Source organism: Breoghania corrubedonensis (genome assembly GCF_003053845.1).
Taxonomy (GTDB): domain Bacteria; phylum Pseudomonadota; class Alphaproteobacteria; order Rhizobiales; family Stappiaceae; genus Breoghania; species Breoghania corrubedonensis.
This window is the reverse complement of sequence record NZ_QAYG01000007.1, coordinates 1-57671: the sequence shown is the minus strand read 5'-3', so window position 1 is coordinate 57671 and position 57671 is coordinate 1. Positions and strand designations below refer to the sequence as shown.

Here is a 57671-nt window from a genome sequence, read left to right as displayed (position 1 = left end):
CGACCGTACCGTAGGTCTCCATGTCGGAGCCGGTGAAGCGGTGGCAGAGGTTGAGCCCGCCCTCGTGATCGACCGCCAGAAGCCCAAGCCCCGCCCCGCAGGGCAGCGCCTTGGAACGCCCTTCGTAGAGATCGCTCATCAGCTGGTGCATGTTGGAAAAGCCGAGGTTGCGGCCCTGGAGCGCCTCGTCGCGGTAGTGCCGGCCGAGCCGCTTCATCTCGTCGAAGACGGTGACGAGTTCGTCGCCCGTCAGGTTGAACGGCGTCACCGGGCCGGACGTGACCGGCGAGAAGCCGACCTCGTGAAAGCCGATGCCGTTCTTCAGGTGGTCCCAGATCTCGGTGACGGCGGTGACGCCACGGGTGAGCGTCACCCGCCCGCCGACGGGGCGCGATGTATAGCGTTCCAGCAGCATGCGGGACTTGGCCGCCACCACGTCATAGGTGCCCTTGCCGCCGACCGTCTTGCGGTTTCGGTCATGCAGCGCCTTGGGCCCGTCCATGGAGATGGTGAGGCCGAAGCGGTGGGCGTTGAGCCAGTCGACGATCTCCTCGGTGAGCAACGTCGCGTTGGTCGTCAGCGTGAAATCGACCCGTTTGCCGAGCTCCCCGAAGCGCCGCTCCGCAAACTCGACCACCTCGCGGATAAGCGCGAGATTGGAAAGCGGCTCGCCGCCGAAGAACACCACGTTGTAGCTGTCGCGGTCCGGGCTTTCCTTGAGCAGCATCTCGATGGAGGCTTTCGCCGTCTCGAATGCCATCCGCCGGCCCTTCGAGGGCGTATCGAGATCCTCCTTGTAGCAATAGGTGCAGGAGAGATTGCAGCCGGTGTTGACGTTGAGCACCACGGTGGTGAGCGGGAAGTTCTCGATATGGATCGGCGGTCGTTCGGCCTTCGCCGGTCCTCCGTCGGTGACAATATCGAGATCGAGAAGCGCACGGATGCGCTCCGTCAGGATTTGAGGATCGACGCGCCCCTCGAACCGGTCGCGCACGTCCTGTTCGCTCACCAGCCCCCGGTCGGCGAAGAGATCGAGCACGTCATGATCAAGCCGGTCGATCTCGAAGAGCGAGGTGGTGGGCACGTGGAACAGCAGGCTGCGCCCGTCGACCGCCACGCGATGCGCGTTCTGCGGCTGGTAGTGGAGATATCCCATGGCTCGCTCCCTCAGTGGATCGGCGGATCGTTCCAGCGCTGGACGGTGACGATGAGCTGTCCTTCGCCGGACACCTCGCCGCTCGTCGCCAGCACCTTCAGATTGCCCGCGTTGTTGGTGGAGAAGGGACGCTCCGGATTGGGACCGGCGACCGACGGCGTGAAGATGCCGAGATCGGCATTCATGGCGCCGGCGTATTTCACGTCCTCAAGCTTCTCGGCCTCCTCGTTGAAGGGTTCGACCGACCACGTCGCCGGCACCGCGCCAATGCGCACGTCGTCGTCGGTGCCCGCCTTGCCGTCCGGTCCTTTCCAGAAGCCGATGGCCGCAAACCGCGCCTTGACGGCGGGCGCCGATCCGCCACCCCCGCCGACGCGGGAGACGGCAAAGGCAGGCTCCACCTTCAGGCTGTCGATATGGCTGTAGACGGCGAGTGCGCCTTGGAGCGCGGCTTCGCCTGCGGCCACGCTCACCGCGCCATCCGCATCGTCGGCCGGCGCCACATCGAGCGCCACGCCGTAATCGTTGGCCGTGCCGCCCGACGCCTCCAGCGCGCCGGAAAGCGTTGCGCTCTCAAGCCCCGCCCCGACGATCTGGACGCGCGCCTTCGATCCCGCAGGCAATGTGGAGGGAACCGTGCCGGCGATCAGCGCGCCGCCGCCCGCCTTCACCGCCTTGAACGTGCCGCCGAGGCTGTCCTCGTCATGCAGGAACTGCCGGCCGGAAAGCGCCGAGCCATCCTCGGAGATCGCCAGCACCTGACGATAGACCGTATCGCCGATGGTGAGGTTCGCCCGCCATTCGTAGCCCGTGTAGACGTTGAGCTTGCCGGAGATTGGCAGCGCCTCGCCATCGGCCGTCTTCAGCGTTCCGGAGACCGCGTAGGGCTGCGCGGAACCGGAAACCTCCAGCTTGCCATAGGCCTCGCCCTTTTCCGGCAGGCGCGTGGTGAAGACCCAGCCGCCCGTGGCCTCGGGCTTTGCCGCATGCTTCCAGGCGTCCCAGGCATCCGTCTTGAAGGGATACTTTTCCGCCAGCAGCGGCACGACCTCTTCGCGCGCGATTTTCAGCCAGTCGCGGTCGCGCGCCAGCGCCTGGTATTCCAACGTCGGCCATTGCCCGACATGGAAATCGATATGGAGGTTCCATTCCTCCCTGGTGCGCCGTTGCAGGCCGATGCGGGCGGCGGAATGACACCGCGCGCACATCTCGGCAAGCGGCGCCTCGACCTGTTCCACCACCGCCGGCTCGCGCTCCAGAATGTAGCGGAAGTCGTCGGCTTCGGAAGGGGCGAGGCCTTGCGTATCGGCGAGGTAATGCACCAGCGTCGCCTGCGTGGCGGGATCGATGACCATGCCGTGGAAGAGGCGCATGCGCACGATGGTCATCAGCCAGCCTTCCGGCGTCTTGCGCTGGCCGTTGATGCGGGAAAGCGCGCCGGAGGCATCCGCCGCATGGCAGGCACCGCAGGTATCGGCGAGAAGGGTTGCGGGATCGGGAGCATCCGCCTGAGCCAGGGCGGCGCCCGGCGTCATCAGCATCAACCCCACGGCACCGGCCGGCAGGCCGGCTCGAAGTCGTTTCATCATGCGGTTTCCCTCGTGGTGGTGCTTCTTGTGCTTGTGGTTATCTCGTTGGACGCGGGGCTGAGCCCCCGGCTTTCCAGCCAGCCGATGGCCGGATGCGGCGCGCGCGCGGCCTCGGGGCGAAGGGTCACGCCCTCCCCCGCGCTGCCGGCACGCACCAGATCGCCGACCGCGATGCCGGCGATGAAGGCGACACCATCGGGATCCATCGGCGTCACCAGCACCTCGCGCTCGCACAGCCGGCCGGCTTCAACAACGACGCGGCGCTCCAACCGCGAGGCCGCAACCGGTGGATGGGACGGCGCGGCATCCGGCCAGCCGACGCGTGCGGCCCAGTAGGGGTGGACGGCAAGGTCCCGTTCGAGACGATAGAAATCGCGCCCGACACGCGCCTGCCGCCAGAAGGTGCCGACCACGCGATCCTCGAAGAAACGCCGGACGAGCCCGCTTTCGTCCTGCCTGTCGTCAAGCAACTGCGCCACAATCGGCAGCGCGGAAAGTGCGGAGGAAAGCGCCCAGAACTGACCGTGGCCGGACAGCGGATCGATTGCGACGGCGGCATCGCCGATCGGGATGACCGGCGGCGTCAGGCTGCCCGCGGACAGGACGAGCCCGCAGTTTCGCGCCCGCAGCGGCCCGTCGATGACGCAGCCTTCGTATTGGCCGGCTTCGCATCGGCCTTCGAACTGTTCCTGAGAAAGAAAGCGCCGGAAACGCGCCGCAAGACCGGCCTGCCCGGCGCCGCGGAGATCCCCCGCATCAATGGAAATCTGGACCCAGCGGCCAAGACGGGGATGCGTGACGTCCCAAACCCACCCCTGCGGCGTTGCCTCCACATGAGCGGCCGCCTCGTCGGAACCGGCCGCGTCGCCCGGCGCGCTCGCGGCGCGGCCGCCGGTCACGAAGCCGGCGATGGAAAGGGTCTGCGGTCCCATCAGCCGCCGCCCGGCGCGGGCCTGCCGGCCACGCGCATCGATCATCAGCCGGGCGTGAAGCGTTATGCCGCCGGCAAGCGATAGGCGCACGCCTTCGCGCCGCGCAAGGACCGATGCGCCCGCCAGCCGGTCGCGATGGAAGACAGCTCCGGCCGCAACCGCTTCATGCCGCAGCAGGGCGTCGAACAGATGCCGGTCAACGAGCCTTTCGCGATTGGCGCTTTGGGCAAGACCAGCCCAGCGCACAGAGCGCCGTACGGGGTCCGTCGCCGCCTCCAGCGCCCGAGCGAGCCCCTTGGCGGCGAGCAGATGCGCCACGCGATCGCCAAGCCCCTCCAGCCGGGTCTGCGCCCGGTGCTCCGGCTGCCCGGCTGCGATATCCGTGCTCTGCGGATCGATCAGCGCCACGCCAACACCGGCGCGCGCAAGATGCCAGGCCGCGAACGCGCCGGCGGGGCCTCCACCGACGACGGCCACCTCGTGGAAAGTCGTCAAAGCCTGTTCCCTCCTCCGATCCCGCCCGTGTTTTCACGGTTTCGGGCCGGAGTTCTTTCTCCGACTGCCATCTAAGGGCAGATGCGTAGGCGGCTTCTCGACATTTTCGGCCAATTTGACGCAGGGACAAAAACGCGCGGACAGAGATTGCACGTTGCGGCAAGTTTTGCTTTGCTTCGTTTTTCACCATGCCACTTCCCGCAGCAGAGGCGGGAACAGCCCGACGGGAAAACGCCATGCCGACGAGAGCGATGATCGTCTCCGGCGCGTTGAGCGGATTGCAGAGCCTTCTGGGCGAACGCGGCCTGGAACCGATCGACTTCGGCCGCAGCAGCGGTGTGCCGGCTTCCGCGTGGCAGGACCGGCAGACGGAAATCCCGCTCTCCTCCTTCGTCGCGATCTATGAAGAGGGCGCGGCGGTTCTGGCCCAGCCGGGTCTTGGCTGGCAATCGGCGCGGCATTTCGATCTCGCCGACCTCGGCGACCTCGGCGAGGCGCTCGTCAGCGCGCCGACCGTGGGCGCGGCGCTGAGGACCTTTGTGCGCTTCATCCGCTTCGTGCAGTCGGAAACCGACATGCAGCTGGAGATCGATGACGGCGTGGCGACGCTCAGTTACCGCATTCTCGATCCCGACATCTGGCCGCGCCGGCAGGATGCGGAATTCACGCTCTCGGTGCTGGCCGAACTGATCCGCCGCGGCGCAGGCCCCGACTGGGTTCCCGATATCGTCTGCTTCGAACACACGACCGCCCGCGCGCTGACGGCGTGGGGCGAAGCGACGGGCTGCCTGTGTGTGTTCGAACGCGAAACCAACGCGATGAGCTTCCCCGAAAGCGTGCTGAACGCCCCGATGACACGCGACGACGGCGACCTTCACCGGCGCAGCCTCGAGTTTCTGACGCAACGCCTCGGCGACACCACGCGCACCACCCCGCTCACCGAGCGCACCCGCATGGCGATCTATGCGGGGCTTGGCGCGGGCAAGGCGGATCAGGAGACGGTCTCGCGCGGGCTCGGCCTTTCGAGGCGCAGCCTCCACCGGCATCTCACCGAGGAAGGCACGCGCTTTTCCGCCCTTCTTGAAGAATGCCGCTTCCGCGTCGCGCGCCAGGCGCTGGCCCGCTCCTCACACACGCTGGCAGAGATCGCCTTCGAACTCGGCTATTCCGACCAGACCGCCTTCGAGCGCGCCTTCAAACGCCGCACAGGGCTGACGCCTAACCGCTACCGGCGGCTTTTCACCACCCGATATGAGGGTTGAAACTATATTTCACAGCGCGCGACGATATTTTTTTGCTTATTTTCGTCGTGAGGAGGAAAAGCGTCCGGCGATTTTTGCCCAGCGCCACCCCGCCAAGGCCGCGGATGAATACTTATATTACAATCGTATCAACTTGTGGATATAATATATAAACTATTAGTAGGCAATTTTTTCCCGGCAATAGGCAGATTATTCCTAACTATTATTCAAATAAATCAACTCTGTACGGTTTTTTTACAGCCTGATTTCTATTCTCCATCCGTTCCAGAGGAGAACCCCCGATGAAATGTTCGGTGGGGACTGCGGCGGGCGGGGAGAACCTGAATATGGCCTTCGCGACGGCAACTTCTGAGCTGGCCAAATGTACGGCCATGGAGATGAACAAGCCGGTCGCCCGGGATCGGGCGAAGAAAACGGAACGCGACATGCAGGCAGCAAGCGACGATGAGCTGCTGCACCTTATCGGATCTGGGGACGAGGCGGCCTTCCGGCTGCTCGTGGAGCGTCATGTCGACCGGGGCTATGCGGTCGCCGTGCGAATCTTGCGCTCGCCCGCCGATGCGGAAGACGTGGTTCAGGACGCGTTTCTTCAGGTATGGACGCGCCGTGGCGAATGGCAACCGGGAAAGGCGAAGTTCTCCACCTGGCTCTACCGTGTCGTCACCAACCGTTGCATCGACATGCTGCGCAAGCCGAAGGTCGAAGCCATGGACGTGTTGCCGGAGGTGGCCGACGAGCATTACGACCAGATGCAGAGCCTGCTGCGCGACGAGGCCAGCGCAGAGCTCGCCGTCGCCATGGAGCGCCTTCCCGAGCCTCAACGCGTCGCGCTGGTCCTCTCTTACACCGAGGCCTTGAGCAACGCCGAAATCGCCGAAGTCATGGAGACGACAGTCTTCGCGGTCGAGTCATTGCTCAAGCGCGGACGGCAGAAACTCAAACATATCCTGCGCAACAGCGGCAGAGATGTGCTGACGACGTTTACTAAAGATTAACTACAAGTTTACGTTTTGATAACCATAAAAATCAGATCCGAGAAGAAGAAATCGCCTGATTTCGGATAGCGCCACCGTTGGAGAGACATGCGCGCAGGAAAGCGCGTCAGTGTCGCGCCTGGCAGCGGGCGCTGATCTTGAAGAAGTCAGGAGACTACCATGCCCGTCATTTCGACGAATACCGCCGCAAACACCGCAGTCCGTTACCTCAACATCAACTCCACGGATCAGTCGGAATCGCTGGCCAAGCTCGCATCCGGTTCGCGCATCACCAAGGCCTCCGACGACGCCGCCGGCCTAGCGATCGCCACAAAGATCTCCTCCGACGTGTCGTCCCTCGAGCAGGCCTCCACCAACGCCTCGCACGGCATTTCGATCCTGCAGACCGCCGATGGCGGCGCCGCCAACATCTCCGACATCCTGGAGCGTATGAAGACGCTGGCCTCGCAGTCGGCGTCCGGCACGGTGACGGACACCGAGCGGACCTACATCGAGGCTGAATTTTCCCAGCTCGTGGACGAAATCGACGGCATCGCGACATCGACCCGCTATAACGGTCAGAGCCTGCTCGATGGCACGTCCGACTTCGCCGACGACACCACGACCACGGCGGCGACCGTAACCTCGTCGCTCTCCGGTGCGACCACCGCGTCCAGCTCCCTGACCTCGTCCTCGACGATCGCCGCCACGGCCGGCGACACGCTGAGCTTCGACGTCAACGGCACATCCGTCTCCCTCACGGCGGCGGGTACGACCATCACGGCGGATGACATCGTCGATGCGATCAATGCCCAGAGCGAAACCACCGGCGTGACGGCGAGCGTCGACGCCAGCGGCATGACGCTGACGTCGGCCGACGGTTCCGACATCACGATCGACAATGTCACCGGCACCGGTACCACCTTGAGCTCGGCCGACCTTACGACACTCGGCCTGACCGATACCGACAGCGACGGCACCGAGACCTACTCCGCTGCCGACGTGCTGACCGTCTCCGACGGCGAGGAAGTCACTTTCGACGTCAACGGCACCACCGTGACGCTCTCCAACGATACCAGTGAGGACGTCGGCTACACGGCCGCCGAGCTCGTCAGCTCGATCAATGCGGCGCTGGTCGAGGACGGCAACTATGATGTTGAGGCGAGCCTCGATGCCGACACCGGCGCGCTGACCTTCACCAGCCGCACGAGCGGAGAGAAGGCGACGGTCGCCGTCGACAACCTCACCGGCAGCCTTGACGGAACGACCGACTTCGCGCTGTCCGATCTGGGCCTGACCACCGCCACCGCTTCGGCCACTGGCACGTCGACGGACGCCGATACGACCGGGTCCCAGATCATCGTCGGTTCGGACGCCTCGGACTCGATTACCCTGACCATCAAGTCGCTGACGTCGACCGATCTCGGCATCGCCGATCTCAACGTCTCCACCCAGGCCGGCGCCGAGGAGGCTCTCTCGGTCCTCGACACAGCGATCGACACGGTCTCCAACGCCCGCGCCGAGATGGGCGCCACCATGTCCCGCTTCGAATTCCGCTCCTCCCAGATCGACACTTCGATCGAAAATCTGGAGGCTGCGGAATCCGCCATCAGCGATGTCGATATCGCCTCCGAGCAGGCGTCTCTGTCGGCTTCATCCGTGAAGGTGCAGGCTGCGGTCGCTGCCGCTGCCCAGGCCAACCAGATGCCGCAGAACCTGCTGTCGCTTCTGCAGTAAGCAGAAGAGGCCGGGTCTTCCAAGGGGCCCGACAGCCCCGAAACCGTCGCAACCCTGGAAGACCCGGTCATTCGAGACGACGTCCCGACCGTAATGCCGGCCAAGGCATCACGGTCGGGCATGCAACCCGCGAGAGCCCGGCATGAGCGACGTATCCAGCACAACCGCCGCAGCGGCATCATCGACATCGGCCACAAGCTATACCTACTCATCGAACGCCGCCGACATCGACTGGGATGCCTTGATCGAGGTCGCGGTCGCCGCGAAAACCGCTCCAGCCGACGCGATCGACGTCAAGATCACCGAAAATGAAACGAAGATCGCCGCCTACGAGGAAATGCAGGACCTCCTGCAGGGCATCAACGACGCGGCAACCGCCTTGCGCGGATCCACCGGTTCGACCCTGGATGACGACGACGTCTTCGCCGATCGGGAAGCCTATCTGACATCCGTCGGCGACGTGGACGCTGAATCCGCCGTCGTGGTGACCGTCGACGATGACACCGATATCGGCACCTACGACCTCCAGATCCTGCAGCTTGCCACGGTGGAGAAGCTGTCGAGTGCGGAATACGAATCGAACTCCGAGGAACTCGGCCTTGCGGGCAGCCTGACGATCGCGCTGGAAGATGGCGAGGCGGTTGAATTCGACATTACCGAGGACATGAGCCTCGCCGAGATCGCCTCCACGATCAACGGACAGTCCGACACGACCGGCGTCCAGGCCACCGTGCTCAAGGTCTCCGACGACAGCTATCAGCTCATCCTGTCAGGCACCGAGACCGGTCAGGAAATCGTGATGAGCGCCGGCGACGGCACCGATATCGCCCAGGCGCTCGGCATCACCGACGAGAATGGCGACTTCGCCAACGAGATCCAGGCCGCCCAGGACGCCATCATCACCCTGGACGGCATCACGATCACGCGCTCGAGCAACACGATCGATGACGTGCTCGACGGCGTGACCTTCAATCTCTACCAGGAGACCGGCGAGGACGCCTCGATTTCGGTGGAGGTTTCCTCCGATGTGACCGCCATCAAGGAAGCGATCATCGCACTGGTGGACGCCTACAACGCTTACCGCGAGTGGGCCATCACACAGCAGGAAGTGAGCACTTCCGGCACTGCCTCCGACGAGGCCACGCTGTTTGCCGACAGCACGCTGCGCTCCACCAATTCCTCCATCTCCGATGATCTGTCGACGATGATCGACAGCGACTCGATGGCGCTGCTGGGGCTTTCCTACGACGAGAACAACTATCTCGAATACGACGAGTCGACGCTCAACGCCGCGCTCCTCGACGATCTGGACACGGTCGAGTCCCTGCTCACCTTCAAGATGGACAGCTCATCCAACGACATAATGCTGTTGCGCCGCAACACCTCCATGCCCTCGGAGCTCTCGCTCGACATCACTGTCGACGAGGATGGCACCCTCACCGGCGTGTCCGTTGACGGCGACACATCGCTGTTCACCGTCGATGGCAGCCGCATCATCGGGGCGGAAGGCAGCGAATATGAGGGTATCACGCTGGTCTTTACCGGCGACGAATCGCAGACCGTCGACCTCACCTTCTCCTCGGGCATCGCCGAGCAGCTGTTCGTCACCACCGACGATGTCGCCGACGAGGATGACAGCATCCTCACCGACATGATCGAGAGCCTGAACGATACCAACGAGGATCTGGAGGAGAAGGCCGACGATATCCGCGATCGCGCGGACACCTATGAAGACATGCTGACCGATCGCTACGCCGCCTATCAGGCGGCGATCGAGGAGGCCGAATCCTCCCTCGACTACATCGAAGCCATTCTTAATCTCGGGAACGATTGACCATGAGCGTGATGATGAACCAGGCCATTTCGGCCTACCGCAAGGCGACGACGACCGTGCCACCCGTGAAGGCTGTGGTGCTCCTCTACGATGAAGCGATCAATGCCGCGCAACGGGCGGCGGAAGCGACGGACGAAAAACTCTATGACGAGGCCCAGACGCAGATGCTGAGGGCGGTGACCATCCTGCGCGGGCTGCGCCAGGCGCTCGACATGGACGCGGGCGGTAGCGTCGCCAAGCAACTCATGGGTGTCTACTCCAGCGTAATCCTGGCGTTGACCCAGACTGCCGGCAAGCCGGACGCCGTCGAGCGTTATCACCGGCTGGCGGAGGGGCTGACCGAACTGCGCGACGCCTGGGCGACGATGACGACCCTTCCCGCGCGCGGGATGCCAGCGGAAGCGGCGGAATAACGGGACCGGGACCGGGTCTGCCCATTCCCCTCCGCATCGCTCGATCGGGACCGTTCCGCTCATCATCGCCTCGCGACGATCGTTGTGGCCGGGGGACAGTATTGCCCCGACATGGACTCACTTTCGCCCGAGATGTACGTTCTGTATCCAACTGATACTGCTGCGTCGTCTCGTCGGGCGGCACGGGAGCAAGGGAAGCCATGAAACTCGAAGAATTCGAAGATCGGCTCGATCAGTTCGGTCCTGAAATCGGGGCATGGCCGCAGGATGCGGCCGGTGCAGCTGAGACCCTGCTGGCCGAAAGCGCCGACGCGCGCCAGCTTCTGGACGAGGCCAGAGGGCTCGACCGCCTCTTCGCCGCCACCCCCGCGATCAAGGCGCCGGCGGGCCTCGCCGACCGTATCGTCACGCGCGCCATGAGCGAAACGAGCACGCCATCGGGTACCGAACCCGCCCTTGTTTCCGCCAGTGGCGGTTCCGCCGCGCGCCTTTCCCCCGAAATGGGCGCGCGCGCAGCCCGGATCGCCGCCATGGCGCGTCCGGTTCCAGCAACGGCCATTCCGCCCCGACAATCCGCGCAAGCAGCGACGAGATGGTATCGCGAGCTGGCTCTGCTCGTTTTCGGTTCGGGCAATCTGGCGAGACCGGCACTGGCGCTCGCCATATGTTTTGCAGCCGGCCTTGGCGCCGGATACATCTTCAATCCGCAAAGTACTGATTCGTCATCCTACAACGTGATGGCATCGCTTTTTACCTATCTCGACCGCACCTGAACCGAGGCGGACCCATTTCATGACAAGCCGGCGCGTCGCCGTTCTGCTCGCGAATCTGCTTTTCGTTTCCGTTGCAGCAAATCTGTTTCTCGCCGGATGGATCTCCAGCCAGAGCTTTTATCGTCCGCCCCCTCCTTCGGGGCCGTTGGCCGGCATTGACCGCCTGATGAAGGAGCGGCTTTCCAAGGACGGCTACGAACGCATTCACGCCTTGATCGAGCAGGTGCGGCCGCATTTCCATGAGATGGAGAGCGGCACCCGCATTACCCGCGAAAAGATGATCGAGGCCCTGGAGGCGCCGCAATTCGACAAGCCGGCCTTCGACGAAGCTCTTGCCGAGATCATGCGCACGCGCAACGAATTCGACTCGTGGACCATTCACAACGCCTCCGAAGCGCTCCAGTTGCTTGGTCGTGATGACCGTCGTGCCGTCGGACGCATCATCGAGCGCGGCCCGCTTGGGCCTCCAGGACCACCACCGCCGCCCCGGTGAAAATCGGTCACACTTTTTTCCTAGGTAAAAACGTCCTATCGGCAATATTTTCCTTGTAATTTCTTTAAATTACTTCGCCTGATCTCCGCTTGTCGCCCGTTTCTTATGAAGAACGAGCGGCCCGATCCTCAATATAGAATGATCGACCGCTCGCCAGTTCGTCACAGCGAATATCGGCGGTGCGGAGATGACCATATCCACGGTCAATAGCTACAGTGCGACGACCACAACAACGACATCCTCATCGAGCTCTTCATCACTTGGCCTGACAAGTGAAGATTTCCTCGAGCTGATGCTGGAACAGCTTCAGAGCCAGAACCCGCTCGATCCGACCGATACCGATACGTACCTCGATCGGATGGTCTCCTATGCGAGCTACGACACCCAGAACTCGATCAGCGAACAACTGGGCACGCTCGTCGATTCCGTCGACAGCATGATCTCCGGATCCGGGCTCGGCTATCTCGGCACCACCGTCGAGGCCTACGGCAACACGACCTCGTTGCAGGACGGCTCCGCGACCTGGGGCTACTCGCTGGAGTCGGATGCCGAGAGCACGACGATCACGATCACCGATTCCGACGGCAACACCGTATGGACCGGTGACGGCGAGACCGACAGCGGCTCCCACACCTTCACCTGGGACGGCACGACCACCGACGGCACCCAACTCGCCGACGGCGGCTCCTACACGATTTCCGTCAACGCGACCGACGCGGACGGCGATGCGATCGACGGCACCACCACGGTGACCGGCCTCGTCACAGGCATCGATTCCTCCTCCGGCGAGACGGTTCTCCAGATCGGTGGCGCGGAAATCCAGGTCGACAACATTCTCAGTATCCAGTCCTAAGGAGCACGCCGTGAGTATTGCAGGTGCACTGAATTCGGCCGTCTCTTCGCTCTACGCCCAGAGCCAGGCGCTTTCCAACATCGCCGATAACCTCTCCAATTCCGGAACCACCGCCTACAAGGCCAACTCGACCTCGTTCGAAAGCCTGGTGGCGAGTTCCGGGTCGAGCAGCTCGGGCGGCGTGACCAGTTCCACCCGTTCAAACAACTCCGCGCAGGGACTTCTCACCGCCACCTCGTCGGAAACCGATCTCGCCATCGATGGCGAGGGCTATTTCGTTGTATCCACAACCACGGATGGTACCGGCTCCTCCTACTACACCCGCAACGGCGAGTTCGAGATCGACAACGAAGGTTACCTCGTCAACGGCGACTATTATCTGATGGGTTGGGAGACCGACGAAGACGGCAACATCATGGGCGGAACCAGCGAAAGCTCGCTGGTCGCGATCGACACCGACGCCTACCAGAGTTCCGTCGGCGCCACGACCGAGATCGACATGCAGGCGAACCTGCCCGCGGATGCGGCGGTGGGCGACACGTTCTCGACCACCGTCGAGGTCTACGATTCTCTGGGTACCAGCTCCACGATGGAAGTGACCTGGGAGAAGACGGACGAGAATACCTGGGAGATGTCGTTCTCCGACCCCACGGTTTCCTCCACCGGCGTCGATGGCGGCGATACGTCGACAACGGCGATCGAACTCACCTTCAACGAAGACGGTTCGCTCGCCTCCACCAATCCCGACCCGGCCACGATCTCCATTTCCGACTGGTCGACAGGCGCGGCCGACAGCACGATCACGCTGAACCTCGGCACCGTCGGCAAGTCGGACGGCCTCACCCAGCTTTCCTCCGACTCCAGCGAACCGAGCATCACGATCGATTCAATCAGCCAGGACGGTCTCGCCTATGGCTCGCTGTCGGGCGTGGAGATTACCGACGATGGCTCCGTCGTCGCCAGCTACACCAACGGCGAGAGCCGCACGATTTACAAGATCCCGGTGGCCACTTTCGGCAACGAGAACGGTCTGCAGGAGATGAGCGGCGGCGTTTACGCCAGCACGAACACCTCGGGCACCAGCATCATCCAGGAGGCGGGCTCCGGCAGCGCCGGGTCCATCAATGGCGGTTATCTGGAATCGAGCACCACCGATACCAGTGAGGAATTCAGCCGCATGCTGTCGGCACAGCAGGCCTATTCGGCCTCCTCGCAAATACTGTCGACCGCCTCAGACATGTTCGACACGTTGATGAGTGCGGTGCGCTGATCATGCCTCCCCGCGATCCCTTGCTTGAGGCCCTTCGTCAGCGGATGACGGAACTAAACGCCATCCGCCGCATCGACGGTCCGGCACGAAACCGGCTTGCCCTGCTGGTCCTCCGCCAGTCGCTCGCAGAGCTCCGCCCGGCGCTCGTCGCCCGTCAGGAGGCGGTCGGCGAGGATCTCAAACGTCTTCACGCCGCAACGGCCGCCACCGGGTCCTATGCCCGCGCTCTGGCCATGACGACCAATCCCCCGCGCTGAAGGAGGCGGTGATGACAGCTTTCAGGCCTCAGGCCTCGTCCGACACGACCATTTCGCCCCAGGACGCAGCGCCGTCCCAGGTCGACGTGGATACGGCGATCAGGGACATGATCTCGCTCGCTGATGCGCTGCTGACACTGATGGATCAGGAAAACCGCCACCTGGCCGAAGGCATGCCCGTTCCACTTGGCGAGATCGTCGAGCGCAAGCACGCGCTCGCCGACGAGTTTCGCGCGCTCTTCAGCGATGTCAGGCTGCAACAGGCGATGGTTTCCACGGCCACGCCGGAACTCGCCTCAGCGTTGCTCGAACGCGGCCGCGACCTGAACGCCGCGCTCAACGAGAACGGCACCCGCCTGCAAAAGGCGATTGCTGCGAGCCGCCACCGGGTGGAAACCATCATGCGCGCGATCCGGCAGGAGACCACACGTCCCTCGGCCTATGGCGGCAACGGACGCTACGAACAGCGCTCCTACGCAGCCCGGCCCGTTTCGCTACGCCCGGGCGTCGAGGCCTGAGACGCTCCCCACGAGCCTGAGGAGAGACAATCATGTCTCTGAACGTCGCAAGCAGCATCGCCACCGGTTCGCTTTCCGCCACCCAGTCGCAACTGGCCGTGACCGCGGCCAACATCGCCAATGCGGACACCGACGGCTATACGCGCAAGGAAGCGACGGTCTCTTCCACCACCACGTCCGGGGTGGGCACCGGCGTCGAAGTCTCCGGACTGACGTCGAAGGTATCGCAGCTTCTCATTTCCGATCTGGCGGACGCCACGTCCGTTGCAGCCTCCGCGACCGCAACAGCCGATTATCTCGACCAGCTCCAGACGGCGATGGGGTCCACCTCCAACAGCGATGAATCCGGCACATCGCTGGCGAACCAGATCGCCACACTGGAAACGGCCCTCTCGGATCTGGTCAACACCCCGGAAAGCACCACGCTCGCCGCGACTGCGGTCACCGAGCTCGACGAACTGGCATCGCAGCTGCGCAGCACCTCAGCCAGCGTACAGGACCTGCGCGAGGATGCGGACAGCGCGATCGAAGATTCCGTGGCGACGGCCAACGACGCTATCACCACGATCTCCGACCTGAACGACCAGATCCTCACAGCCTCAGCGCGCGGGGAGTCCACCGCCGATCTCGAGGATCAGCGCAACCAGGCCCTTGTGACACTTTCCGAACAGCTCGGCGTCACCAGCTTCATCTCCGACAACGGCACGATGAAGGTCTACACCACATCCGGGCAGGTTCTGGTCGGCAACTCCACCCACTATCTGGATTTCGACAGCTCCAATATTGTCACCTCGGACCGGACCTATGACGGCACATCTTCCGGCCTTTCCGGTGTCACGGTCGATGGCGCCGACATCACCGGGGACATCAACAGCGGCACGATCGGCGCGCTTCTGACATTGCGCGACGAGACCCTGCCGGCCGTCCAGGACACGCTCGATGAACTGGCAAGCGGCCTGATCGATGAACTCAATACGGTGAGCCCCGGCTTGCTGAGCGGCAGCGACGCCTCCGACATCGCGGTCAGCGACAGCATACTCGCCACGCCGACGGCCATTCTGGGGACGAGCGGTCAGGCTTCAACCGCGCAGGCGCTGCTCGGAGCCGTTCAGGGAGACACGGACTTTGCCGCCGCCGGCAGCTTCGGCGACACGTCCACGACATTCGCCGACTATGCCAGCGACATCCTGACCGACGTGGTCTCCAAGGCGACCAGCGCGACCTCGAAACTCGATACGGCGACCACGGCGCTTGAAACCGTATCGGACAGCATCTCCTCCCTTTACGGCGTCAATATCGACGAGGAGACGGCGCGAATGTCGGAGCTGGAGACGCTCTATTCCGCGTCCGCGCAGCTGCTCAGCACCGTTCAGGACATGTTCGAGTCGCTGCTTGCCGCCGTTGCATAAGGAGGCCGAAAAATGGCCATGCGTGTCGCCACATTCGCCTTGTCGAGCACCCTCCTGAACTATGCCCTGACGACACAGGCGAAGCTTGCGGAGAAGCAGACCCAGGAAGCCTCCGGCCTCATTTCCTCCGATTATGGCGGGCTTGGTTCGGACGCGGGAAAACTGGTTGATCTGGAGGTCTCAAAAGCGCGCGCCGAATCCTATTCCTCGGCCGCCGAACAGGCGACGAACCGCGTCGAGGTGATGTACTCCGCCACCGGCAGCATCGTCGATGCGCTGACACAGGCGCGCACCGAAATCTCCGCGGCGTCGGTCGACACGTCGGATATCGACACGCTGCAGGACCTTGCGTCGAGTATGCTGGAGGAAGTGGAATCCCTCCTCAACACGCAATACGAAGGGCGCTATCTCTTTGCCGGGGGCAACACCCAGGAGACCCCGGTCGATCTGGACAGCTACACCGGCGGAACGGATCTCGATACCGCCGATACCAGCTACTACACCGGCGACGACACGATCATCTCGGTGCAGGTCGGATCGGAACGCACGGTCTCCTACGGCGTCACGGCCGACAACGATGCCTTCGAAAAGACCATCCGCGCACTCTCCTACATCGCCAATGCGGACTCGCTGAACAGTGACGATCTGGAAGCGATTTCCGACATGCTGGTGGATGCTCAGGACGCCGTGATCGCCATCCAGAGCGGCCTCAGCCTTTCCGCTGCCTCGCTGGAAAACGCGCAGAGCGAGCAGGACGATCTCGTCGCGCTCACCGAAAGCTCGGTCGAGGATATCCGCTCAGCCGACCTCGCCACCGTCGCAGTGGAGGTCGCGCAATACGAAACCCAGCTGGAGGCGAGTTACGCCGCCGTTGGCAAACTCACCAGCCTCAGTCTGCTGGACTATCTGTAATGGCCTGAAACGGACGACCCCGCATTCAGGGGGCCGCCCTTGCCGGGGCCCCCTGCAACACTCCAAATCGGCAAGCCGCGTCGTTCAGATGGCAGCGGCACGGCTCATCTCGATGTAGATCTCGCGCAGACGCGCCGCGACCGGCCCCGGCTTGCCGTCCCCAACAGGCTCTCCGTCGATCGCGATGACCGGCGTGACGAAGCCCGTCGCAGACGTCGAGAACGCTTCCCTGGCGGCCTTCGCCTCCGCCACCGTGAAGGCGCGTTCCTCTACCGTGACGCCGATTTCGGCGGCGCATTTCAGCACCGCGGTGCGCGTGATCCCCGCCAGGATGTCGTTGGAGATATCGCGCGTCACGATCGTCCCGTCGGTGGTGACGATGTAGGCGTTGTTGGAGGAGCCCTCGGTCACGTAGCCGTCACGCACCATCCAGGCATCATCCGCACCCTTGGCCTTCGCCTCGTTCTTGACGATCGAAGCCCACAGGAGCTGCACCGTCTTGATGTCGCATCGCCGCCAGCGAAGATCGTCGGTCGTGATGACCTTCTGCCCGCGCTTGACGAGCGCACTCTCGATGATCTGCTTTTCCTGCGTGAACAAGACAACCGTCGGCGGAACGTCGGGGCCGGGGAAGGCAAAATCGCGGTCTTCCGCGCCACGCGAGATCTGCAGGTAGACCAGGCCCTCGCTCAGTGCATTGCGGCTGACCAGCTCACGGTGGATCGCGAGAAGATCGGCATCCTTCATCGGCATCGCCATGCCGAGCGCATCAAGCGAGCGATGAAGTCGCGTCATGTGCCCGGAGAAATCGATGAGCTTTCCATCGAGAACCGACGTCACTTCATAGATGGCGTCGGCGAACAGAAACCCGCGGTCGAAAACCGAAACCGTTGCCTCTTCTTCCGGCAGGAAATTGCCATTCACATAGACAGTACGCATTCAAGACCTCAGAATTCCGCGGGAGACGCAGCGCAATGCGCCGGCGGGGCGAAGGGATGGACGCTCGGCCGTCATCCCTTCCGCCCTGGGGCGTCTTTCAGACCGGCGACATCGTCCAACCGGCAAACCCCGCTCCCGAACCAGTTGATTGAGCATATTCCTTTCGATCAGATCGTTTCAATCGGATCGGAACATGTCGTCACAGTGCATCCAGCGCATCGGCCAGCTTTTCCGCGCCGTGGCGGAACGGATCGATGGTGGCAAGCCCGAGCCGGTCCTCGGTTTCCTTGCAAAGCGCCAGGGCCTCCTCGTCGGACAGCGCGGACGTGTTGAGCGAGACACCGACGACCTGACAGACCGGATTGACGACCCGGGCGAGCCGCAGCGCGACGTCGCGCACATCTTCCAGGCTCGGCAACGTATAGTCCGGCAGGCCGCGCATGTGCGGGCGGTTCGGCTCGTGACACAGGATCAGCGCATCAGGTTGACCGCCGTGGACGAGCGCCATCGTCACGCCCGAATAGGAGGCGTGGAACAGGCTGCCCTGCCCTTCGATGATATCCCAGTGATCGGCTTCGTTATCGGGCGTCAGATATTCAATCGCGCCGGCCATGAAATCGGCCACCACCGCATCGAGCGGCACACCGTCGCCGGTGATCAGGATGCCGGTCTGGCCGGTCGCGCGGAAGGTTGCCTTGCGCCCGCGCGCAAGCATCGCCTTTTCCACGCAAAGCCCGGTGTACATCTTGCCGACCGAGCAATCCGTCCCCACCGCGAGCACGCGTTTGCCCGTCCGCTTCTTGCCGTTGGCGATCGGATAACGCACGGACGGCACGCGCACGTCATGTAACGTGCGGCCGGTGGCCTTGGCCTTTTCCGCGAGATCCGCCTCGTCACGCAGCAGATTGTGCAATCCGGAGGCAATGTCGAGGCCGGCATCGAGCGCTTCCAGCAGCACGGATTTCCACATCGGCGAGATCACGCCGCCTCGGTTCGCGACGCCGATCACGAGCGTCTTCACCCCGGCCTCGACCGCCTGCGCGATCGTCATGTCCGGCAGGCGGAGATCTGCCTTGCAGCCTTCAAGGCGCAACTGACCGCGCGCATTTTCGGGGCGCCAGTCCTTGATGCCCTGGGCGACCTTGGCAGCGAGAGAATCGGGCGCATCGCCCAGGAACAGCAGATAGGGAGTTTCGATCATGAAGCGAGCGCTCTGTTGGATGTTACCGGATGAGGCACCGGCATGCAGGAATTGCGCCTTGTCGTGCGGAGCCGGGGGCCGGCTGTGCGACAATGGCCATGACGCGACAATGCCCAAGCCGCGCGAGGCCGGCAAGATGGCTTTCGTGAAATTCGGTACGGCAGCCACCGCCAGACCGCGCCGGCCAGGGCGACCGGGTGCGCTCGCTATTGCAGCCCGGTTTCGCGCAGCAGCTCGGTCATGGTCCTGCGGAAACGCTCCGCGACAGGACCGGCCGCGACGTGCCGCCCTTCAGCCACCATCTGGCGCCCGTCGATCCACACGCCGTCCGGCCGCAACGCATCGCCGAAAATCCACGCATCGAGGAGACTGTCGCGCGAAAGCCAGGGAACGCTGGCGCTGTCGAAGGTGACGAATGTCGCCGGTGCGCCTTGCTCGATATCGACCGAAAAGTTGAGCGCCGCCTGCCCGCCCCGGCGCGCCTCGGAAAAGAGCACACGACCGCTCGACCAGCCTTGCCGCGCCACCACGCTTCGCTGTCGTTGCGCGAGGCGCTGGCTGTACTCCAGTTGGCGAAGTTCTCCGGCCACGCCGACTGAGACGTTGGAATCGGTGCCAATTCCGAACCGCCCGCCATTTCGCAGTAGATCGGCGGCCGGAAAGACGCCGTCTCCGAGATTGCCTTCGGTGACAGGACAAAGGCCCACGGTGGCACCAGCGTGGACGATGCCGTCAAGCTCGTCGCCCGTCAGGTGCGTGGAATGGATGAGACACCAGCGTTCGTTCACGGGCGCATGGGCAAGAAGCCACTCGAGCGGCCGCTGTCCGCACCACTCGAGGCAATCGGCGACTTCCTTTTCCTGCTCCGCGACATGGATATGGATCGGATCGTCTCCGGCCATCGCGACCAGCGCATCCAGCTCTTGCGGCGTGACGGCACGCAGGCTGTGCGGTGCCACACCGACCGAAACGCCGTGGTGGGTCGCCGCCATGTCCCTGCATCGTGCAAGCAGGTCCTCAAAGCCCGCTAGATCATTGATGAACCGGCGTTGACCGTCATTCGGCGCCAGCCCGCCGAAATTCGAATGCGCGTAGAACGCCGGCAGCAGGGTGAGACCGATACCCGCCTCGCCGGCAGCCGCCACGATGCGTTCCGACATCTCGCCGCGATTGGCGTAGGGGAGCCCGTCACGGTCATTGTGGAGATAGTGAAACTCGCCGACGCGGCAAAAGCCCGCCTCCACCATCTCCACGTAGAGCTGGGCGGCCACGGCCTCCATCTGATCGGGGTTCATGGCGAGCGCGAAGCGATACATCACGTCCCGCCAGGTCCAGAACGTGTCCGTGCCCTGGCCGCGTTTCTCCGCCAGCCCCGACATGGCGCGCTGGAAGGCGTGGCTGTGATGGTTGCCCATGGCCGGCACGAGATGATCGACGCGTTCATCCTCCGCATGGGCCTCAACGCCGGCCTCGACCCCCGAGATCACGCCACCATCCAGAACAAGCCGGACGTTTTCGGCCCAACCGTCGTCGAGCAGAGCGGCGCGGGCATGGATGGAATTGGATGACATCTTCTTTTTGTCCAATCACTTGGGGGATCTGTCGTGAACCAGAGGCGCGGCAACCGACCTCCTCGCCCCGGCGCGGCCGGAGCATTCCGCTCTTGAAATCAATTACGGCGCGGATCGCCGTTCGAGGCGGGCCCGATCAGTTGGCGCTTCAGCGCGCCAGCCGCGACGCAACCGCCTCGATGCGAGCCAGAATCTTGCCGAGACGGGCGCGCAGCTTTTCAGCCTTTTCGGGCGCGTAGTCGTACGGCACCTCTTCCGCGACCAGATAGGCAGCCTGCGTGAGCTCCAGCTGAATGGCGTGAACCCCGTCCTCGGGCCGGCCGTAGTGGCGCGTCGTCCAGCCACCACGAAACCGGCCGTTCAGCACCTGGCTGAAACCATCCGGTACAACCGCGGTGGCCGCAGCCTCGATCTCGGGCGCGCAGGTGCGTCCGCCATCCGTCCCGAAGTTGAGATCCGGCAGCGTTCCCTCAAACAGGTACGGCAGCCGCGAGCGGATGGAATGGCAATCGAACAGGATTGCGACCCCGTGGATGGCCTTGACGCGGGCGATCTCCGCCTCGATCGCCTGATGATAGGGACGATGGAAGGCGGCCAGCCGCTCCGCGATATCCTCCGCGCCAGGTTCTTCGCCCTCCCGCCAGATCGGCCGTCCCTCAAAATCGGTCTGGGGGATCAGCGTCGTGGTGTTCTGGCCGGGATAGAGGCTCACGCCCTCCGGATCCCGGTTGGCATCGATCACATAGCGCGAGAACGTCGCGCGCACGCATGTCGCCTCGCGCAGGAGTCCGTCATAAAGACGATGGACGTGCCAGTCGGTGTCCTCGACCGCGCGACCCATATCGTTCAGACGCGCCTTAACGGCGTCCGGGACATGCGTCCCCGTGTGCGGAAATCCGAGAATGACCGGAGAGGTTCCCCGAGTGACTTCAAAGGGGGCGACCTCGGATGGCTGCGTATTCATCAAGCTGTTCCAGAATGCAACGAATGAGAAAATCCGGCGAGAGACCGGGACGACGGGCAAGGCGTATCGGCGCGCGGCACCACCTCAGCCCGGCGACAGGATCGACTGCAGGAAACTCTGCGTGCGCGGATGCTGCGGATTGGAGAAGATCTCCTCCGGCTTGCCGTGCTCGATGACCGTGCCGTCCATCACCAGAACCTCGTCGGCGACATCGCGGGCAAAGCCCATTTCGTGCGTCACGACGATCATCGTCATGCCTTCGCTCGCCAGCGCCTTCATCACCTGCAGCACCTCCCCGACCAGTTCGGGATCAAGCGCCGACGTCGGCTCGTCAAACAGCATCACGCGCGGCTCCATCGCCAGCGCGCGGGCGATGGCGACACGCTGCTTCTGTCCGCCCGACAGCTGCGCGGGATAGGCATCGGCCCGTTCCGCCAACCCGACTTTCGCAAGCTGCGCGCGTGCGAGATCCTCCGCGTCCGCCTTCTTCATGCCGCGCAGCCTGCGCGGTCCGACCGCGACATTGTCGAGCACGGTGAGATGCGGAAACAGGTTGAACGACTGGAACACCATCCCGACATGCATGCGCAGCGCGTTCAGCTCCTTTTCCGGCAGCACCACGCCATCCGTAACGATATCCTTGTCACAGATCGTGATCGATCCCTGCTGGGGGATCTCCAGACAGTTGCAGCAGCGCAGCAGCGTGCTCTTTCCCGAGCCCGAGGGGCCGATGATGACGACCACCTGGGAGGGCATCACCTTCAGGGAAATGTCGTGCAGAACGCGCACGGAACCGAAGGACTTGCCGAGATCGCAAATTTCAAGGATGGGCTTGGCGTTTGGAGTCATTTCGGGCGCACTCACTGGACCATACCTCCCACACGCAGACGTTTCTCGATCAGCCGCAGGATCTGGCTGGCGATCGTCGTCAGCACGAGATAGATCAGCGCAACGGCCAGATAGACCTCGAGCGAACGATAGGAAATGGCGATGATCTTCTGCCCCTCGTGCATCAGGTCGGAGATGGTGAGCAGGGAAACCAGCGCGGAATTCTTGATCAGGGCGATGAACTCGTTGCCGAGCGGCGGCACCATGCGCAGCACTGCCTGGGGCAGGATGATGATGCGCATCGCCTGACCGTAGGACATGCCCATGGAACGGGCCGCTTCCATCTGTCCGTTGTCGATCGACTGGATGGCGCCGCGCACGATCTCCGAAACGTAGGAGCCGGAATAGAGGCCCAGTCCGATCATGCCGCACGTGAACGCCGGCAACATGATGTTGAATTGCGGAAGGCCGAAGAACAGAAGAAAGAGCTGAACGAGAAGCGGAGTGCCCCGGAAGAACAGGACATAGGTGGAAGCGATCCCGTAGACGATGCGCTTTTTCGGATCGAGCCGCGCGATGCCGACGAGCAGGCCGACGCAGCAGCTCAGCGCCAGCGCCGCGACGGTCACCTCGACCGTGACCACAGCGCCGTGCAGAAGGCCGCTCATGCCCTGCCAGACAGGCGTGAAATCCAGATTCATCGGAAAACTCCCGAGAACCTGCCCCCGGATCCACCGGATCCGATGCGAACAGGCTCCGTTCAGTGAACTGCGGTGCGACCTCGTCGTTCAGGCGGCCCTGCCCGAACGACGAGGATCTCCTCGTGCGTTCGCGCGGTCTTACTTGACCTCGCCGAACCACTTCTTGACGAGCGCGTCGTAGGTGCCGTCGGCCTTGACCTCTTCCAGAGCCTTGTTCAGACCCGCCGTCAGTTCAGGCAGGTCCTTGCGCACCGCCATACCGTATTCCTCGGTCGTAACCTGCTTGGGCAGAACCTTCACTTCCGGGTTCAGCTTCGCGTAGTTGATCGCGGCCGGCTTGCCCGTCACCGCCGCCTCGACGCGGCCGATCTTGAGGAGGTTGAACATCTCGTCGTTCTTCTCCACCTCGACCAGTTGGGCGTCTGGGTAGTTCTTGGCCATGTAGGCGACCGACTTCGTGCCGACCTGGACGGAGACCTTCTTGCCGGCAAGATCCGCAGGACCTGCGATGGAGGTGTCATCCTTCTTGGTCAGGACGACGAGGCCACCGGGGTAATAGGTGTTGGTGAAGTCCACGACCTTCTTGCGCGCATCGGTGATGTAGATCGCCGAGACGGCCATCTCGAAACGCTTGGCGATGAGACCGGGAATGAGCCCCTTGAAGTCGATCTGCGTCCACTTGACGGTATCGCCCATCTTCTTGGCGAGCGCCTCGACCAGCTCGACGTCGAAACCGGTCATCTTGCCGTCCTGCTGAAACTCGAACGGCATGAACGTGGCATCGGTCGCAACCGAGATGGTGCGGCCTTCCGCGTGCGCAGCGCCGGCGAAGGCGAGCGCCATGGCCATGCCGAGTGCGGCTTTCTTCAGGTTCTTCATTATCCGTTTCCTTTCTGGCTATACTCGCTTGATGCGAGCAGTTTGGTGATGTTTTCCGCACTCGCGACGGTCGCCGCGATGAACTCCTCCCGACGGTCTCCGACGCGGATGACCGGGACCATGACGGTGAGACTGCATTCCATTTGCCCGGGAGCGGAGAAGACCGGCGCACTGACCCCCCACACGCCGAAATCCACCTCGCTCTCGCTCTCCGCGTAGCCTTGAGAGCGAATGGCGGCGAGATCGGCTTCCAGCTTCTGCAAGGCCGCCCCCGTCGGACCGTTCTTAAGCGCCGCGCTGCGCCTGGCTTGCGACATGAAGGCCAGCAGCGATTTCGCTGACGCGCCCGCGCGCAACGGCTGCGCGCTGCCCTTGACGAAGGAACAGCGCAGCGACAGCGGGCTCTCGATCATCTCCGCGCAATAGACATCGCCGGCAGCCGCCCGCATCAGTCCGACGCTTTCCTGCGTGCGTGCGGCGAGCGCGCGCATTTCCGGCTCCGCGAGCGTTGCAAGGAAACGGTTGTCGTCGAACCCGCGACCGATCCGCCAGCATCCGATTCCCGGTGCGAAGCCCGCCTCGCGGCCGAGATCCACGACGAGATCGTAGTGTTTCAGCACCGCGATGTGGCGATAGGCCGTGGACAGGGGCACATCCAGCGCGGCCGCGATCTCGTTTGCCGACATCGGCTTGTCCGATGCGGTGACCACGAAGAGGGCGTCCAGGATGCGTTCCGCTGCCGACACTTGTAATTCCCATTTTTTGAGAATTTAATTCTCTAAAATTGATAATTGAACATTTTTTCGCCGACGTCAACTTATGGGCACTCATTCGCCGGGATGCACCGGCGCGCCCTCCGGCAAACAATCGTTGCGGAGCAAAGACCTGAGCACCGTTTCGGGGGTCGTGCAGGGGTGTTGGAATTTGTCGTGCCGGCGTTCAGCCGGCTTGCGCACTCAAGGGCGCGGGCTTTCGGATCAAAGCGAACCCGAAGCCATCCTGGACGCGACCAGATCCACCGCGGCACAAACAGGATCGATCAGCGGGATCGCTGTTCGCCCGGCAATCCGATCCCTTGCGCCAGACAGGGGCCCGCCGCCGATGCACACGGCCTGTGCCCCGGCCCGCGCTGCGCGCGCGACCGCATCCGCCAGCTCCACATCGAGCCGCTCGATATCGTTCGTCAGGCTCACCGCATCCCGTGAACCGGTGAGATACGTGCCGCAATACAACCGGTTGAATCCCAGTTGCGAAATCCGCCGTTCGATCGGGATCACGAGATCGGGGGTGGTGGTGGCCACCGCGAAACGGCCGAAGGCCGAGGCGGCCATAGCACTCGCCGCGGCAATTCCCGTTACCGGGCAGGAAACAAGTTCTGCAAGCGCATCCGCACCGGGATCTCCGAAGGCGGAAACGATGACACCGGCCGGATCCAATGCCGCGACCTCCCCGGCCATCGCCGCGATCTGAAGCGCCGCCTGATCCAGCTGTCGTTCGTTGACGATCAGCGCTGGCCCTTCGCGCGCCGTCAGCCCCACGAAACGCAAGTCCGGCGCACGCTTATGGGCAACGGACACCATCATGTCCGTCGTCGCGTCGTTGGTGTTCGGATTGATCAGGACAACGGGCCGCATCTTCATGCCTCAACGCATGACGGGCGGAGCGGCATGGCGAAAACCGGTCTGTTCCAGCCGCCGGGCGAGAGCGAAGAGCACCGCCTCGCGGCCGGGCGGAACGATGAGCTGCAATCCGAACGGCAAGGCGCCGGGCGCGCGCGGGGCCGGCAGCGACAAAGCGGGAAAACCCACAAGCGAAATCAGGAAGGTGCAGGCCAGATAATCGATGATCGACATCAGCTTCCTGCCCCCCACCTCCAGCACCTCCTCCTGGTCGTTGGGAAACGGAAGGACAGCGCAAGTCGGCATGACCAGCAGGTCGAAATCCTCAAAGAAGCGTATGAAGTCGCGCCAGACACGGGTGCGCACCGCATCGGCCTTGAGATAGTCGGCCGCGGTCAGCCCACGCCCCTGGCGGACATTCCACACGAAGGAGGGTGACAAACGGGCCTCGTGCGTTTCCACGAATGCACCCGAGCGGTAGAAGCTTTCCGCCGCCCGCATGGTCTTGAAGGCTTCCGCCGCCCCTTCCATCGGTGGCGCGCCTCGGCTTGCCGGTCCGAGCGCGGCTTGCACGCCCGTTATCGCCTCCTCGAAGGCTTGCGCAACGGCGTCATCCACTGGGAAGGCCCCACCAAGATCGAGGCTCGCGGCGATGCGGGGCCGCTCCGGCCATTGTCGGTCCAGATCGAGCGGGCGCCGCGAGAGCGGGTCGAGCGGATGCGGCCCCGCCATTGCCCGCAGCATCAAGACGGTGTCGGCCACACACCGGGCGAGAACGCCCTGCGTCGCAAGCCCGCCCCACCCCAGCGCGCGATCCGGTTCGGCAATTGTGCCAGGGGCCGGTCTGAGACCGACGATGCCGCAAAACGAGGCCGGCATGCGTACCGACCCGCCGAAATCTGTGCCTTGCGCAAGCGGCACCATGCCGGTGGCGACCGTGACAGCCGAACCGCCGCTCGATCCACCCGACGTGCGGGTCGGGTCCCAGGGATTGCGGGTCGGCCCGCAGAGCATGTTGGTGCAGACTGCGCCAAAGGCGAATTCCGGCGTATTCGTCTTGCCGACGATCACCGCTCCCGCCCGGCGCAGCCGCGCGACAGATTCCTCATCCCGGTCAGGAACGCGATCTGCAAAGATCGTCGAGCCTTGTGTGGTGCGAAGGCCCGCCGTCGCCGTGACGTCCTTGATCGCGACAGGTACGCCGTGAAGGGGGCCGCAGGGCCTGCCAGCCGCCTGGTCCCTGTCACGCTCCCGCGCAGCTTTGCAGGCCCCATCCGCATCGACCGTGATGAAGGCATTCAGCCGGTCGTCCAGCGCCGAGATACGGTCGAGAGCCTCCTTCGTGGCCTCCACAGCGCTGATCTCGCCGGTGGCTATGCGCGCGGCAAGCGACGCGGCACTTTCGAACGGGTCGCTCACGAAACATCCTCCTTGAGCCAATGCCGGGCGATGGCATCGCGGCGGGCAACCCACACGCCCGCGTGGCCTGCGACATGATCCAGGAACCGCTCAAGCGCACGCAGGCGCCCCGGACGCCCCGCAAGCCGGCAATGAAGCCCCACCGACATCATCCGTGGCCGCGCGGCGCCCTCGCGCCACAGCACATCGAAACTGTCGACCAGATAATCAAGCCAGTCGCGCCCGGTATCGAAGCCCGGCGCGGACGCGAACCGCATGTCGTTGGCATCGAACGCGTAAGGCAGAACCAGATGACGCCCGCCGGGATGAGCCACGAAATAGGGCGTGTCGTCGTTGTAGGCGTCGCTATCGTAGAGAAATCCGCCGTGATCGAGAACAAGGCGGCGGGTGTTCGCGCTGATGCGACCGGTGTACCAGCCCGAAGGGGCCGCTCCGGTGAGCCTTTCGATGGTTTCGACCGTCTTGCGGATGTGGTCGGCTTCCGTCTCGGGCGGCACGTCGCGATAGTCGATCCAGCGCCAGCCGTGGGCGGCAACCTCGTGTCCGTCTGCGACGAGACGTGCCGCGATGGCGGGCACGCGCTCCAGCGCAAGACCGGTGGCGAAGGCGGTCAATCCGAGTTCGCGCTGGCGAAATAGTTCCAGGATGCGCCAGACACCGACACGGCTTCCGTATTCGTAGTGGGATTCCATGACCGGGTTACGCCTCCCCGGCCAGGGCTCGCTCCGCATGTCGGCATTGAGGTGCTCTGACGCCTCGTCGCCATCGAGAATATGCCGCTCCGCGCCTTCCTCGATATTGAGCACAAAGGACAGCGCGAGCCGCGCCCCGTGCGGCCAGCGGACCTGCGGTATCGCCTCGCCGCGCCCCCGCAGATCCGCAAGGCGTTCATCCATGTTCATGTGGATCAGACTGGGCATCACTCGTCGACGAAGGCCAGGGCCCGCACCGGCGAGCCGGACGCCCCCTTTATCCTGAGCGGGATGCCCTGAAACTGGAATTCACCCACTCCGATGACCTCCTCCAGGTTCCACATCCATTCGTAGTGAACCATCTTCAGATCGCGGCAGATCCGGTGATTGACGAAGAGGTTCTCTTCCATCCGGTCGGTCGAGGGACCCTCGACGCCGTGGACGCGCGATCCATGGTCGTGCAGCCAATGCGTGGCCTCTGCGGTGACCTGCGGGTTCATCGTGCAGATGACCGGATCCGGCCAGTGCCGGGCGTTGATACCGGTGCACATCAGCACGATGTGGCCATCGACCTTCACGCCCGCCTTGGCGGAGGCTTCTTCCATGTCTCTGGCGGTGATGTCGCCCTTGTCGCCCACATGGCGCAGATCGAGGCAGACGGCCTTGCCCATGAACCACTCGACCGGCATCTGATCGACCGGCAACCCGCCGGGATCATTGTGGGAGAGCGCGTCGATATGGGTGCCCGAATGGTCGAGCATGCCCAGATACCAGGTATTGAAGGTCAGCAGGTCGTCGGGCGTCCCCTGCTTGAACTTCCTGGAGCTTTCGTGGGTCGTGTGGGGAATGACCACCGGGCGAACCAGCCGACCGGGAGCCGGCAGCCCGTCTTCCAGCGGCAGGGTCAGGTCAACGATACGGGTCATCGGGAAGCCCTCTCAGCTGTGCATCTGGTTCGGCAGCCACGTGACGAGGCCGGGGAACACAATCAGGATCAAAGCGAAGACGATCATCAGCACCACGTAAGGCAACGCGCCCAGGGCCACATCGCGGAAAGGCCCGTTGTCGGCGCGCACGCCATGAACCACGTAGAGGTTCATGCCCACCGGCGGCGTGATCAGTCCCAGCTCGCACATCAGGATGATGAAGATGCCGAACCAGATCGGATCGATCCCGGCCGCCTTGATGATGGGAAGAGCGACCGGAATGGTCAGCACCATCATCGACAGCACGTCCATGAACATGCCGAGGATGATGTAGAAGGCGATCAGCGCGATGAGCAGTCCGACCGCCGAAAGACCGAGCGAGGCGACCCAGTCGGTCGCCGCCTGTGCGACACCGCCCAGCGACAGCGTGACATTGAGCATGAAGGCGCCGGTGATGATGAGCAGGATCATGCCGGAGGTGCGTGCGGTGTTGACGAAGCACTGGCCGAGAAAGTCCAGCGACATCCGTCCCCTGACAATGACGATCATGAGCGCCCCGACGACGCCGAGCGCGGCGGACTCGGTTGGCGTGGCAAAGCCTGTATAGATCGATCCGGTGATGATCATGAAGATCAGCAGCGGACCGACAAGGTAGCGCAGGGATTGAAAACGATCCGACCAGCTGATTTGCGACATTTCTCTCTCATGGCCGGGAAACAGCTTGGCCTCGACCAGAATGTAGAGACTGAAAAGAGAGGTCAGCAGGATGCCCGGAACGATGCCGGCGACGAAGAGCCGGCCGACGGATTCCCCTGCCAGCGATCCGTAGATCAGCAGGTTGACCGAGGGCGGGATCAGGATGCCGAGCGTGCCGCCGGCGGCAAGCGAGCCGAGCGACCGGCGCACCGGATAGCCCCGGTTGGTGAGCGCGGGAAGCGAAACGGTGGAGATGGTCGCGGCCGCGGCCACGGAGGAGCCCGAGGTGGCCGCGAAGAGCGCGCTTGCACCGATATTGGAGTGCAGCAGACCACCGGGCAGGCGGCCGAGCCAGAGCGACAGCGCCTCGTACATGCGGTCGGCAATGCCGCTGCGCAACAGGATCTCGCCCAGCAGGATGAAGAGCGGCACGGCGGTCATCACATTGTCGTTCAAGACGCCCCAGATGACCGAGCCCATGGAATCGACGAGCGGCAGGCCGTAAAGCAGGGCACCGCCGACGACCCCCGTGATGGTCATGACGGCTGCGACGGGCAGCGAGAAGAGCAGCAGCGCGAGCATTACCGCAAAGCCGATCGCGACGGTCTGGATGTCCATGTATCTGTCTCCGGCTCAGCGGCGGCGCTTCAGGTCGGCGAGTTCGGCGTCCAGCTCGTCTTTTTCGGCCGAGCTGCCGAAGCGTGCGTTGACCTCCCGCCAACGTCCGCGAACAAGGTCCCGTGTCGCGATGATCAGGCTGCCGGCGGTAATCAGGAAGAAAAGCGCCAGAGCCGACAGCCACACGCCCTGCGGCCACGCCAGAGGGGTTGCCCACGGTGTCGGCGCCGAGCTGTGATAGGCCATGGAATCGCGCAGCATCTTCCAGCCAAGCCAGACCATCAGTCCGGCCATGCAGGTCAGCGTGAAAAGCGACACCCAGTCGAGCACGGCGCGCGGGGCAACGGGCAATCTGGCGTAGATGACGTCGATCCGCATGTGCGCGCGCACGACGAGCGCGACAAGGAAGGCGAGCGCAGCCCCGACGGCGAGCACGTAGCCGCCAAGTTCGTCCGCCCCCTCGAACGAGAGCCCGAAAAACTTGCGCGCGATCACGTCCGCCGTCACGAACAGCGCCAGGCCCACCAGCCCGGCACCGAAGATCCATGCCGCGATATTGGAAATCAGCTTCACGGGATAGCGCTCCGCCTGAGAAAGCGAGAAAACGCGCCCCGCGCCGGAGAATTGGCGCGAGGCGCGCAAGACAGTGCGAGGATCAGAGCCCCTTGGCCTTGCCGACGGTCTTCATCCAGGCGGCGGAGCACCCTTCGGTCGAGGCGTCGCAGATCTTCTGCCAGGCAGGGAAGGAGTTGGCGGCCAGTGCCTTTTTGACCGCATCGAAGTCGGCTTTGCCCGGCTTCATCACCTTCAGGCTGTAGCTCTTCAGCGAGCAGGGCTCGCCGCCTGAGTTGCAGCGCATGGCCTCGTCATAAAGTTCTTCCGAGCGCTTCCAGATTTTCGCGTCGAGCGTGTCGAAGGCTGCCTGCATCGCCGCCTGCTGGTCGGCCGAGAGCGTGTTCCAGCGGTCCAGGTTCATACCGTAGCCGTTGAAGGCCATGCTGAAACCGACAGGAATGACGGTGGTCGCGACCTCGGGCCAGCCGGCGGCGTTTGCCGAACTCGGGCCGGTCAGGGCGCAATCGATGACACCGCGCTGCAACGCCTGCTGCACTTCGGGGAAGGCCATCGGCACGGGCGTACCGCCGAGCGAGTCGACGAAGTTCGCCATCGACTGGTCGAAGACGCGGACCTTCTTACCCTTCAGGCCGGTGAGGCTCGCGACCTCCGGCTTGCAGAACAGGACCTGTGGTCCGAACGGCCAGACACCGAGAAGCTTGGTGTTGAAGCTCGCCTCGAAGACCTTTTTGACTTCCGGCAGGAACAGCTCGGTCGACTGTTTGGCGGACTTGTAGTCAGGGTTCTGGCCGACAAGATCGATGCCGAGCGCGATCGGCGCATCACGCGAGATCGGCGAGAAGCGCAGGGAAACGATGTCAAACAGGCCGGATTTCACCATGCGCAGGCCTTCGGCATCCTTGATGCCGGTGGTGTCGACCGGATTGTAATTGGCGGACACGTCGAGCCCGGTGCTTTTGGCGAAATCCTCGAAGAAGGGCTTTTCCAGCTCGTCGAAAATCTTGCCGATCGAGGTTGGCTGCCCCAGCACCTTGAACTGGGTCGTCTGCGCGCTTGCCGGCACAGCCACGGCAAGTGCGAGAACGGCGGAGGTGAGAAGACGCTTCATTTTTGGCTCCCGCTTGGGATGGGTGAGGAGAAACGCCGCTTGCCGCGGTCTTTGTTACGAGGTCCGGAACAGAGCCCCCTGGCCGGGCACGATCGCCGGATCGGCGCCTGCCAGCACCAGCGCATGCCAGAGAGTGAGGGCGGTGGAATCGATCACGGGAATGCCGAGTTCGGCTTCCAGACCGGGCGCGATGCGAACGCCGTTGAAGTTCGTGCAGAAGATGCTGATGGCATCGGGACCAGCCTCGGCGACCCGCCGCACCATTCCCGCGATCCGCTCCTCGCCGTAGGTGGCGAAGGAGAAATTGCCCGGGTCTTCCAGGTGCTCCTCGGCCACACCTTCGAACCCCTCCGCCGCGAACGTCTCAAGGATGCGGCTCTGGATGTCGGACAGATAAGGGGTGACCAGAGCGTAGGTGCGCGTGCCAAGCCTCTTGAACGCCTCGATCTGGGCAAGTGCGGCGGTGGTCGCCGGCAGACCGGTGTGCGCCGTGATTTCCTCGCAGAGCAAGCGGTCCTGATCGAGCCCCATCCAGCCGCCGGAAGTGCCGCACCAGGCGATGACGTCGGGTTTGCAATCGGCGAGAAGCTCGGCGGCCGCAAGCTGCGATTCCAGGTTGAACTGTCCGATCGCCTCCTTGTCGGTGCCGATCTTCAAGACCGAGAACCGCGCGAAATGCGCGCTGACATCGTCAACGTCGCGCAACATCCGGCAGGTTTCCGGTTCCAGAATGGTATTGGAGGAAGGTGTGATCAGTCCGATGCGTGCCATGTGCCCAATACGTGTCGTTTACAGATCCAGATTGATGCCCACAGGGCCGTCGGCCGCCTTCGCCGGGGCCCGCATTGCGGGAAGACGCTCACCAGTTGCGCATGCTATCAGCGGTATGAACTCGGCCGTTTCAGGCCCAAATCCGGGATACCGCGCGCTCGCCTTGCAGGTCAGTCGAGACTTCGCTGTCCTTTTTGGTATACAATCAAGAAATGAGAGTCACTGAAGAATGTCGGCCATGCCAAAATTACAGCAAATGCCAGACATTTCGGCAGTCTGAAGCCCGCGCAGACAGGTAAAATGCATATTTTATAATCAAGGCGCATGATTGATCAAAATACGTGACGATGACGGGGAATAAGTTGAATAACGAATTTGAAGAAAACGGTTTAGCCCAGAACTCCGAGGATATTGCCAACGACCTCAGGGAGCGGATCATTCAGGGGGTCATTGCGCAGGGCCAGCGATTGGTTGAGCGCGATGTGGCTAAATGGTATGCCATTTCAAGAACGCCCGTACGTGAGGCCTTGAAGATACTGTCGGCCGAAGGTCTCGTTGTGCTGAGGCCCAACCGCGGCGCCGAGGTCACCACCTTCAACGCGGAAATGGCTCTCAAGCTTTTCGAAGTCATCGCCGAGCTGGAGGCTCTGGCCGCGCGAGGCTTCGCCGAGCATGTGACAAGCGGCCGGCTGCGGGAGATCGAGGAGCGGCACGAGCGGATGCGACAGCATTTCGAACGCGGGGAGCTCACCGACTATTTCGCGGTCAACAACGCGATCCACGAACTCATTATCGGCGAATGCGGCAATCCCATCCTTGCGGAGGCGCATGAGCGGTTGATGATGCGCGCACGCCTTGGCCGCCACATGGCGCTTGCCGACCAGAGCCGGTGGGAGGAAGCGATGGACGAGCACGAACAGATGATGACCGTGCTTCGCCGCCACGACTGCGCCGCTGTCGCGGCGATCTGGCGCCGACACCTTCTCAATTCCGGCCGCGCGCTCGCACAGCAACTCAACAAGAGCCTCGCGGTACTGGCTTAGGGCGCAACTCGCCTTTTGGGCACCCTTAATCGGACTGAAGCTCCGTCTGGTGGATACCTGCCAGAAGCTTGACCAGCCAGTCCACGAAGACACGCACCTTGTTGCTCAGGTGCCGATTTGGCGGATAGACGATGTAGAGTGGAAGAAGCTCGATTTGCCAGTCGTTCAGCACCGGAACGAGGTCCCCGCGTGCCAACTCGTCGAGCACCATGAAACGGGGAACTTGCGCGACCCCATGGCCCACAAGCGCGGCCGTGACATAGCTGCGCGCATCGTTGACCGAAAAATGCGAGCGCCCCTCTATCTCGAGCGTCTCCCTTCCGCCCAGAAATGTGAAGGGAGAGATCTTTCCGTTCTGCGCCATGAAGTAGTGGACGCAATAATGATCTGATTGAAGCTCATCGGGCCGAGATGGAGCCCCGTAGCGTTCTAGATACGGTTTCGCAGCACAGGTGATCATCTCGATTTCCGCAACACGCCGCGCAATCAGCGACGGATCCCCCGGAGTACCGGCTCGCAAGGCGCAGTCGACGTTTTCCAAAAGATAATCGACTGTCCGATCTCCCACTCCGAGATCGACGCGAATATCCGGATAGGCTTTGTAGAAGTCGCAAAGGGCGGGGATAACGATCCCGTCCGCGAAGGCTCCCGACATTTCGACCCGCAAACGCCCCGTCGGGTTCGCCTGCGCGTGAGAAAGACTGCCGTCCAGTTCGTCAATTTCGGCGACGATCCGCACCGCGCGTTCATAGTAGAGCGCGCCATCGGTGGTCACGATCACACGCCTGGTCGTGCGGTTGAGCAACTTCGTCTGCAGATGCCCTTCAAGGTTCTGGATCAGATTGGTAACGGTCGCTCGCGGAATACCCAAGGTTTCCGAGGCGCGCGAAAAATTGCCGGTTTCCACCACGCGGAGGAAGGCGCGCATTGCCGAAAGTTGATCCATGAAGACGGGTCTCTCGATGCCGCATTGCGGTATTATTCGAAATTCCGAACAGTGTTACCAAAAATTTGCATCTTATTCCATGGGCTGAACAGCCATATTTACGCCATGACGATGACCGGAACATAGCTGGACGTTTCACGAAGCGCCCAGGAGCAAGGTGTGATGACAACAACGGTCCAGATCCGGGACATGACATTCGACAAGGTCGAGATCGGCCCGGTCGACGTGCGTGTTTTTCAAGGTGCGGACTACGAAAAGGCTCCTCCGGTCCTGATCTATTTTCACTCCGGCGCCTTTCTCGATGAAGACCGCATGGACAGTGACGTTGCGACCGTTCTTGCCCAAACGGGTGCGATCGTCGTGATCCCCGATTTCAACGCCCCGCTGGGGGGCGTTTTTCCGAAGCCGCTGGAAGTCGGGTTTTCGATTTTCAGTTACCTGGCAAAGAAGAGAGCGGGGCTTGGAGATCGCAAGTCCCTCCTCCTGGTCGCAGGCGCGGAATCGGGTGGCAATCTCGCGGCGGCAATTGCGCTCAAGGCGCGTGATTATCGGGCCGACGAATTGGACGGCCAGATCCTGCTGTCGCCGTTGCTCGACCCGTTCATGGGATCGAACTCCATTCGCAAAGCCGCCACTGTCGGCATGCGAGAACGGTGGTCCGACGGATGGAGCCACTACCTCAGCGGCGGCGTCTGCCATCCCTACGCGGCGCCCTGCACCTGTTCGCGTCTTGCCGGCATCGCACCAGCACTCGTCGTGTCATCGCAAGACGACCCGCTACGCGACGAAACGCTGAGCTATGCGCAGAAACTCAGGGACTCTGGCGTCGACGTTCAGGAGCATATCTTCCCGGCCGACGCGAGTTGGCCCTCCATCTACGGCGCGAGCTGCCCCATGGCAGCGAACTGGGAATCAGGCCTCGGCGACCAATTCGCGCGCTTCGTAAGGTCGCTCGCCATCCAGTGAATTTCGTTTTGAAATCAGACGATTGAGCCCGCCTGCGCGGAGCCTCAAGGAGACATAAAATGACATCAGGAAACTCACGCCGCGTCCTCACGGGCGCAGGCCTCGGGCTTGCCGTGTCTGCGGCGGCGGCCGTTTTTCTTCTGGAACGGCCGGTCACCCTTCCGGCTTCGGCTGCTGGCGAGCAGACAGCCACGCCGGCGATCCCCGTCACGGTCGCCGAGGTCCGGAGCCGGGCGATCACGGTCTGGCAGGAATTCTCCGGCCGCCTGGAAGCGATCGACCGCGTTCAGGTGCGTTCCCGCGTCGCCGGGGTCATCCAGTCCGTGGACTTCCGGGAAGGCTCGCTGGTGAAGGCCGACGATCTTCTGTTCACCATCGACCCCGCCCCCTATGAAGCGGCCGTCGCTGAACGCGAAGGCCAGGTTGCCTCGGCTCGGGCCCATCTGAGGCTTGCGAAGCTGGAACTGGATCGCGGCAACAAACTGATCGGCACACAGGCAATCTCGCAGAGCACGCTCGACCAGCGTCGCAATGCATATGCGGAAGCTCTGGCCAACCTGCAGACGGCCGAAGCAGCCCTCACCTCTGCCAAGCTGGAACTCGACTATACTCACATCAAGGCGCCTGTCGGGGGCCGTGTCGGCAGGATTGAAATCACCGCCGGGAACCTGGTATCCGCCGGCGCTTCCTCACCAGCACTGACGACACTGGTTTCCATCGACCCGATCTACGCGAGCTTCAACGTCAGCGAGGATGCCGTTGCAAAGGCCCTCCGGGACCTGCCGGCATCCGATGGAGCCCTTCCGCCGATCGAACAGATCCCGGTTGAAATCGGCACGTCCGCGGATGAAGGAACGCCGATCAAGGGAAAGCTTCAACTGATCGACAACCAGGTTGACGCCGCAAGTGGCACCATCGGCGTGCGCGCGGTCTTCGACAACCCGGACAGGCGCCTGATCCCGGGACAATTCGTGCGCATCCGCATGGGGGAACCCAATCCCTTGGAGAAGATCCTCGTCAGCGAACGGGCCGTCGGCACCGACCAGGACAAGAAGTTCGTCTATGTCGTCGATGGTGAAAACAAGGTGAGCTACCGCCCGGTCGAGCTCGGCCGGTCCGCGGAAGGCAAGCAGATCGTCGAGAGCGGTCTCAACTCCGGCGAGCGGATCGTGGTGAACGGGCTGCAGCGCATTCGCGATGGCGCAGTCGTCGATCCGCAACCGGAAGGCAAGGTCGCAGCCGCTCGGTAGTCAGGACATCCCTGGCGGCCCGACCGCGAACTCAAATTTCCATGACACGACCCGGCCGGCGGAGTTTCCGCCGGACAGGGTAGGTGTGTCCTGACATCAGCCCGGAAGAAAGCGCCCGGAAATGAACATCTCACGATTTTTCGTAGACCGCCCGGTCTTTGCCGGGGTGCTGTCGGTCCTCATCCTGGTGACGGGCCTGATAGGCCTGCGCTCCCTGCCGATTTCGGAATATCCGGAGGTCGTGCCCCCCTCCATCGTCGTACGCGCCACCTACCCCGGCGCCAACCCGACAGTCATTGCGCAAACCGTCGCGACGCCGCTGGAAGAACAGATCAACGGCGTCGAGGGCATGCTCTACATGTCCAGTCAGGCGACCTCGGACGGCGTCATGACCCTGACGGTCACCTTCGAGCTCGGCACGGATCCGGATCAGGCCCAGCAGCTCGTTCAGAACCGCGTTTCGCAAGCCGAACCGCGTCTTCCCGCCGAAGTTCGCAGCCTTGGCGTCACCACGGTGAAGAGCTCCCCCGACCTGATGATGGTCGTGAACCTGACCTCGCCGGATAACCGCTACGACATCACCTACCTTCGAAACTACGCCGTCCTCAACATCAAGGATCGCCTGGCGCGCATCAAGGGCGTCGGACAGGTTCAGGTGTTCGGATCCGGTGACTACTCCATGCGCGTGTGGGTCGACCCGCAAAAGGCGGCAGCGCACAACCTGGCCGCCGGCGACATCACCACAGCCATCCGCCAGCAGAATGTGCAGGCCGCGGCGGGGCTCATCGGCGCATCACCGAACCTCTCGGATGTCGACATGCAGCTCAGCGTGAATGCCCAGGGCAGGCTGCGGACCCCGGAAGAATTCGGAAACATCATCGTGAAGACCGGAGAAAACGGCCAGGTCACCCGACTGCGCGATGTAGCCCGGATCGAACTCGGCGCCGCGGACTATTCCCTGCGCTCTCTTCTCGACGGAAAGCCCGCTGTCGCCATCCCCGTGTTCCAGGCGCCGGGATCGAATGCCATCGCCATTTCCGATGCGGTTCTGACAACAATGGACGAGCTGCAGGACGTCATGCCGGAAGGCGTGAAGTACGAGATCGTCTACGACACCACCAAGTTCGTTCGCGCCTCGATCGAAAAGGTGGTGGACACGCTGCTCGAGGCCATTGCGCTCGTGGTCATCGTGGTCATCCTGTTCCTGCAGACGTGGCGGGCGTCGATCATCCCGCTCATCGCGGTTCCCGTTTCGATCATCGGCACGTTCGGCGTGATGTATGTCTTCGGCTTTTCTATCAACGCCCTCAGCCTGTTCGGCCTCGTTCTCGCAATCGGCATCGTGGTCGATGATGCCATCGTCGTCGTGGAGAACGTCGAGCGCAATATCGAGAACGGTCTCAATCCCCGGAACGCCACCTATCAGGCAATGAGAGAAGTGTCGGGGCCGATCATCGCGATCGCACTGGTGCTGGTTGCGGTATTCGTGCCCCTCGCCTTCATCTCCGGATTGTCCGGCCAGTTCTATCGTCAGTTCGCCCTGACCATTGCCATCTCGACGGTCATCTCAGCGGTCAATTCCCTTACGCTCTCTCCTGCCCTCGCCGCCCTGCTTCTGAAGGGACACGACGCGCCCAGGGATTTCCTGACCCGGGCCATGGACAGCGTGTTCGGATGGTTCTTTCGCGGCTTCAACCGCGCCTTCGGCAGCGGGTCCGATGCCTATGGCCGCGGTGTGGGAGGCCTCTTGTCTCGCAAGAGCCTCGTCATGACCGTGTATCTGGCCCTGGCGGGGGGCACCTATGTTCTGTTCACGACCGTGCCGGGCGGCTTCGTCCCCGCGCAGGACAAGCAATATCTGATCGGTTTCGCCCAGTTGCCGGATGGCGCGACGCTCGACCGCACGGAAGACGTCATCAAGCGCATGAGCGATATAGCTCTGGCGCAGCCGGGTGTGGAGCACGCGATCGCCTTCCCCGGATTGTCGATCAACGGGTTCACCAATTCCTCCAATGCCGGCATCGTCTTCGCCACGCTGACCGACTTCGAGGACCGCAGGACGCCGGCTCTCTCCGGCAATGCGATTGCGATGCAGCTGAACCAGAAGTTCGGCGCCATCCAGGACGCCTTTATCGCCATGTTCTCCCCTCCGCCTGTTCAGGGTCTGGGGACCACCGGCGGCTTCAAGCTGCAAATCGAGGATCGCGCCGGTCTCGGCTATCCTGCCCTCGACGCGGCGAAGACCGCATTCCTGACAAAAGCGTATCAGACGCCGGAACTGGCAGGCCTGTTCTCCAGCTTCCAGATCAGTGTTCCGCAGCTTTTCGCCGATCTTGATCGCACGAAGGCGGAGCAGCTCGGAGTTTCCGTAACAGATGTCTTCGAGACGCTGCAGATCTATCTCGGCTCGCTTTATGTAAACGACTTCAACGCCTTTGGCCGCACCTACAGCGTGCGGGTGCAAGCCGATGCGAAGTTCCGCGCGCGGCCGGAAGATATCGGGCGCCTGAAGGTCCGCTCCGCGAGCGGACAGATGATCCCTCTTGCCGCCCTTCTGAAGGTCGATAACACCACGGGGCCGGAACGCGCGACCCGGTACAACGGATTTCTCGCCGCCGATATCAACGGCGGTCCCGCGCCCGGCTTTTCCTCGGGGCAGGCTCAAGCTGCCGTCGAACATATCGCGGCCGAAACCCTTCCCAAGGGGATCAGCTTTGAATGGACCGACCTGACCTATCAGCAGATCCTTGCGGGCAGCTCCGGCATTCTCGTTTTCCCGCTGGCGTTGCTGCTGGTCTATCTGGTGCTTGCCGCCCAGTACGAGAGCCTGGCGTTACCCATCGCGATCATCATGATTGTTCCAATGGGCGTGCTTGCTGCGCTGGCCGGCGTCTGGTTGACAGCCGGCGACAACAACATCTTCACCCAGATCGGCCTGGTGGTGCTGGTGGGCCTGTCCGCGAAGAACGCGATCCTGATCGTGGAATTTGCGCGCGAGCTCGAATTCGCTGGCCGTAAGCCGGTAGAGGCTGCGATCGAGGCCAGTCGCCTGAGGCTTCGCCCGATCCTGATGACGTCTCTGGCGTTCATCATGGGCGTTGTGCCGCTTGTCTTCTCGACAGGGGCCGGTGCCGAGATGCGCGTCGCCATGGGCGTTGCCGTCTTTTCCGGCATGATCGGCGTCACTGTGTTCGGCATTTTCATGACCCCGGTCTTCTATGTCCTGATCCGTCGCCTTTCGGGAAATCGTCCGCTGGTCCAGCACGGCGATACGGACGTGTTCAAGGCAGCTTAAACAAGGGGGCCGTCCGATCACTCTCGATCGGCCGGCCTCTGCCCATTTGGGCTGTTCTCCACAATGAACCGAGGAGCCCCGCGTTTCCTGGGCTCGCTCGGGACCTGGCTGTCGCTGTCAATCGAGCCAGACAGGCGAAAGCACCCGCTCCATGCCGACTTGCGCTTCGGGTTGTGGATCCCCCAATGCGATACAAGACCGCTTGCTTGGCTGGGTTTTTGGCCCGTTAGAGCATATTCCGACCGGATTGAATCGATCCGGTCGGAATATCCTCCAGGCCCACGAAGCGGTATTGTCTTTTTGGTCTTATCCTTGCAGGAACGCAAAAAGCCCCCGCGGGAATATCCGTCGGGGGCTTTTGATTGATTTGGTTGCGGGGGCCTGATGGCACCGAGAGTGGAACAGTCCGAAGATACCGCGGAGCAGCGGGATTCAATTTTCGCGCTCCCGGAACGCTCACCTCCCTCGCATGTCCGCGCTTCTATATTGCTTGCAACAGTGACAAGAGCCGACCGCATGGCCTCTGCTCCAGCTTCCCCAACCGGGGATCTGCCAGCTTCCTCTTCCCGTCCTCAAAACCGGTAGAGGAAGCTCGCTCGTGCGGTGTGGTCCTGGGCGGCGGTACCGGGTTCGCCGTGATAGGTGAGCGCGAACCTGAGAGCATTTTCCGTCTCGAAGGAAAGGCCGACCTCGAACTGAAGTGGTCCCGGAAATCCGGGCAGGTTGCTAAGGTGTATCCCATTGATTTGAAGGGATATGAGAATGGCGAAACGCCGGAATTTTTCGGACGCGTTTAAAGCGAAGGTCGCGCTGGAGACTTTACACGGTGACAAGACGATCCAGGAGATCGCAGCCAAGTATCAGGTACATCCGAACCAGGTGAGCACGTGGAAACGTCAGGCTGTCGAAGGCATGGTGGATGTGTTTTCCCGTGGAGGCAAATCCGAGGGGCCGACGGAAGCGGAGGTCAAGGAATTGCACGCCAAGATCGGGAGGCTGACCGTCGAGAACGATTTTTTAGCGCAAGGGCTCAAGAAGTGAGCCCGACAAAGAAGAAGGCGATGATCCGCCGCGACCATCCGGATCTGAGCATCAGTCAGCAATGCAAATTGGTGAAGCTGAGCCGGTCGGCGTTCTACTACATGCCGGTCGGGGGCAGCAGGGCAACGCTGGAGTTGATGAAGACCATCGACCGGGCCTTCACCAAATATCCGTTCTTCGGAAGCCGGCAGATCGCTGCCTATCTGCGCCGCGACGGTATCGTGGTTGGCCGCCATCAGGTTCGCCGTCTGATCGCGAAGATGGGACTGGAAGCGATCTACAAACGGCCGAGAACCAGCCAACCGCATCCGCAGCACAAGGTTTATCCCTATCTGCTGCGGGGAATGACGATCAGCCGGCCGAACCAGGTCTGGTGTTCGGACATCACCTTTATCCCCGTGAGGCACGGTTTTCTGTATCTGGTTGCGATTATGGATTGGGCGATACGGAAAGTCCTGAGCTGGCGGCTGTCGAATACGATGCACGCAGACTTCTGCGTCGAAGCCTTGAACGAGGCCATCGCCCGGTTCGAACCGCCTGAAATCATGAATACCGATCAGGGGTCACAGTTCACCGGATCTGCCTGGCCACCCACGCTGACCGAAGCCGGGATACGCGTCTCGATGGACGGGCGCGGCCGGTGCATGGACAACATCTTCATCGAACGGCTGTGGCGATCCTTGAAGCAGGAAGCGGTTTATCTGGAAGACCTGACAGATGGCTTCAAGGCACATTGCGTTATCCGGGACTGGATGATCTTCTACAACACCCAGCGGCCTCATTCAGCCCTTGAGCACAAAACTCCGAGGGAGGCATACCGGGCTGACAGAGACCTGAAATTGGCGACATAAAACCAACCCGGATACACCTTAAATCAGCCGCTCATCCGTCCGGAAAACTGGGACCACTTCATCACTTCGAGATCGGTCAGGTCGCCTCCTGGCGCGGTTACCGGCCAGCTTCCGAATGCGATCAACGCGATGAGCCAGATAGCACTCGATTTCATCGCAACTCCTTGCCGAAAGTGACTCTCGTCAATCGTTGCACACGGCACTCCCGTTGCCACTTGACAACGCACGCACCACAACCGGCGAGGAACGCAGCGAGTAATGTGCATCAACCCATACTCGAACCAAGCGTTAAGTTATGTCTGCATCCGTCCAGCGGAACGCGCACGCACGCGCTGGTACACTGAAGAGGTTCCCCGTCCATGACCGCGAACCAGTCACCTGAACCACGTCGGATCGAATTGTCTATGCGGATGTTGTAGTGAGTCGTGCCCACACGCACTGTGGCTTCAAATCCCGGCCAGGCCGACGGGATACACGGGTCGACGATGAGGAAGTTCCCGTCGCGCCGGATGCCCAGAATGCCATCTATGCCAGAACGGTACATCCAGGCGGCGGAGCCGGTGTACCAGGTCCATCCGCCCCGACCGACATGTGGCGCAACGGAATAGACGTCGGCGGCAACGACATAGGGTTCGACCTTGTAGCGCTCGATATCCGCAGGCGTGAGCGCGTGGTTGATCGGATTGAGTAACGAGAACAGATCGTGCGCCTTCTCGCCCGCACCCGATTTCGCAAAGGCCAAGATCGCCCACATCGCCGCATGGCTGTACTGGCCTCCATTCTCGCGCAGGCCCGGCGGATAACCCTTGATGTAGCCGGGGTCATGCGGCGTCTTGTCGAAGGGTGGCGTGAACAGAAGCGCCATGCTGTCGTCACGGCGGATAAGATGCTTCTCCAGCGATGCCATTGCCGTTGCCGCCCGAGCCGGATCGGCGGCGCCCGACAGGACGGCCCAGGACTGGGCGATGGAGTCGATCCGGCATTCTTCGCTATCCTTCGAACCGAGCCAGGTTCCATCGTCGAAGGTCGCTCTGCGATACCATTCACCGTCCCATGCATGCTTCTCGAGCGCCTCACGGACGGAGGCTGCGTGAGCACGCCAGCGTTCGGCGCGCGATGGGCTGCGGCCTTCCGCTAGGGGGGCGAACAGCTCGATGGTGCGCACGAGCAGCCAGCCGAGCCAGACGCTTTCGCCCTTGCCGTCCTCGCCGACGCGGTTCATGCCGTCGTTCCAGTCGCCGGTGCCGATGAGCGGCAGGCCGAGCTTACCGGTGAGTTCCAGGCACTGGTCGAGGCCGCGGGCACAGTGCTCGAACATGGAAGCGGAGTCGGCCGCCTGCGTAGGATGGAAGAAGGCGTCGTGCTCGCCGGCGCCAAGCGGTGGGCCGTCGAGGAACGGGACGATCTCATCCAGGATAGCGACATCACCCGAAGTATTCACGTAGGTCGCCGCCGCAAATGCCAGCCAGACGCGGTCGTCGGAAATCCGTGTGCGGACGCCTTGTCCAGATTGCGGCAGCCACCAATGCTGGACATCGCCTTCGACGAACTGCCGGCCGGCAGCACGCAGGAGATGGGTCCGCGCCTCTTCGGGCCTTGCCAGCATCAGGGCCATGCCGTCCTGAAGCTGGTCGCGGAAGCCGTAGGCCCCACTCGCCTGGTAGAAGGCTGAGCGCGCCCAGATGCGGCAGGCGAGCGTCTGGTAGAGGAGCCAGCCATTGAGCATGATATCCATCGCGCGATCTGGCGTCTTGACCTGGACCGTCTGCAAAAGGTCAGTCCAGTGGTCCGTGACCTCTCGCAGAACCGCATCGAGATCTGCAACGCGATAACGCGCAAGGAGCGCCCGGACCTCATCCTCCGAGTCGCACTGCCCGAAAAACGAGACGATTTCAACCGTCTCGCCCGCGCCGATCTCGATAGTCTGCTGCAAGGCCGCGCAAGGATCTAGGCCGGCGCCGGTAGTCCCGGAGAGCGACATTCGACCGGTGAGCGCGCGAGGCATTGATGGGGAGCCATAGCGGCCAAGGAATTCGGCCCGGTCGGCCGTCCACGCGGTCTGCCGCCCGCTAAGATCGGCAAAGGCGACACGGCCGGAGGAATTGATGCTCCAGGGATTGCGCGCCAGCATCGCGCCGGTACCTTCATCGATCTGCGTCACCAGGAAGGGCGCCGTGGCGCCACGTGAGGTGCCGAGCACCAGCTCTGCATAGCTCGTGACAGACAGGTGGCGGCGGCGGCTGGAAAGGTTGCGAAGGGTCAGTCGCGATATCTTGATTGGATCAAAAAGAGGCACGTATTGCAGGAGATCGAGCGCGATGCCGTTCGCCTCATGCTCGAAACGGCTGTAGCCGAAACCGTGGCGCGAGACATAGGTGCCGCGGCCGCGGATGGGCTGCGCGGTCGGGCTCCATAGATCAAGGCTTTCCTCGTCGCGGATGTAGATCGTCTCGCCGCTCGGATCGACCACGGGATCGTTCGACCATGACGTGAGCTGGTTCTCGCGGCTGTTTACTGCCCAGGTGTAGCTACTTCCTTCCGCTGAAACCTGTAAGCCGAAACCGGGATTGGCGATCACGTTGATCCATGGCGCGGGCGTGACGGCGCCACCGCTGAGGATCGTCACATATTCCCGTCCATCCTTGTCGAAACCGCCAAGGCCATTAAAGAACTCGAGCGTCGGCGTGTGCGGCGCAGACGGCTCGGAGTTCTGCCGCACGGGCTTTTGCAAGAGAGTGACTGAGGTGTCATTGACGGATAGGATCGGCAAACGATCGAGTTGTTCGGCTATCGATCCAAGGCGTGCCGAGCATATGACACGGGCAATAGAACGAAGCCGGTCACGCGCCTCGGCGCTCATCAGATCAGCGCGAAGGGCAAAGACGGAGCCTTGCGCCAGCTCCAACCCGAAGCGCGGCCGTGACTGGCTGCTGCGCACGGCGGTCTCGATCGCAATCTGCAGGTCCTGCGTATAGGAGGATGCCCGCTCATTGATGATCACCAGGTCGACCGCAAGGCTTTTCATCCGCCAATATTCATGGGCGCGCAGCAACTGGCGGACCTGGGCCATGTCTTGGGGATCGTCTATGCTCAGCAAGACGATCGGCAAGTCGCCGGAGATGGCGAGATGCCAGAGGCTCGATTGCGGACCGGCGCCGCGGACAATATTTTCGGACGACGCCCGGTAGCGGGGGTCAGCATAGAGGATGGGGGCAGCCAGGCGCTGAAAGTCGGCGGCCTCTCCGGCATCGACGTCGAGGTGTCGGAGCTGGACCTGTCCTTGGGTCCACGCCAGTGTCCTGGCGCGTTCGAACGCGCTGCGGTCGTGGTGCTTGTCGATCATGTCCATGAGCTCGGCGCGCGACGATGCGACGATGGTCCAGTAGGCGACACGCGCAACCTTTCCGGGCGCGATCCTCACGCGCTGGCGCAGCGAGAAAATGGGGTCGAGTACCGTCCCAACAGTATTTGAGAGCGAGCCTCCTTCCGCAATTGCGGCCGCGGTGCCTATCGAGCGGCCACGCTCGATGAACTTGGCGCGATCGGTCTCATACTGTGGATCGGAGACGATCTCGCCTTCGACGAAGGCAAGATGGGCAGCCCATACCTGCGGCTCGGCGTGCGAGCGCAGGCGGCGTGTTGCGATGAGCGCGCCGAACTCGGCGAGATGCTCGGTCTGCACGAACATTTTTGAAAACGCCGGATGCGCCCTGTCGGCGGCCGGCGGCGCCAGGACGATTTCGGCATAGGAGGTGACCTCGATCTCACGCGGCCTCCGTCCCCTATTGCTCAAGGACAGGCGGCGAACCTCGCAATCGTCTTCGCCGGAGACCAAGACGTCCATGGTCGTGGTCAGGTTGCCGTCCCGGCGGATGAACTGGGCGCGATCTTCATCGAAGATGACTTCGCGATTTTCGGCGTCGGTGCCGAGAGGCTGGGAGCCCGCGGACCAGAAATCTCCGCTCTGGACATCGCGCAGGAAGATGAAGGAGCCCCAGTCGTCGCGGGTGGAGTCCTCGCGCCAGCGCGTGACGGCGATGTCGCGCCAACGACTATATCCCGCTCCGGCGGCCGTTAGCATAACCGCATAGCGGCCGTTCGATAGCAACTGGGTGACTGGAGGGCCTGACATGGTAGCGGTAAGGCGGCGCGAGGTGGGAATTTCCGTATCCGCAGTAGCCGGGGAAACCTTTACCTCTTCGGCCTTCAGATGGTCGGTCACGACGTTGCGGGGCATGCGTTCCTGCAGCAGGAGCTCGCACGCCTGGATCATCGGCTCGCGGTGAAAACGGGCGCGCATCTCGCCGTCGTGCAGCGTGTTGGCGATAGCGACGATGGTCATGCCCTGGTGATGCGCCATCGAGGTGCGGACGACTGCGACATTCTCGTTGTCGGGGAGCCGGGAGCGGCTGAAGTCGAGCGCTTCGAAGAAGCCGTAGCGGCCGCTGGCGCCCATTCGCGCGAGGCGGGCGTAGTTTTCGCACGCGCCTTGGGGGTCGACCATTGTTGCGAGCCCCGTCGCGTAGGGCGCGATCACCGCATTTTCCGAGAGACCGCGCTTCAGCCCGAGATTCGGAACGCCGAAATTCGAGTACTGATAGGTGAGCTCCATATCGCGCGCATTATAGGCGGATTCGGATATTCCCCAGGGGATGCCGAGCGAGCGTGCGTAAGCCTGTTGGCGCTCCACCACGAGACGGTTTGTCTGTTCGAGCAGGCTACCTGCGGGCGCGCGCATGACGAGCGACGGCATCAGATATTCGAACATGGAACCTGACCATGAGATCAGGGCAGATGCATTGCCGAGCGGTGTTGCCGACCGTCCCAGGCGGAACCAGTGCCGTGTCTCGACGTCTCCCTTGGCGATGGCGAAGAGGCTCGCAAGCCTAGCCTCGGAGGCAAGCAGATCGTAGCAGCTCGGGTCGAGGCTGTCCTCGGCTAGCGAATAGCCGATCGACAACAGCTTACGCTCGGGATCGAGAAGGAAGGCGAAGTCCATCGCCAGCGCCATCTCGCGCGCAGCGGCAGCAAGCGCCTGCAATCGGCTTTTCAGGATAGGGTCAGCCGGCCGGTCACGTGCATGTTCTACCACGGTCGTCTTCAACGCCTCGATCCAGAAGACGAGATCGGAGGCGCTGTCGTCGATATCCGTCGGAACCATGTCGCGCGCCGTAGCGGCGGCTTTGTCGGCTAGGCGCGTCAGCACGGGAGAAATCGCGTCGAGCGTCTGCGGACCGTTCAATAGGGCTTCGATGTCATCAAGCATCGGGGAGAGTTGGACTTCGCGGTGGTTCCCGCTGAGCGCATCCAGCGCCTGACGGGCCAGTTGGAGATTGTCCGTCATGCCGAGCCGGGCATTCGGCGCGGCGCTCTCATCCACCCACGCCTCGCACGCATTGGCGAGCACGATCAGATGTCCGGCGAGATTGCCGCTATCGACCGACGAGATATAAGCGGGTTCGAGGACACGCAGGTCCTGCGTCGAATACCAATTGAAGAAGTGGCCATTGTGCCGTGCGAGCTTTCGCATGGTTTCCAACGTGGCTTCCAGCCGCTCCACGGTTTCGACCGTACCCGCCCAGCCGAAGTCGCGGGCGGCAACCGCGGAGATGAGATAGAGACCGATATTGGTGGGTGACGTTCTGTGCGCGACGACGGGCTTCGGATCCTCCTGGAAATTGTCCGGGGGCAGCATGTTCTCCTCGGGCGTCAAGAAGGTCTCGAAGAAGCGCCACGTGCGGCGCGCGATCAGGCGCAGTTCGGTCGCATCCGGATCGGAAACCGCAAGGCGCGGTCCGGCCTTGGGCGACCGGCTCACCCACAAGGCGAACACCGGAGCGGCCAGCCACAACACGGCGAAGGGCAGTACGAGCGGCCAGAACGAAGGCGAAAGGGCAATGGCACCTAAGGCCAAGACAAGCCCGAGCAGCGTGCCGGATGCCATGCGGCGATAGAAACCGGCGAAGGTCAGACGCGGGCTTCCCTTCGACTGTGCGGCCGTTGTCCATTCCAAGAGATGCCGGCGGGTCCAGGTGAGGCGCACCAGTGTCCTGACAACGGCATCGGCCATTCGCCACGCATTGTCGGGCAGGAAAACTATGGAAAGAATACTCTGGAAAGCTGCCAGCCGCAGGTCCGCGGCGAGTGCCGCGAAATGATTGCGCATCCGAATTCCGGCGCGACGCGGCACGAGGGAGAAGAGGATCGGCAGGAATGACGGGATGGCGACGGCGGCAATGAGAAGAGCAGTCCCCGTTATCGCTGCCGGCAGCGGCATCAGCCATGTGAGTGCGAGCGCCAGGAGCGTGAACGGCGCTAGTAGCGACCGCCTCAGGTTGTCCAGCATCTTCCCGCGACCGACGGAGGGAAGCCTGGGGCGCTCTCTTCGCAGTCCCGCCACCCAGGGAAGAAGCTGCCAGTCGCCACGCGTCCAGCGATGCTGGCGTTTGGCTGCGACGTCGTATCGAGACGGAAATTCTTCGATCACCTCGACATCGGAAGCAAGCCCCGCGCGCGCGAACACGCCCTCAAAGAGATCGTGGCTGAGCATGGTGTTCTCTGGCACACGGCCAGCCAGCGAAGCATCGAAGGCGTCAACATCGTAAATGCCTTTGCCGGTATAGGTGCCTTCGCCGAAGAGATCTTGGTACACGTCAGAGGCGGCAGCCGCGTAGGGATCGATGCCGCCGGGGGCAGAGAAAACGCGCTGGTAGAAAGATCCTTCGCGGCCGACGGGAAGTGAGGGCGTAACGCGCGGCTGGAGAATGCCATAGCCGTCTACAACGCGTTGCTCGGCATCGCTGAAGCGCGGGCGATTGAGCGGATGCGCCATTTTGCCGATCAGCCGGTGCGCGGCGTCGCGCGGCAGCCGCGTGTCGGCGTCCAACGTGATGACGTAGCGCACATTGGTCGGCACCTGCGGCGGCTTCCCGCCTATGAGCATGAAGGTGGTGTCATTGGCGCCGCGCAGAAGCCGGTTGAGTTCGTGCAGCTTTCCGCGCTTGCGCTCCCACCCCATCCATTGGCCTTCGCCCGGGTTGAAGACGCGGCGTCGATGCAGGAGGAGGAACCGGTCTCCGCTTGGGGCGGGTTCATGACGTCGGTTCAGTCCGGCGATCGCCTCGGCGGCTACGCCGAGCAGACGGGCATCCTCCTCCGTGACCTCCTGATCGGCATCCACTCCATCGGTGAGGAGCGCGAAGACGAGGTCGCCGCCGACGCCGGAAAGGTGGTGAACCTCGAGCCGTTCCGCCTGCTCCAGGAGGTCGGCTTCACTGGTAAGAAGCGTCGGCACCGCGACGAGGGTCCGCATGGATTCCGGCACGCCCTGCTTTAGCGAGAGACCAGGCAGGATCGTCGCGCCGAAACTCCAGGTCGTCGCGCGGTTGACGATGGCCGTCGCCACTTCAGTGGCGGGGAAAAATCCGACAAGAGCAAACAGGACGAGCCAGAAGGCGGCGAGACCGAAAGTCGAAAGAGCCCAGAGCGCAAGCGCCAGCAACACCGCGGTGACAAGCAGGATCGAGCCGATATAGCCGCCGATGCCGAGCCGTGTATTGAGGCGGCTTATCCGCAGCCGCAGCGGCGGCCGAAAACGGATCGCCTGCTCAAGGGCGGGCCTGCCCTGGGCGATCAGATGGTAGCCAGGGTCGCAGGCGCGCTCTGCACTGGCTGCATTGTTCGCCTCAGCTGCGGCTTGGCGTGTAGCATCGAGCGCGTGGTCCACGATCTCGATTTCCGAAAACGTTGAGCCGCGGGCCAATTGCTCGATCGCGTTCCTGTAAAGGTCGCGGGTCGGGAAATCCATGGCGGCAAAGGCGCTTCGCACCCGCAGCCGCTCGTCGACCAGGCTCACGCTCTCGAAAAGCTCGGCCCAGTCAATATCGGAAATCAGCCGCATACTGGTGATGACATTGCGCACGGTGACATTGGATGCGCCCTGCCTCTGCTGAGCATGCTGAACCACGACTTCGACCGACACGCCTTGCAGCGCAAGACGTTCCTCCAGCCATCCAAGCGCGGGCATCATTGCCGGATCCTGGTTCCTCAGCAATTTGGCCAGATGCGCGGCGAAGTCTTCCGACAACGGCTCCGGTGAGCGGGCGGCAATATCGGTTTCGAGCGCGGATTTGTGGCTGCCTGACAAGAGAAGCCGCTCGGCGAACGCCGTTGCGTCCGCGCGCGCCGCGCGGCCCACGGTCATCTGATCGGCCAACCGGCGCAAATTCTCGACAAGGACGATGCGCAGGGTGATTGCCACGGCCCAGAGCTCGCCGATCGTCAGGGGCTGAACCCGCTGATACGCCACGAGGAACCGGCGCAGCTTCTCCCTGTCGAAGAGGCTGTCGGTGTGGGCGACAAAGGCCCAGGCAAGTCCGAGGACCCGGGGATAGCCTGCAAACGGTCCTCCGCTCAGTTTCGGCAGCTGGCGATAATAACCGGGAGGCAAGTCGTCCCTGATCTCGCGGATCTGCTCCTCGACCAGATGATAATTGTCCAAAAGCCATTCCGCAGCGGGAACCACATTTCTGCCGCTCTCCAGTTCAGCCGCACTCGCCCGATAGGCGGCGAGCAGAACGGCCGCATTGCTATCGAGCCTCTTGTGCAGGGACAGGACGGCTGGTGGCCGGTCGGTTACCGGTTGCGCGGCGGCGAGGCTTTCCGCATGCTGATCGAGCCGCTCCGCGCTGAAAAGCTCCTCCCTCACGGGCGCTCCATCGTTCCATGGCGGCAATGGAGAACGATGCCAGTGTAGGCAAGGGATCGATTTCAAGAGAGTGCCTTTCCAGCCCGAGCGTGAGTGGCGCCGAATGGGCTGATTTGTCGGAGATGCGACTCCTGCAGGGTTTCGGGCGGGGAGCGGAACCCGCGTCTACGTGAGTTGGCGGAGGATCAGGACAGCCGAGATTTGCACCGTCAGCTGTGCCACTCCGACGGTGACGGCAGGCCCCCGGCAACGTCGACGTGTGCGCCGCCGCTGGCCTCCGGTAGATGTCTTTCTGAGAAGCGAACGCTCAGAAGCCGCCCGTCGTCCGTCAGGAGATGAAGATCTTCGCGACCAAATAGCTGTCGCAGCGTGTCGGCAGACATCCGGATCTCGCCGCTGCCGATCACTTCCACCGGCTTTCTCAGGAAACCGTCAAAATCGTAGTCTATGTGGGAAAATGTCTTGCCGGCATATTTCAGGACGCCGGCACCATGAATTCGACCAAGATACTGCATGAATGACTATTCCTTGTGAGGACGGCTCGCGAGCGCATCCGCGTCCAGAGCCGCCGCGAGTTCCTCCGGATCCACTTCGACGACCTGATATCGGTCGCTTTGAACGGAAATCGCTGGAATGTGCAGCATCGTGGCCGTACGCCGGTAGGCAAGAAAGGAAAGACCGGAAATCTCCTCTTCGTCGACCACCAGTCGATAGGTCCCCGCGGGCTGCCGAGCGTCAAAGGCGCTCAACATGAAGGACCGCTCGAACGTGATCTCTGTATCGGTGGTGCGAACGGTCATGGCAGCATCCAGTTTTTCTTTCATCTTCCCATGGAGTGATCCGGAGAGCCCCGGCTTATCGGAAATCCGCCGCCGTCAGCACATATATGGTCCTGCGAGCACTCCCGTAGATTTTGCGCGCGACATCGTGGATCGTGGCGCGCGCCGCATCGAATGCGGCAAGATAATCCGCTTCGCCTGCGGTTGCGGTTGCGGTTGCGGTTGCGGTTGCGGCAGAGAGCGCATCAGTCTCGACAAAGAACGGCACCTCGAACATGCCATCATGGCCGATGAAGCGAACGCGCTGCCCGGCTTCGTCATAGCTGCGGCTTCTATTGGGAAAAGCAAGCGTCATATGAATGCATATCTCCATGTATTGGGAGCGTGACACCAATTCCTCTTTCGGGTTGGCGGCACTCCTGACGGGGCGTGTGGTCGACAGCACCGCCCTCTTTCTCCCAGACGCTGATTCCAGCATTTTGGGTTGAACCGAATGCACGACCGACGATGACGGGTACGCAATAAAGAGCATTCTCCTGATCGTCCAAGATCGCGATGAAATCAGGGTCCTGCGGCAGATCGAGCGAGAGCAGCAACGATCTGGCCAGCTTGATGGCGTCGGCCGTGTCAGCCACGCTGCGGCTGACACGGCCGACCCTTGCACGAGCGGTATCGTCCGCGCGGACTCTATAGAATTCGATGATCGCCTTCATTTCGGCACCCGCCTGCGGATTGTAACCCGCTCACATTCGGCTCTTCGTCTTGTCGCGCGGCATACTGCTGTTGCCCGCCTGCGTGACCCGAGAGCCGAGTGGCACCTCCACTTTTGCAGGGGCCTTTTCCTGTTTCGGTTTTCTTATTTCACGGTTGCTGCGTTTCTGCCCTTTAGCCATTGTCAGGCTCCTTCTCTTCGGGTGCAGCATCGCCCGCGGCGGACGGCACTGGTAGCTCATCGAGGCTGTCTTCCGTCGTCACCCGCTCGTGACGTTCATCGTCGTTACGAATGCGATACTGAGGTGAATTATCCTCTCTCGCTGGCAGGATCGCTGTTATGCGGTAGGTTTCTGCCGTTGAGGGCGAAAGGCCGAACCTGTTGTTCATGCGGACGGCTTGTCCAATGGTGAAACGGCGGGCGGGCATGCTCTTCATCTGCTCTGCTCCTTTAGCCGCATGGCTGTGAAGCATGTGTGCAGCACAGCCTTTTGCGGGACGCGGCGCGTCGGTCAGGCGGCAAGCGCTTCAGCACGGCCTTCGGCCGCACGACGGCTGGCGGACGTGTCGCCTGGCATCGTAGCCCAACCGCCCGCCTCGACGAATTGCCGCTTTCTATAAGCCTATATCGGAATCATTCGTGTCATCAGCCGGCTGGGACGATCGAGCTTCCCACACCTATGGATGTGTCATTGCCTTCGACGCGTCGAATCACGACGTAACCAGGAAGGAGCCGGATTTTTCATAGGCTGTTCTTTCGGCGGCCGGGTGTATGGGCCACACCTTTATATAGGCTCTTTGGAAGTCAAATAACAGGAGTTCCAAAAACTATTCATTCAACAAGATTGTTCTTATGAGGGTCCAGCGATATCGGTAATAAAGGTTTTTGGCCGCGGCCTTGTTCCGGCGGCGGACATACCTATATTAACATAGATCGATCTTGTTTGATGAACTTGGTTATGCGCCAAAGGCGCTCTGGCGATTTTCCCTGTCAAATTCGACCGTGACCGCTCGCCGCGTCATGCGCGGCTGGCACAATCGTAACATGCGATTGAAAGGAAATCGTCATGACCATCGGAACCGTAAAGTTCTTCAATGCCACAAAAGGCTTTGGCTTCATCCAGCCCGAGGATGGCGCATCGGATGTGTTTGTCCATATCTCGGCCGTTGAGCGCGCCGGTCTGCACACCATCATGGAAGGCCAGAAGCTCAGCTTCGACGTCGTCCAGGACAACCGCTCTGGCAAGTCCGCCGCGGACAATCTGCAAGCGGCGTGAATTTCATCTTCGACCTGTGACCACGGATGTACTGGCACCGATCGTCGATATGAGGAGGCCGGGCTTCAGCCCGGCCTTTTTGCATTCAACCCAATCGGAAGGAGGCCGATGACATGGCCGAAACCACTACCAAAGACAGTCTTTTCCGGACCGTTAGGCCGGATCCGCAGACCAAGGCCGATCTCACGGACAGCGCGGCCCGGGCAATCATGAAGGCGGAAGCCGATAGTCGCGAAGCCAAGACTCAAAGGCTGCGCCAGGCCCGCCTGGAGATGGAGGAGCAGAGCCCTGTGCCCGCGCCGTCCAAGAGCACCACGAAGAAAGCGAAGAAATTCGTTTCCAATAGTGCAGCTGAGCATCAGGTCAAAGGCGCAATATCGGTGCCTGATTGTAACGCGCGTTCCGCTTGGGCGCAGATGTAGGCTTGGAAATTAGTGGAAAGTAATGTTTCTAGTGGCGCTGCCTTTGAGGCCAGCGACCGCTCCTGGACAAAGGTCCTGGCGCGGTATCGGCAACCCAACCCCGTCCGCAGCACGGTCGAGATAGCCATAACGGCGCTGCCCTTTGCCGCCTTATGGACATTGTGTGCGGTAGCGGCGGTGAACGCCTACTGGTGGGGCCTCTTGCTGACGATCCCAGCGGCCGGCTTTCTGGTCCGCCTTTTCATCTTGCAACATGATTGTGGTCACGGCACTCTGTTCTCGCGGCGCGGCATCAATGACTGGACAGGTCGCGTCATCGGTGTCTTTACGCTCACGCCCTACGATTACTGGCGCCGCACCCATGCCGTCCACCATGCAACGGCAGGCAACCTCGACAAGCGGGGGATCGGCGATGTCAGTACGCTCACAGTCAGAGAATATCGCGCGCTGTCCTGGTGGGGCCGCCTGCGCTATCGGCTCTATCGCCATCCCCTTGTGATGTTCGGTCTCGGCCCCGCTTGGCTGTTTGTCTGTCAGTATCGATTGCCATTCGGCCTCATGCGCGCCGGCATACAGCCCTGGACGTCGACAATCGCCACCAACCTTGCCGTCGCCTTGCCCGTTACCGGCCTGATGTGGCTTATGGGGATCGGTCCCTTTCTCATGGTTCAGGTACCAATCACCCTGATCGCAGCGACTGCCGGCGTCTGGCTTTTCTATGTTCAGCATCAATTCGAAGAAACGCACTGGTCCGAGGGCAACGATTGGAACCTCCACCACGCCGCGCTGCACGGCAGTTCACACTACGATCTTCCTTTTCCTCTGCGCTGGATTACTGGAAACATTGGCATCCACCATGTACATCACTTGTCGGCCAAGGTGCCGTTTTATCGCCTGCCGGAGGTGTTGCGAGATCATCCTGACCTGCGCGACGTGGGCCGCATCACCCTTTTGCAGAGCCTACGCTGCGTGAAACTAGTATTGTGGGACGAAAACGGCAAACGTCTCGTGTCGTTTCGAGAGATACGGGCAGCTTGAGCAATGAACGCGACATGATATTGCGTCTGCCCTATTTCGACTCCCGTGGACAGTGTGACTTCAATGCGCTGATGGTGGCTGGTACCTTTGACCCTTTGCGGCCAACAGTCTCCCACCGCAGCACGCGGCAACCCAACCTCCTTGGATTGTTCCGCCAGGCCGCGGGGAATGAATATCCGGGACATGACCGATCGGAGCAGCACGGACTTACCGCATGAGATAACCGACCGCGTGACGAAGCCCTTCGCGCGATTTCTGAAGATTGAGGCAGCAGCAGGAGGACTGCTGCTCCTGGCGGTCAATCGCCTTGCTCTTGGCAAACTCACCTTTGTCAGCGCAGTTTCTCGCGTTTTGGGAGGCGCCGATCGGCCTTCATTTCGGTGCGCTGGATTTCAGTCGTTCACTGCGGCACTGGATCAACGACGGGTTGATGACGTTCTTCTTCTTCGTGATTTCCCTGGAACTCAAACGAGAGATTGTCCTCGGTGAATTGCGAAATGTACGAACAGCGGCACTTCCTTTCGCAGCCGCCATAGGTGGTATGCCCGCTCCGGTGGCCATCTACCTGGCATTAATGGGCGGCCAACCGGGAATGCATGGATGGGGAAGCGTCATGGCCACCGACACGGCGTTTGTGATCGGGGGCCTCGCGCTGCTCGGCTCTCGTATCCCACCGGCTCTGTGCTTGTTTCTGTTGTCTCTGGCGATTTTCGACGACGTCGGGGCGATACTTGTGGTGGCTGTCGGCTACGGTGATTATTCCCGCAGAGGCTATCCCGTCCTTGTACGGTAATCGGCGGCATTCGGATGCATCGTAAGCAATGTCAGCTTTTCGAATTGCACAATGCAGCTACGATGTCCGATTTTGGTGAAAAGCTACCATTGTCCCGGGCGAAAACCGCGGAGACGGTCAAGCGTTCTCGTTTTCGGAGGAGCCACCATCACCCAGGTCGCGCAGAAAGTCGGGTCGACGGCAGCCAGAAACGCTCCAAACCTGATTTGAATCTATCGATTCAAGGAAATAGCGTGTCGTAGAGGATCGTATAATAGAGTGGTCTAGCGTTGCAGGGCCACGACGAAGAGAAGCGCACTGAGGCGGCGGATATCATCAGGACGCTGGTGGAGGACATCATGCTGACGCCGGTGGACGGCAAGGTCGCGATCTACGTGCGGGGCGATCTCGCTGGAATTCTTACGCTTTCGGTCCAAACGACAAAACCCGCCGCTGATGCGACGGGTTTGTTGGTATCGGTGGTTGCGGGGGCCAGCAACCATCTCAAATTGCTATTTCGTGCAGCAGCATAACCCACTGATTAAAATCGAATATTTATATTTTGGAGAAATAATGTGCCGGAGAATCTCCGAACGCCCGCCGAAACATTGCGATGAAGTTGCTGGGCGTTGCGTAGCCGAGAGCGTCGGATACGACAGCCACAGGATCGCCGCGTGCGAGCATTTCGAGCGCATGCGTCAGCTTCGCCTGCTGTCGCCACTGCGCAAAGCTCAATCCTGTCTCGGCCAGCACGAGGCGGCGTAGCGTCCGCGGCGAGACAGCCCCCCAAGCAGCCCACTCCTCTGCTGTACGGTCATCTTCCGGCCGATCGAGGATGGCCTTGGCGATACGCAGCAACCGCGGATCGGTCGGCATGGGAAGGTGCAGCGGCTCATGCGGCGCGCGGCGGATTTCATCCAATAATACTGCCGCGACCCGTTCCTGTTCCGGTTCGAGCCGCTCCTGCGCCGTCCATGATACTGCGCGTCGAACTAGAGCAAGCATCAGATCGCCTATTGCGATCACGCATGGCTCGCCGGGGAGATCGCCGCTCACCGCCGGAGCCGTCAAGACACTCCAGCCGCTCATCGCTCCGCTGATGCTGACCTTATGAGGCACGTCAGGCGGCATCCATCCAGCACGATGGGGCGGAAGCAGCCACGAACCGTGTGACGTGCGGACATGGATCAGCCCGCTCTCAACGCAGAAGACCTGTCCCCGTTTGTGACTGTGCCAATCATATTCGCGGGTCCCGAGCTGAAAATCAGGAGACGGCCCATCACTGCCCCACAACGCTACCACAGGGGGGCCATCGAGACGGTCGGTGATGTCAATTTCCGTTATGGACGCCTCGGATACCACCATTGGCCACTCTGCATTATATTTTGTCCATATACCGTTACCCTTCCTAGCTCTCTTTGTCCAATGATCCTGTCGTGAAAGCCGCAATTTCTCGACACGGAGCAGAACATGGCCATTGCGATTGCCCGGGCTCTCATCCGCAACGGAACACGTGGCCGCTTCTTCAATGTCGTCGACTTGGTCAATCGTCTGGAAACAGAGACCCGCAATGGCAAGCAGGGCCGCACGGCGGATTACCTCAATCGTCTTGACTTCATCGTCCTCGACGAACTTGGGTACCTGCCGTTCGCCCAGGCCGGGGGCCAGCTCCTGTTCCATCTGATCAGCAGGCTTTATGAACGCACCTCGATCATCGTCACGACCAACCTGGCCTTCGGTGAATGGCCGACAGTGTTCGGAGATGCCAAAATGACGACAGCGCTCCTCGACCGGCTAACCCATCACTGCGAGATCGTTGAGACCGGAAACGAGTCCTGGCGGTTCAAAAACCGTTCTCAAAGCTAAAGCCGAAGAACGACATCACCCGCACTTGGCCTACCCTCTGCAACCCCGGCCAGCGCCGGGCAGGCCAAGTGCTGATCCGTGTCATAGAGGGGGTCAAAATTGGACGCCGATAAGGGGTCAATATTCAATGCCGTTTGACAATCCTCAATTGGACAGAACGTCAAGCCATTGGAAATGCTGCAAAAACAACAAAACCCGCAGCAGATGCTACGGGTTTGTCGTTATCAGTGGTTGCGGGGGCAGGATTTGAACCTGCGACCTTCAGGTTATGAGCCTGACGAGCTACCGGGCTGCTCCACCCCGCGGTAATTTTGCATCCCGG

At 62.3% G+C, this 57671-nt stretch carries 51 protein-coding genes, 1 tRNA gene and 2 pseudogenes (1 of these 54 running past the window's edge); 24 read left to right on the top strand and 30 right to left on the bottom strand.

Annotation, left to right across the window (positions count from 1 at the left end; genetic code table 11):
- The 3 genes in view from peaB to qhpG are tightly spaced (at most 11 nt apart) and all read right to left on the bottom strand, a layout consistent with a single transcriptional unit that may run on beyond the window.
- Window positions 1-1156, bottom strand: partial view of a quinohemoprotein amine dehydrogenase maturation protein gene (gene peaB, locus C8N35_RS16830; RefSeq protein ID WP_107990881.1) — the 5' portion only. The gene continues 281 nt to the left of window position 1, outside the view; the window shows 1156 of its 1437 coding nt (coding positions 1-1156); the start codon lies at window positions 1154-1156; the stop codon falls past the left edge of the window.
- Between the two features lie 11 nt (window positions 1157-1167).
- Window positions 1168-2745 (bottom strand): quinohemoprotein amine dehydrogenase subunit alpha, encoded by a 1578-nt coding sequence (peaA, locus tag C8N35_RS16825; protein ID WP_107990880.1) that lies wholly within the window; start codon window positions 2743-2745, stop codon window positions 1168-1170.
- Window positions 2742-4172 carry a flavin-dependent monooxygenase QhpG gene (gene qhpG, locus C8N35_RS16820; protein WP_107990879.1) on the bottom strand — a complete coding sequence of 477 codons (1431 nt, stop codon included), beginning with the start codon at window positions 4170-4172 and terminating at the stop codon, window positions 2742-2744. The genes peaA and qhpG overlap by 4 nt, the downstream gene beginning before the upstream one ends.
- Window positions 4173-4408: 236 nt before the next feature.
- On the opposite strand from qhpG, the gene qhpR reads away from it, so the two are divergent.
- The 13 genes from qhpR to C8N35_RS16750 all read left to right on the top strand — a co-directional run bounded on the left by qhpR (window position 4409) and on the right by C8N35_RS16750 (window position 16877).
- A complete protein-coding gene (qhpR, locus tag C8N35_RS16815) occupies window positions 4409-5434 on the top strand; it encodes an AraC-like transcriptional regulator QhpR (protein ID WP_107990878.1) in 1026 nt (341 codons plus the stop codon).
- A gap of 326 nt (window positions 5435-5760) precedes the next feature.
- Window positions 5761-6429 (top strand): RNA polymerase sigma factor, encoded by a 669-nt coding sequence (locus C8N35_RS16810; RefSeq protein WP_107991016.1) that lies wholly within the window; start codon window positions 5761-5763, stop codon window positions 6427-6429.
- A gap of 159 nt (window positions 6430-6588) precedes the next feature.
- Window positions 6589-8145 (top strand): flagellin N-terminal helical domain-containing protein, encoded by a 1557-nt coding sequence (locus tag C8N35_RS24535; RefSeq protein WP_170122141.1) that lies wholly within the window; start codon window positions 6589-6591, stop codon window positions 8143-8145.
- Between the two features lie 142 nt (window positions 8146-8287).
- A complete protein-coding gene (gene fliD / locus C8N35_RS16795; protein WP_107990877.1) occupies window positions 8288-9979 on the top strand; it encodes a flagellar filament capping protein FliD in 1692 nt (563 codons plus the stop codon).
- A 2-nt stretch (window positions 9980-9981) separates the two neighbouring features.
- The gene (locus C8N35_RS16790; RefSeq protein WP_107990876.1) at window positions 9982-10392 is read left to right on the top strand and encodes a flagellar export chaperone FliS; all 411 of its coding nucleotides are present in this window, start codon (window positions 9982-9984) and stop codon (window positions 10390-10392) included.
- Window positions 10393-10592: 200 nt separating this feature from the next.
- A complete protein-coding gene (locus C8N35_RS24045; protein WP_210203568.1) occupies window positions 10593-11165 on the top strand; it encodes a hypothetical protein in 573 nt (190 codons plus the stop codon).
- Window positions 11166-11184: 19 nt separating this feature from the next.
- Window positions 11185-11658 (top strand): periplasmic heavy metal sensor, encoded by a 474-nt coding sequence (locus tag C8N35_RS16780; RefSeq protein ID WP_107990875.1) that lies wholly within the window; start codon window positions 11185-11187, stop codon window positions 11656-11658.
- A gap of 187 nt (window positions 11659-11845) precedes the next feature.
- The gene (locus C8N35_RS16775) at window positions 11846-12511 is read left to right on the top strand and encodes a flagellar hook assembly protein FlgD (protein ID WP_107990874.1); all 666 of its coding nucleotides are present in this window, start codon (window positions 11846-11848) and stop codon (window positions 12509-12511) included.
- A gap of 10 nt (window positions 12512-12521) precedes the next feature.
- Complete coding sequence (gene flgE, locus C8N35_RS16770) at window positions 12522-13781, top strand: flagellar hook protein FlgE (RefSeq protein ID WP_107990873.1); 1260 nt, start codon at window positions 12522-12524, stop codon at window positions 13779-13781.
- Between the two features lie 44 nt (window positions 13782-13825).
- Complete coding sequence (locus tag C8N35_RS16765; RefSeq protein WP_146177423.1) at window positions 13826-14038, top strand: hypothetical protein; 213 nt, start codon at window positions 13826-13828, stop codon at window positions 14036-14038.
- 11 nt (window positions 14039-14049) lie between these two features.
- Window positions 14050-14556, top strand: a complete 507-nt coding sequence (locus C8N35_RS16760; protein WP_107990871.1) for a flagellar export chaperone FlgN — start codon at window positions 14050-14052, stop codon at window positions 14554-14556.
- Window positions 14557-14588: 32 nt separating this feature from the next.
- Entirely contained in the window at window positions 14589-15965 is a 1377-nt protein-coding gene (gene flgK / locus C8N35_RS16755) for a flagellar hook-associated protein FlgK (RefSeq protein WP_107990870.1), read from the top strand.
- Window positions 15966-15977: 12 nt separating this feature from the next.
- Window positions 15978-16877 carry a flagellin gene (locus C8N35_RS16750; RefSeq protein ID WP_107990869.1) on the top strand — a complete coding sequence of 300 codons (900 nt, stop codon included), beginning with the start codon at window positions 15978-15980 and terminating at the stop codon, window positions 16875-16877.
- An 84-nt stretch (window positions 16878-16961) separates the two neighbouring features.
- On the opposite strand, the gene C8N35_RS16745 is transcribed toward C8N35_RS16750, so the two are convergent.
- The 16 genes from C8N35_RS16745 to C8N35_RS16670 form a co-directional block, all read right to left on the bottom strand.
- On the bottom strand, window positions 16962-17816 hold the full coding sequence (locus C8N35_RS16745) for a D-amino-acid transaminase (protein ID WP_107990868.1): 855 nt from the start codon (window positions 17814-17816) through the stop codon (window positions 16962-16964).
- Between the two features lie 199 nt (window positions 17817-18015).
- Window positions 18016-19017, bottom strand: coding sequence for an N-acetyltransferase DgcN (gene dgcN, locus C8N35_RS16740; protein ID WP_107991014.1), 1002 nt, complete (start codon window positions 19015-19017; stop codon window positions 18016-18018).
- Between the two features lie 206 nt (window positions 19018-19223).
- On the bottom strand, window positions 19224-20588 hold the full coding sequence (locus C8N35_RS16735; RefSeq protein WP_107990867.1) for a formimidoylglutamate deiminase: 1365 nt from the start codon (window positions 20586-20588) through the stop codon (window positions 19224-19226).
- Between the two features lie 148 nt (window positions 20589-20736).
- On the bottom strand, window positions 20737-21552 hold the full coding sequence (gene hutG / locus C8N35_RS16730) for an N-formylglutamate deformylase (RefSeq protein ID WP_107990866.1): 816 nt from the start codon (window positions 21550-21552) through the stop codon (window positions 20737-20739).
- A gap of 84 nt (window positions 21553-21636) precedes the next feature.
- Entirely contained in the window at window positions 21637-22401 is a 765-nt protein-coding gene (locus C8N35_RS16725) for an ATP-binding cassette domain-containing protein (RefSeq protein ID WP_107991013.1), read from the bottom strand.
- Window positions 22402-22412: 11 nt separating this feature from the next.
- The gene (locus C8N35_RS16720; protein WP_107990865.1) at window positions 22413-23081 is read right to left on the bottom strand and encodes an amino acid ABC transporter permease; all 669 of its coding nucleotides are present in this window, start codon (window positions 23079-23081) and stop codon (window positions 22413-22415) included.
- A gap of 138 nt (window positions 23082-23219) precedes the next feature.
- A complete protein-coding gene (locus C8N35_RS16715) occupies window positions 23220-23960 on the bottom strand; it encodes a transporter substrate-binding domain-containing protein (protein ID WP_107990864.1) in 741 nt (246 codons plus the stop codon).
- Window positions 23960-24706 (bottom strand): IclR family transcriptional regulator, encoded by a 747-nt coding sequence (locus tag C8N35_RS16710; protein ID WP_107990863.1) that lies wholly within the window; start codon window positions 24704-24706, stop codon window positions 23960-23962. Before C8N35_RS16710 ends, C8N35_RS16715 begins: the two co-directional genes overlap by 1 nt.
- A gap of 231 nt (window positions 24707-24937) precedes the next feature.
- Entirely contained in the window at window positions 24938-25594 is a 657-nt protein-coding gene (locus C8N35_RS16705) for an aspartate/glutamate racemase family protein (RefSeq protein WP_146177422.1), read from the bottom strand.
- 9 nt (window positions 25595-25603) lie between these two features.
- On the bottom strand, window positions 25604-26998 hold the full coding sequence (locus C8N35_RS16700) for an amidase (RefSeq protein WP_107990861.1): 1395 nt from the start codon (window positions 26996-26998) through the stop codon (window positions 25604-25606).
- Window positions 26995-27918, bottom strand: a complete 924-nt coding sequence (locus C8N35_RS16695; RefSeq protein ID WP_245926830.1) for an allantoinase PuuE — start codon at window positions 27916-27918, stop codon at window positions 26995-26997. The genes C8N35_RS16700 and C8N35_RS16695 overlap by 4 nt, the downstream gene beginning before the upstream one ends.
- The gene (locus C8N35_RS16690) at window positions 27918-28616 is read right to left on the bottom strand and encodes a cyclase family protein (protein WP_107990860.1); all 699 of its coding nucleotides are present in this window, start codon (window positions 28614-28616) and stop codon (window positions 27918-27920) included. Before C8N35_RS16690 ends, C8N35_RS16695 begins: the two co-directional genes overlap by 1 nt.
- Window positions 28617-28628: 12 nt before the next feature.
- Window positions 28629-29930 carry a TRAP transporter large permease gene (locus C8N35_RS16685; protein ID WP_107990859.1) on the bottom strand — a complete coding sequence of 434 codons (1302 nt, stop codon included), beginning with the start codon at window positions 29928-29930 and terminating at the stop codon, window positions 28629-28631.
- 15 nt (window positions 29931-29945) lie between these two features.
- On the bottom strand, window positions 29946-30503 hold the full coding sequence (locus C8N35_RS16680; RefSeq protein ID WP_170122140.1) for a TRAP transporter small permease subunit: 558 nt from the start codon (window positions 30501-30503) through the stop codon (window positions 29946-29948).
- An 82-nt stretch (window positions 30504-30585) separates the two neighbouring features.
- Window positions 30586-31614: a TRAP transporter substrate-binding protein gene (locus C8N35_RS16675; RefSeq protein ID WP_107990857.1), complete on the bottom strand. Its 1029-nt coding sequence runs from the start codon at window positions 31612-31614 to the stop codon at window positions 30586-30588.
- A gap of 54 nt (window positions 31615-31668) precedes the next feature.
- A complete protein-coding gene (locus C8N35_RS16670) occupies window positions 31669-32385 on the bottom strand; it encodes a maleate cis-trans isomerase family protein (protein WP_107990856.1) in 717 nt (238 codons plus the stop codon).
- A 362-nt stretch (window positions 32386-32747) separates the two neighbouring features.
- On the opposite strand from C8N35_RS16670, the gene C8N35_RS16665 reads away from it, so the two are divergent.
- The gene (locus C8N35_RS16665) at window positions 32748-33428 is read left to right on the top strand and encodes a GntR family transcriptional regulator (RefSeq protein WP_170122139.1); all 681 of its coding nucleotides are present in this window, start codon (window positions 32748-32750) and stop codon (window positions 33426-33428) included.
- A 25-nt stretch (window positions 33429-33453) separates the two neighbouring features.
- Here C8N35_RS16665 and C8N35_RS16660 read toward each other — a convergent pair whose 3' ends face one another.
- Window positions 33454-34374 (bottom strand): LysR family transcriptional regulator, encoded by a 921-nt coding sequence (locus C8N35_RS16660; protein WP_107990854.1) that lies wholly within the window; start codon window positions 34372-34374, stop codon window positions 33454-33456.
- 162 nt (window positions 34375-34536) lie between these two features.
- On the opposite strand from C8N35_RS16660, the gene C8N35_RS16655 reads away from it, so the two are divergent.
- From C8N35_RS16655 to C8N35_RS16640, 4 genes are all read left to right on the top strand, one after another.
- A complete protein-coding gene (locus C8N35_RS16655; protein WP_107990853.1) occupies window positions 34537-35340 on the top strand; it encodes an alpha/beta hydrolase fold domain-containing protein in 804 nt (267 codons plus the stop codon).
- A 59-nt stretch (window positions 35341-35399) separates the two neighbouring features.
- Complete coding sequence (locus C8N35_RS16650; protein WP_107990852.1) at window positions 35400-36590, top strand: efflux RND transporter periplasmic adaptor subunit; 1191 nt, start codon at window positions 35400-35402, stop codon at window positions 36588-36590.
- Window positions 36591-36711: 121 nt separating this feature from the next.
- Window positions 36712-39885, top strand: coding sequence for an efflux RND transporter permease subunit (locus tag C8N35_RS16645; RefSeq protein WP_107990851.1), 3174 nt, complete (start codon window positions 36712-36714; stop codon window positions 39883-39885).
- A 756-nt stretch (window positions 39886-40641) separates the two neighbouring features.
- A protein-coding gene (locus tag C8N35_RS16640; RefSeq protein ID WP_428977118.1) for an IS3 family transposase occupies window positions 40642-41777 on the top strand; the annotation gives its coding sequence in 2 pieces (ribosomal slippage) (window positions 40642-40921 and window positions 40921-41777; 1137 coding nt in all).
- A gap of 23 nt (window positions 41778-41800) precedes the next feature.
- Here C8N35_RS16640 and C8N35_RS24385 read toward each other — a convergent pair.
- From C8N35_RS24385 to C8N35_RS16610, 8 genes are all read right to left on the bottom strand, one after another.
- Window positions 41801-41932 (bottom strand): hypothetical protein, encoded by a 132-nt coding sequence (locus tag C8N35_RS24385; RefSeq protein ID WP_281261780.1) that lies wholly within the window; start codon window positions 41930-41932, stop codon window positions 41801-41803.
- Window positions 41933-42042: 110 nt separating this feature from the next.
- Window positions 42043-50484: a GH36-type glycosyl hydrolase domain-containing protein gene (locus C8N35_RS16635; RefSeq protein ID WP_342753513.1), complete on the bottom strand. Its 8442-nt coding sequence runs from the start codon at window positions 50482-50484 to the stop codon at window positions 42043-42045.
- Window positions 50485-50693: 209 nt separating this feature from the next.
- Window positions 50694-50999 carry a hypothetical protein gene (locus C8N35_RS16630; RefSeq protein WP_107990849.1) on the bottom strand — a complete coding sequence of 102 codons (306 nt, stop codon included), beginning with the start codon at window positions 50997-50999 and terminating at the stop codon, window positions 50694-50696.
- A gap of 6 nt (window positions 51000-51005) precedes the next feature.
- Entirely contained in the window at window positions 51006-51284 is a 279-nt protein-coding gene (locus C8N35_RS16625) for a hypothetical protein (protein WP_107991011.1), read from the bottom strand.
- Window positions 51285-51339: 55 nt separating this feature from the next.
- Window positions 51340-51618 (bottom strand): DUF1488 family protein, encoded by a 279-nt coding sequence (locus C8N35_RS16620; RefSeq protein WP_107990848.1) that lies wholly within the window; start codon window positions 51616-51618, stop codon window positions 51340-51342.
- Window positions 51596-51976, bottom strand: a complete 381-nt coding sequence (locus C8N35_RS24040; RefSeq protein ID WP_210203567.1) for a hypothetical protein — start codon at window positions 51974-51976, stop codon at window positions 51596-51598. Before C8N35_RS24040 ends, C8N35_RS16620 begins: the two co-directional genes overlap by 23 nt.
- A gap of 30 nt (window positions 51977-52006) precedes the next feature.
- The gene (locus C8N35_RS23900; RefSeq protein ID WP_170122137.1) at window positions 52007-52156 is read right to left on the bottom strand and encodes a hypothetical protein; all 150 of its coding nucleotides are present in this window, start codon (window positions 52154-52156) and stop codon (window positions 52007-52009) included.
- A complete protein-coding gene (locus tag C8N35_RS16610; protein ID WP_342753512.1) occupies window positions 52149-52412 on the bottom strand; it encodes a hypothetical protein in 264 nt (87 codons plus the stop codon). Before C8N35_RS16610 ends, C8N35_RS23900 begins: the two co-directional genes overlap by 8 nt.
- 629 nt (window positions 52413-53041) lie before the next feature.
- Between C8N35_RS16610 and C8N35_RS16605 the strand changes: the two genes are divergently transcribed.
- The 5 genes and pseudogenes from C8N35_RS16605 to C8N35_RS16585 all read left to right on the top strand — a co-directional run bounded on the left by C8N35_RS16605 (window position 53042) and on the right by C8N35_RS16585 (window position 56016).
- The gene (locus C8N35_RS16605) at window positions 53042-53251 is read left to right on the top strand and encodes a cold-shock protein (protein WP_107990847.1); all 210 of its coding nucleotides are present in this window, start codon (window positions 53042-53044) and stop codon (window positions 53249-53251) included.
- 113 nt (window positions 53252-53364) lie between these two features.
- Window positions 53365-53673: a hypothetical protein gene (locus tag C8N35_RS24035; protein WP_210203566.1), complete on the top strand. Its 309-nt coding sequence runs from the start codon at window positions 53365-53367 to the stop codon at window positions 53671-53673.
- A gap of 12 nt (window positions 53674-53685) precedes the next feature.
- Window positions 53686-54711 (top strand): fatty acid desaturase, encoded by a 1026-nt coding sequence (locus C8N35_RS16595; RefSeq protein ID WP_107990846.1) that lies wholly within the window; start codon window positions 53686-53688, stop codon window positions 54709-54711.
- A 183-nt stretch (window positions 54712-54894) separates the two neighbouring features.
- Window positions 54895-55468, top strand: a pseudogene (locus C8N35_RS16590) (Na+/H+ antiporter NhaA); the annotation flags it as partial.
- Between the two features lie 305 nt (window positions 55469-55773).
- Window positions 55774-56016 (top strand): hypothetical protein, encoded by a 243-nt coding sequence (locus tag C8N35_RS16585; RefSeq protein WP_107990845.1) that lies wholly within the window; start codon window positions 55774-55776, stop codon window positions 56014-56016.
- A 22-nt stretch (window positions 56017-56038) separates the two neighbouring features.
- Here C8N35_RS16585 and C8N35_RS16580 read toward each other — a convergent pair whose 3' ends face one another.
- Complete coding sequence (locus tag C8N35_RS16580; protein WP_107990844.1) at window positions 56039-56848, bottom strand: AraC family transcriptional regulator; 810 nt, start codon at window positions 56846-56848, stop codon at window positions 56039-56041.
- A gap of 102 nt (window positions 56849-56950) precedes the next feature.
- Here C8N35_RS16580 and C8N35_RS16575 point away from each other — a divergent pair.
- Window positions 56951-57349, top strand: a pseudogene (locus tag C8N35_RS16575) (ATP-binding protein); the annotation flags it as partial.
- A 228-nt stretch (window positions 57350-57577) separates the two neighbouring features.
- Here the strand turns inward: C8N35_RS16575 and C8N35_RS16565 are convergent.
- Window positions 57578-57654: transfer RNA gene (locus tag C8N35_RS16565), tRNA-Met, on the bottom strand.
- Between the last annotated feature and the right edge of the window lie 17 nt (window positions 57655-57671).

Coding starts and splice junctions, on each gene's coding strand:
- peaA (WP_107990880.1), bottom strand. CDS start 2,745: ATGATGAAACGACTTCGAGCCGGCCTGCCGGCCGGTGCCGTGGGGTTG.
- qhpR (WP_107990878.1), top strand. CDS start 4,409: ATGCCGACGAGAGCGATGATCGTCTCCGGCGCGTTGAGCGGATTGCAG.
- C8N35_RS16810 (WP_107991016.1), top strand. CDS start 5,761: ATGGCCTTCGCGACGGCAACTTCTGAGCTGGCCAAATGTACGGCCATG.
- C8N35_RS24535 (WP_170122141.1), top strand. CDS start 6,589: ATGCCCGTCATTTCGACGAATACCGCCGCAAACACCGCAGTCCGTTAC.
- fliD (WP_107990877.1), top strand. CDS start 8,288: ATGAGCGACGTATCCAGCACAACCGCCGCAGCGGCATCATCGACATCG.
- C8N35_RS16790 (WP_107990876.1), top strand. CDS start 9,982: ATGAGCGTGATGATGAACCAGGCCATTTCGGCCTACCGCAAGGCGACG.
- C8N35_RS24045 (WP_210203568.1), top strand. CDS start 10,593: ATGAAACTCGAAGAATTCGAAGATCGGCTCGATCAGTTCGGTCCTGAA.
- C8N35_RS16780 (WP_107990875.1), top strand. CDS start 11,185: ATGACAAGCCGGCGCGTCGCCGTTCTGCTCGCGAATCTGCTTTTCGTT.
- C8N35_RS16775 (WP_107990874.1), top strand. CDS start 11,846: ATGACCATATCCACGGTCAATAGCTACAGTGCGACGACCACAACAACG.
- C8N35_RS16765 (WP_146177423.1), top strand. CDS start 13,826: ATGACGGAACTAAACGCCATCCGCCGCATCGACGGTCCGGCACGAAAC.
- C8N35_RS16760 (WP_107990871.1), top strand. CDS start 14,050: ATGACAGCTTTCAGGCCTCAGGCCTCGTCCGACACGACCATTTCGCCC.
- flgK (WP_107990870.1), top strand. CDS start 14,589: ATGTCTCTGAACGTCGCAAGCAGCATCGCCACCGGTTCGCTTTCCGCC.
- C8N35_RS16750 (WP_107990869.1), top strand. CDS start 15,978: ATGGCCATGCGTGTCGCCACATTCGCCTTGTCGAGCACCCTCCTGAAC.
- C8N35_RS16745 (WP_107990868.1), bottom strand. CDS start 17,816: ATGCGTACTGTCTATGTGAATGGCAATTTCCTGCCGGAAGAAGAGGCA.
- dgcN (WP_107991014.1), bottom strand. CDS start 19,017: ATGATCGAAACTCCCTATCTGCTGTTCCTGGGCGATGCGCCCGATTCT.
- C8N35_RS16735 (WP_107990867.1), bottom strand. CDS start 20,588: ATGTCATCCAATTCCATCCATGCCCGCGCCGCTCTGCTCGACGACGGT.
- hutG (WP_107990866.1), bottom strand. CDS start 21,552: ATGAATACGCAGCCATCCGAGGTCGCCCCCTTTGAAGTCACTCGGGGA.
- C8N35_RS16725 (WP_107991013.1), bottom strand. CDS start 22,401: ATGACTCCAAACGCCAAGCCCATCCTTGAAATTTGCGATCTCGGCAAG.
- C8N35_RS16720 (WP_107990865.1), bottom strand. CDS start 23,081: ATGAATCTGGATTTCACGCCTGTCTGGCAGGGCATGAGCGGCCTTCTG.
- C8N35_RS16715 (WP_107990864.1), bottom strand. CDS start 23,960: ATGAAGAACCTGAAGAAAGCCGCACTCGGCATGGCCATGGCGCTCGCC.
- C8N35_RS16705 (WP_146177422.1), bottom strand. CDS start 25,594: ATGCGGCCCGTTGTCCTGATCAATCCGAACACCAACGACGCGACGACG.
- C8N35_RS16695 (WP_245926830.1), bottom strand. CDS start 27,918: ATGCCCAGTCTGATCCACATGAACATGGATGAACGCCTTGCGGATCTG.
- C8N35_RS16690 (WP_107990860.1), bottom strand. CDS start 28,616: ATGACCCGTATCGTTGACCTGACCCTGCCGCTGGAAGACGGGCTGCCG.
- C8N35_RS16685 (WP_107990859.1), bottom strand. CDS start 29,930: ATGGACATCCAGACCGTCGCGATCGGCTTTGCGGTAATGCTCGCGCTG.
- C8N35_RS16675 (WP_107990857.1), bottom strand. CDS start 31,614: ATGAAGCGTCTTCTCACCTCCGCCGTTCTCGCACTTGCCGTGGCTGTG.
- C8N35_RS16670 (WP_107990856.1), bottom strand. CDS start 32,385: ATGGCACGCATCGGACTGATCACACCTTCCTCCAATACCATTCTGGAA.
- C8N35_RS16660 (WP_107990854.1), bottom strand. CDS start 34,374: ATGGATCAACTTTCGGCAATGCGCGCCTTCCTCCGCGTGGTGGAAACC.
- C8N35_RS16655 (WP_107990853.1), top strand. CDS start 34,537: ATGACAACAACGGTCCAGATCCGGGACATGACATTCGACAAGGTCGAG.
- C8N35_RS16650 (WP_107990852.1), top strand. CDS start 35,400: ATGACATCAGGAAACTCACGCCGCGTCCTCACGGGCGCAGGCCTCGGG.
- C8N35_RS16645 (WP_107990851.1), top strand. CDS start 36,712: ATGAACATCTCACGATTTTTCGTAGACCGCCCGGTCTTTGCCGGGGTG.
- C8N35_RS24385 (WP_281261780.1), bottom strand. CDS start 41,932: ATGAAATCGAGTGCTATCTGGCTCATCGCGTTGATCGCATTCGGAAGC.
- C8N35_RS16630 (WP_107990849.1), bottom strand. CDS start 50,999: ATGCAGTATCTTGGTCGAATTCATGGTGCCGGCGTCCTGAAATATGCC.
- C8N35_RS16625 (WP_107991011.1), bottom strand. CDS start 51,284: ATGACCGTTCGCACCACCGATACAGAGATCACGTTCGAGCGGTCCTTC.
- C8N35_RS16620 (WP_107990848.1), bottom strand. CDS start 51,618: ATGACGCTTGCTTTTCCCAATAGAAGCCGCAGCTATGACGAAGCCGGG.
- C8N35_RS24040 (WP_210203567.1), bottom strand. CDS start 51,976: ATGAAGGCGATCATCGAATTCTATAGAGTCCGCGCGGACGATACCGCT.
- C8N35_RS23900 (WP_170122137.1), bottom strand. CDS start 52,156: ATGGCTAAAGGGCAGAAACGCAGCAACCGTGAAATAAGAAAACCGAAA.
- C8N35_RS16610 (WP_342753512.1), bottom strand. CDS start 52,412: ATGAAGAGCATGCCCGCCCGCCGTTTCACCATTGGACAAGCCGTCCGC.
- C8N35_RS16605 (WP_107990847.1), top strand. CDS start 53,042: ATGACCATCGGAACCGTAAAGTTCTTCAATGCCACAAAAGGCTTTGGC.
- C8N35_RS24035 (WP_210203566.1), top strand. CDS start 53,365: ATGGCCGAAACCACTACCAAAGACAGTCTTTTCCGGACCGTTAGGCCG.
- C8N35_RS16580 (WP_107990844.1), bottom strand. CDS start 56,848: ATGGTGGTATCCGAGGCGTCCATAACGGAAATTGACATCACCGACCGT.